The following is a 57,671-nucleotide window of genomic DNA, read 5'->3' on the forward strand; positions in this document are numbered from 1 at the left end:
CATGTCTCCAGTGGAATACGAGCGGCAATACGCTTGAGGATCCTTAAAAGAAAGTCCAGTTTATCCTTCCCACTCCAATGGATACGCCTAGGCGCGGTCCAAGAAATCGTCCGCATCCCCATCTGACACTATTTCACCGCAACTTAGAAGGTGTCGGCGTATAACGCTTCACCCCAAATTAAATTGATTCGTTGAATAGACACACTACAAATCTTTAGACTTCGTTTAATCCACAAGTGGGTATTATCACACATTAAGCACACGTGAAAGGATATACCCATGTCGCTTACACGGTCAGCAGAGCGTGCAGCGCTCAACAAGCTCATCGATTATCTCGACGACAACCCGCAAGAAAACATCGACAAAATCATGGATCTCGTGAACAAGCTGGTCCCCAATCGCGTATTTCCTGTACAGCGAGAGGCATTCACCAATGTCATCAAGAGCCGCGGCAATTGGTATGACCTGATCATGCGTGTGTTCAGCCTTAATCCCCAGATGCGAACCAAACTGCTTAAGACCCTCATTGTCGACGCCAACCTGCTAGCTTGGCCAGAGCAGGAAAAGAACCGCGAAAAGTACCAGTGCAACGTTCCGTGGGCCATCCTGCTCGATCCCACGAGCGCCTGCAACCTGCATTGTACGGGCTGCTGGGCCGCCGAGTACGGCTACAAGCAGAATCTCTCGTTCGAAGACATCGACTCTATCGTTACGCAGGGCAAAGGGCTCGGTACGCATATCTACATCTATACCGGCGGCGAGCCGCTCGTCCGCAAGCACGACCTGATCAGAATTTGCGAAAAACATCAGGACTGCCTGTTTCTCTGCTTTACCAACTCCACGCTGATCGACGAGGCCTTCTGCGACGATATGATTCGCGTAGGTAATTTTGTCCCCGCCATCAGCGCCGAGGGCAATGAGCACACCACCGACGCCCGTCGCGGCGAGGGTACCTACGCAAAGATCGAGCACGCCATGAAACTCCTGCGCGAGCGCGACTTGCCGTTTGGTATCTCCACCTGTTGGACCAGCGCCAATGCCGATACGGTTGCTACCGAGGAGAACATGGACTGGATGATCGGCGAGGGAGCACTCTTCTGCTGGTACTTCCACTTTATGCCGGTTGGCCGCAATGCAACCCCCGAGCTCATACCCACGCCCGAGCAGCGCGAGCACATGTATCACTTTATCCGCGAAATGCGTGAGAAGAAGCCGCTGTTTACGCTCGACTTCCAAAACGACGGCGAGTTTGTAGGCGGATGTATCGCCGGCGGCCGCCGCTACCTGCACATCAACGCCGCCGGAGACGTGGAGCCGTGCGTGTTCATCCACTACTCAAACGCCAACATCCACGATGTGAGTTTACTCGACGCGCTGCGCTCTCCCCTCTTTATGAAGTACTACGAGAACATGCCGTTTAACGACAACTACCTCAAACCATGCCCCATGCTCGAGAATCCCGACGTGCTGCCCAAGCTGGTCGCCGAGAGTGGCGCAATGAGCACCGATCTTATCGAGAAGGAGTCACCCGAGCAGCTGCGCGAAAAGACCCAGGCTGCCGCCGAGGCATGGTCACCTGTCGCCGACCGCATCTGGAACGACTCCGACGATCCGTTATACGCCAAGCGTCACGAGGACAAGTCGCAGGGCATGGCCGATAGCGACATGCACAAGTTCGAAAAACAGGGCCGCATACTCAAAAACGGCGATTAATGCTGCCCTACACGACAAACGCTCAGAAATGAAGCGGAGCAGTCTCGAGGCTCATCTTCGAGGCTGCTCCGCCTTACCATCAAAACAGTTTTACTAAGTTGCGGTGAAATAGGGACCAGAACGGCCTTCCAATAGCCAAAACGATCCCTATTCCACCGCAACTTCTTTAAGTTGTTGAATTATCGATGCTATTCGAAGCGAGATTCCAGACTCGACAGACCATTGAGAGTCAGATCGTTGGCGACCTCAGAGACGCGCTCGATAGGAACCGATCCGTCAGACAGCGCCCACGTGCGATAGATACCGATAATACCCGACAGCAAAAACGCCAGATAGTAATCGAACATCTCGTCCTTGAGACCTTGGGGCAGCAGATCGCGCTCGGCAATCTCGTGTTCGAGCGGCGCACGAAGACGAGCCATAAAATCATCGAGCGGAATATTCTCGATCAGCTGACGATTGAGCACGAGGTTGTTGCACAGCGCCTCGTTAACGGTTTTAAAGAAGGTCGCCGCCGCGCCCAGTGCGCGCTCGTTGGTGTCGCCGTCCATGGAGGAAAGCGTCTTCTCGACCGAATCGACAATCATCTCCACTACATCGACTGCAATGGCATCGAGCAGGCCGTCAACCGTGCCAAAGTGCACATAGAAGGTTTTGCGGTCGACATTGGCCTCGCGCGCGATGGCACTCACCGTAATGTCTGCCAGCGGCTTTTCCATAAGCAGACGCTCGAACGCGGAAAGGATGGCATTGCGGCTGCGAACGATGCGGCGATCAATACGCGGTTTGCTGGTGGCCATGGGCGTGTCCCTTCGATATGCGGGCATTCATCAACAGATGAGAGATAATCTACGTAAGAGGATTATCCCCCATACAGCACAAATATGCCCCGCATCATGAAGAACGCACGACTGTCCTACTGCGACTTAGGGTGCTTCCTCTTATTGAGCGCCGACGGAGATACGCGAATACCGTCGCCCGTCTGGCGCACATAGGCTTTATGAGCCGGCTTAGCGGTCCCAGAAGCCTTCTGAGCGTGCTTCTTGGGATCAACGGTAACAGCATTCGTGGGGTGCGGCTTAGTGGGCGCAGAGGGCGTCTGAGGCGTGCGGCCGAGCTTGCGCATCACGCGATCCCAGCGCGCATGGATGCTCTCGTTGTGGGCGCTCTTAAGTCCCAGCAGGAGCGCAGCCAAAATGGTAGGCGCAATAAACGTGATGAGGCGCCACAGCAGATAACCGGCGGTCGAAGCCGACCCAAAGAAATGACCCAAGAACAATGCAAAGCCGCCCTCAGCGCCACCAGTTCCACCGGGCAAGGGGACCGCAGAGCTCAGCAGCTGGACAAAGGCGCTCGCAGCCATGACCGAGAAAAAGTCGACCTCGTGGTGGCCAAAAGCAAGCATCAGGAAATACGGAACCAGATAGAAAAACGCGAGCTGCAGCATGGTAATAAACACGGTGAGCAGCATGGAAGAAAAATGTCCGGCCGAAAGCTTGAACTTCTCGGAGAAGGAGTAGATCTCGCCATCGACAAACGTGAGCCAACTCTCGATCTTAGTGGCCGAGACACCAATGCGCTCAAGCCAATTGATGATGCAATGGGCGACGCGCGTGACGGTCTTAGGCATGAGCGCGACGGCGAAGATGCCAAGCAAGATGCAGCAGTGTCCACCAAAGCTAAAGACGCACAGCAGCGTCATGTCGCCATAGCGCTCGGCAAAAAACGGCATGCGAGCAAGCAGTAGGATAGCGCCCCAGGCAACGAGGCCAAACTGATACACGATAAAGCGCGTGAATTGCGTGGCTCCGGCCTCGCCGACATTTTGGCCCGCTTTGGTCAGACGGTAGATCTGGGCGGGAGTCGATCCCATCATCATAGGCGTGAGGTTGCCAAAGAAGATGCCACTCGCCTCGACCGAGATCAGGTCGCGAATGCCGACGGGTGAATTGGGGTCGAGCCAGACAGCAATCGCATAGGCCACAATGCCAAAGAACAGATACATGAACATGCAAAGACACGCGACAAAGAGCCATGACGCCTGCACGCTCGACATAGCGGCCCAAAACTGCCCCATCTGCCCGGTTACCACCAGATAGACGATATAACCCACCAGCACGACGCCGATAAAGATGGCGCCGCGGCGTGCGCTCTTATTGTCATCTCCGCCCGAGGCCTCAACCTCGACCTGGGGCTTAGACGTATGCTGAGAGGACTCCGTCATGAGACTCCTTCTAACAGTCAAAATATCTTGGATATTGTACCCGTAAGGGCCATGGGCAGAACGCAAAGCTCTGGTTCAAACGGGAATTGCAGACGGTTGTATGAAAATAAAAAACCCGACCTTCCATGGGAAGACCGGGTTTCAGATGCGTGGTAGCCCGTACCAGATTCGAACTGGTGATCTCCGCCTTGAGAGGGCGGCGTCCTAAACCGCTAGACGAACGGGCCACATAACATCTGCACTGCCGTGCTGCGAGGAAATATATTACGGGACAAAAAACGTCAGCGCAAGAAGAAATTCCAAATTGCCGAAAAATTGTCGGCAGGTTATGGAACACGCAGGTAAACTGGATGACTAATTCAAGTTGAGATGGACCAAAAGGGCTTCGCGCTCGTTGGGAATGTTATCTTCGATCACGGCGTCGAGGGCGGAGTTGAGAAGCTGCCCCAGTTCCGGCCCGGGCTTGACTCCAGCACGGATCAAGTCGCCGCCGTTGATGGCGAGCATCTTGAGCGTATAGGGCTCCCCCGCCTTCAGCAGCTCGTGCGCCATCGCGCGCATCTCCTCAATCGTCTCAACGTAATAGAAGCACGACGGGGCCTTGCCGAGCGTGTCGGCACGCTTAAGATCCATGAGCTCATCCATCAAACGCGGCGTGTCGACGCCCTCGCCCGAAAGCGCGCGAATCATATTGAGCAGGCAGGAGCGCTCGGGGCGCAGCGGCTTGTCGTGATATTTGATGAGCAGGCACACGTCGCGCACCAGGTCGTGCGAGAGCGCCAGGCGATCCATAATGACGCGCGCTTTCTTGGCGCCGAGCTCGGGATGACCGTAGAAGTGTCCGCTGCCGGCGTGATCGACCGTGAAACACTCGGGCTTGGACACATCGTGCAAAAACGCCGCCCACATAAGGCTCGACGAGGGCGCGACGCCGTCGCACAGCGCAAGCTCCCCTGCCACCGTCAGCACACGGGCGATATGCTCGTAAACGTTAAATGCATGATAGACACTTCGCTGATCAAAGCCGCGACCCGCTGCCAGCTCAGGCACAGAGGCACAGATGAGCTCGGGGTAGCGCAGCATCGCGTCTCCCCCATGACCGGTCGAAAGAATGCCCTCGAGCTCAATACCCACACGCTCGCGCGCCACGGCGTCGAGCAGCGGCGCGCACTCGGCAAGCGCGCGCTTAGTCTCGGGCTCAATCATAAAGTCCAGGCGGCAGGCAAAGCGCACCGCACGCAACATGCGCAGGGCGTCCTCGTTAAAGCGACGCTTGGGATCGCCGACAGCGCGAATCAGCTTGCGCTCCAAGTCACCCTGGCCGTCGTAGCGGTCGACAAGCCCGCGCTCGGGATGCCAGGCCATAGCGTTGACGGTAAAGTCGCGCCGCGCCAGATCGTCCTCGAGCGAGGCGGCACGCTCCACATTCTGGGGATGGCGACCATCGGTGTAAAAGCCATCCAGACGGTATGTGGTGACCTCGATACGCTCGCCATCGGAAATAGCCGTGATTCCGCCAAATTTAATGCCCGACTCCACAACCGCGATGCCGGCGGCCTCGAGCGCCGCTTTGGACTCCTGCCACAGGCCGCTACAGCACATATCAACATCGTGGCTGGGGCACCCCATCAGGGCGTCGCGCACCCAACCGCCCACGTACCAAGCCTCAAGACCAGCCGCCTCAAGCGCGTGCAGGACGCACAGGGACGCATCGGACGGTTGAGTACCGTTGAGCGAAACATTGCACATGCCTATGGCCTCCTGCGACTATCAAATTGGCTATCGATTGCGTCTGCAAGAAGTCTAGCAAGAAACAGCCTCCACTGCACACGCAAGTCCGATAAACAAAAACGCATCCGTCCTAGTCTAAGACGGATGCGAAATAATCAAACTATTCAGGAAAGGTGCCGGAACTAGCAGACCTGGCGAACCTCGATGTGCTTCTTATATTCGTCCACCTTGGCAAAATCGCCCAGACCGGGGCACTCGACCACGTTGGCGCCGGTGGCCATCGACAGACGGAGGGCATCCTCGACTCGCTCGGGGGCGTCGTGCCATACGGACAGGAAGGCAGCGAGCGAGGAATCGCCGGCGCACACCGTCGACAGCAGCTTGACGTCGAAGGTGCGATTGGCAAACCAGATGTGCTCGCCGTTGGAGAAGTACGCACCGGCGCCACCGAGGGTCAGCAGCACGTTCTTGGCGCCCTTAGCGTGCAGCTCGGCCATAGCGCCCTTGACGGACTCATCGTCGCCACCGCTCACCTTAATGCCAAAGATGTCGAGCAGCTCGTCGTCATTGGGCTTGATCAGCAGCGGCTCCATGGCAATGAGGTCTGCCAGCTGATGGCTCGAGATGTCGAGGACGAACTCGGCCCCCTTGGCCTTAACGCGGCGCAGAACCTCGGCCAAGAAGCCCTCGGAAGTGTTGGGAGGCAGCGAGCCGCTGATGACCAGGCAGGTCATGTCATCGAGCGAATCGATGAGCTCAAACATCTCCTGCTCGTTGGCCTCGTTGATGGCGGCACCGGCGTTGACCATGTTGTACTCGGTGTCGGGTCCGGCATTGAGGAACACGTTGACGCGCGTGATGCCGTCGGTCCACACGGGCTTGACGGGCACGCCCAGGGCCTCGGCGCCCTTAACGATAAACTCGCCCGAGAAGCCGGCGAAAAAGCCCAGGATCGTGGTGTCGACACCGTAGTGATCGAGGGTGAACGAGACGTTGAGACCCTTGCCGTTGGGCGTGTAGACGGCGTTACGGGTACGCGTGACGGTGTTGGCAGCAAGGCCGTCGCAGGCGATGTTGTAGTCAATGGCAGGATTTGCAGTGAGCGTGTAAATCATGAATGTTCCTTTCACGAAGTAACGTGTTGATGAAAGTATATTCCACCCATCGGTAAAAGGCTAGGACAACTCGGTGAACGGTGTGGAAGCGATGAAGTACGGCAGAACATCTCTCTCCAATGACGGAACAAAATAGGCGCCCCAGCCGAAACCGGGGCGCCGCATGCGCACGAATATGTCGCGTTTCGATTACTGACGATCGAGCTTGCGGACAGCAACGCGCTTGCTGTACTCGTCGACGTGACCGAAGTCGCCGATGCCGACGGACTCGGCAACGTTGGCGCCGGTGGCCATAGCGAGCTTCATGGCCTCCTCGACGTTGTCGCGATCCCTGTACCACTTGTGCAGGAACGCAGCGAGGGTGCAGTCGCCGGCGCAGACGGAAGAGACCAGCTTGATGTTGAACTCACGCTTGGCGTACCAAATGTCCTCGCCGTTGGAGAAGTAGGCGTCGCCACGGCTACCACGGGTGAGCAGCACGTTCTGAACGCCAGCGTCGTGAGCCATCTTCATGGCAACGCGGACCTCGTCGTCAGTGTCGACCGGCACGCCGAAGATAGCCTTCATCTCGTGATGGTTCGGCTTGATGAGCAGCGGCTTCTTGTGAGCGAGCTCCTTGAGCTTGTCGGAGGACAGGTCCAGGACGACGTCGGCGCCACGGGCCTGAGCGTGCTCCATGACCTGAGCCAGGAAGTCGGGCGTAGCTTTGGGAGGCACGGAACCGGAAACGATCAGGCACTCAAGGTCGCCCGCGGTGTCCAGGATGTTGTAGAGCTCCTTCTGATGCTCCGGCGTGATCGGGGCGCCGGGGTTGAGGATGCCGTACTCGTGCTGGCCATCGTTGACGTAGGTGTTGATACGCGTGATGCCGTCGGTCCAGACCGGGCGGCACAGGCAACCCAGGTTCATGACTTCCTCGACGATGAACTTGCCCGTGAAGCCGGCGAAGAAGCCGAGCGCGACGGTGTCGACACCCATCTTCTTAAAGGCGAAGGACACGTCGAGGCCCTTGCCGTTGGCGGTGTAGCTGGCCGAGCCGGTGCGGACGTTCTCGTCAGGCTCGAGCGGAGAGCTCGAAACCGTCATGTCGACAGCCGGGTTAGCGGTTAGCGTGTAGAACATTTACAGTACCCCCTGTATATGTGAGGGCCGCGTGGCCGGCCCATTCCAACCACGCGGTTACCTCTGATACCAAATTAGCGAGCTGCGGACTCGAGCAGTGCCTTGACCTCGGCGGCGGTGTTGCAGGCGAGCGCCTTCTCGGCGAGCTCGTCGCACTCGGCCTTGGTCCACTGGCTGATGGTCTTGCGGGCGCGCAGGATCGACGGAGCGCTCATCGAGAACTCCTCCAGGCCCCAGCTGATCAGCAGCGGCTCGAGCAGCGGATCGGCAGCGGCCTCGCCGCACATACCGACCATGATGCCGGCCTTCACGCCGCTCTCGATGATGTTCTTGAGCGAGCGGAGCACGGCGGGATAGTACACCTGGTACAGGTTGGAGATGGTGTCGTTGCCACGGTCGGCGCACATGGTGTAGCCGATCAGGTCGTTGGTGCCGATGGAGAAGAAGTCGGCGACCTCGGCCAGACGGTCTGCGAGCAGCGAAGCGGCGGGCGTCTCGACCATGATGCCGACCTCGATGTTCTCGTTGAACTTGCGACCCTCTTCGGTCAGCTCGGCCTTGCACTGCTCAACGAGCTCCTTGACAGCCAAGACCTCCTCGACGCAGGTGACGAGCGGGATCATGATCTTGACGTCACCGAAGGCGCTAGCGCGCAACAGAGCGCGGAGCTGGACCTTGTACTGGTCGGGATTAGCCAGGCAGTAACGCACGGCGCGGAAGCCCATGAAGGGGTTATCTTCCTTGACCATGTGCAGATACGGAATCTCCTTGTCGCCACCCACATCGAGCGTGCGGATGATGACCGGAGCACCCTTGAGCGCGCTGGCGACCTTACGGTAGGCGTTGAACTGCTCCTCCTCGGAAGGAAGCTCAGCAGAGTCCATGAACAGGAACTCGGAGCGGAACAGACCGATGGCCTCGGCGTCGTGATCGAGCGCGTTGGGCACGTCATCGGGGTTACCGATGTTGCAGGCGATGATCTTCTTGATGCCATCGGCAGTCACGGACGGCTTGCCACGGAAGGCCTCGAGGGCTGCCTTCTCGGCAGCGAAGGCCTCGGCCTTGGCGGTGTAGGCAGCGAGCGTCTCCTCGTCGGGATCGGCCTCGACGATACCCTTGCCGCCGTCGACGACAACGGTCATACCGTTGCGCAGCGCGGTGCAGCTGTTGGAAACCGAAAGGACAGCCGGGATCTCGAGGGCGCGCGCAATGATCGCGGAGTGCGAAGTGCGGCCGCCGGTCTCGGTGACGATACCGGCAACGTGGGCCTTATCGATCGTGGCGGTCATGGACGGCGTGAGGTCGTGCACGACAACGACAGTATTCTCGGGCAGGACGGAGAGGTCGACGACCTCCTTGCCCAGCAGCTCGGCCAGAATACCGGTGCGGATGTCGGCGATGTCGGCCGCGCGCAGACGGAACATCTCGTCGTCCATGGACAGGAACATGTTCTCGAACATGGTCGAGGTGTCCATGAGCGCCTGCTCGGCGCAAGTACCACCGTCAATGGCGGCGTTGATGGCGTCGGTCATGCCCGGATCCTGAGCCAGGACAATGTGTCCGCTCATGATCTCGGCCTCGGCCTCGCCCACCGTCTCCTTCATGTGGTCGGCCTGAGCCTGGGTCTTCTCGCAGAAGACCGAAAGAGCGGTCTGATAGCGCTCCTTCTCTGCTGCCGAATCAGCAACCTCGTGCGGCTCAAACGTCAAGTCGGGATCGACGGCGACCATGACGGTGCCGATACCGATGCCCTCGGAAGCGTTGACTCCCTGATACATTCCCATTCCTCTCTCCGTGTCATGTGATAAAGCGTTTTGCCATATCCATGACAAAAGAGCGCAGCTACCTTACAACAGGTCACTGCGCCCCCAAATATGAACTTAGTTGTTCAACATGCGACCCGTTTGAGTTCTACTCGCCAAGACCGCTCTTGATGAGCTCGATGGCAGCAGCCAGAGCCTCGGCCTCGTCGGCGCCGTCGCACTTGACCTCGACCTCGGTACCGCAGGGGATACCAGCAGCCATGAGGGCCATCGGGGACTTGCCGTTGACCTCCTTCTCGGGGGTGACGACCGTCACGTCACAGGCGTACTTGCCCATGGTGGAGGCGAACAGACCAGCCGGACGCATGTGCAGACCCTGAGGATTAACGAGGGTAGCCTTCTCAGAAACCATAATTGACTCCTTTTTGTGTTTAACCCCTGTCATGCATGTGGCAGGAGTCAGATTCACGACGTTCTTTATATTAACTCACATCAAACGGTTTTTCATTATGTTTCAGACGAATTATTGGACAGATGTCGTATCCCTGCGCTCGCCCGCCGGGCGGGGCGGTTAAGTTTGCTGCTCTACAGTCCTGCGCAAGACGGAAAGCACATTAAGTGCTTTCCTTTGCGTGCGGAACTCGCGACAAACTTAATCGCCCCGCCCGGCGGGCGAGCTGCGGAAACTCGGTCGATCCAGAGCAATATCGGCGGAACGGAATTCTGGCTGATGAACTGTTCGCGACAAAGACTCGATAGTTAGCCCCCTCTATGCCCTTTTATAAGTTGCGGTGAAATAGGGACTGATTTTGCGGTTGAAACGTTTAAACAGTCCCTATTTCACCGCAACTTATTTGGGGATGAAAAAGGCGGAGACCCTGGGGAGGGACTCCGCCTTATATACAGGGGGCGATGCTATTCGCGTGTTGCGGGATTAGACCAGGCGGGCGTTGATCGTCTTGGCGATCTCGGCGGCGTCGGTGGAACCCTTGACGGTGGCACGGAAGTCCTCGTCCATGAGCGCCTCGGCGACCTTGGACAGGATCTTGAGGTGCGTAGTGCCGGCCTGGGCACCGGGGATGAGCAGGGCGATAGCCACGTTAACGGGAGCGCCGTCCATGGTGTCCCAACCGGTCACGCCGGACTCGTCCTTGACGACGATCACGGCAGCCTCGGTAATGGCGTCGGACTTGGCATGCGGGATGGCGAAGCCCTCCATCATGCCCGTGGTGCCCTCGGCCTCGCGGGCCAAGAAGGCGTTCATCACGGCGTCGGCGTCGCTGGCGATACCGGCCTTGACAGCCTGGTTGGAAACGAAGCTCAGAGCCTCGTCACGAGAAGCGAAGTCCTCGGCGACAAAGACGTTCTCGACCTTCACGAAGTCAGCAGCCTCGGCCTTGGGGGCCTCGACGGCAGCGGCCTTGGGGGCCTCAACCGGCTTGGTTGCAGGAGCGGGCTTCTGGTTCTTCTCGAAGTCGTACTTCTTGAAAGCCACGAACAGGATGCCACCGACCACGGCGCCGATGAGGATCGCGAGGACCCACAGCGGACCGTTCTCGACAACGGGCAGGACCAGGAAGCCGCCGTGAGGCGCCGGATCGTGAACGTTGAAGAAGATGGTCAAGATGGAAGCGATGGAAGAACCGAGCATCATGATGGGCATAACGGGCCAGATGTTCTTGGTCATGAACGGAATGGCGCCCTCGGTGATGTGGGTGCAACCAAGGATGAGGTTGACGATACCGGCGTCATGATCCTCCTGGCTGAAGTACTTCTTGCCGACAACGACGGCGAAGGTGGTGATCAGCGGCGGAACGATGCAAGCGGCGGAGACGGCAGCCATGAAGTTGGTGCCGAAGTTGTAGGTCTCGGTGCCGACGCCAGCTTCGAGAGCGGTACCGAGCAGGAAGGTGCCAGTAGCGTAAGCAGCCTTGTTGACCGGGCCGCCCATATCAAAGGCGCACATGCAGCCGATGGCCAGGCCAAGGATCACCGGACCGGAGTTACCGAGGCTCTGCAGGAAATCCATCATGCCCTGGTTAATGGCAGCCATGGGGCCGGAAATACCGAGCATGACCAGACCGACGATGGCGGTAGAGCACAGCGGATACAGGAAGATTGCCTTCAGGCCATTAAGGCTCGCAGGAATTTTAGAGAAAACCTTCTCGAGCAGCAGGATGACATAGCCAGCGAGGAAGCCGCCGACGATGCCGCCTAGGAAGCCAAAGCCCACACCTGCGCCACCGGCGTCGATCATGCCGGTATCGGCGTTAACAGGCAAGCCCTGGATGGCAATCATACCGGCGACGAAACCGGGGACGAGCGCCGGGCGCTTGCCGATGGACTCGGCGATGTAAGCGGAGAGCACCGGAACCATGAGGTTCATGGCGATACCGCCGATAATCTTGAGCATCGCGGCAAAGCTGTTGTAGTCGGCAGCCGTCGAATCAAAGGACGTGATGCCCCACAGGAACGAAATGGCGGTCAGAACACCACCGGCAACGACGAAGACCAGCATGTGGCTGACGCCGTTCATGAGGTGCCTGTAGATGACGTGGCCGATGGACTCCTTCTCCTCGACCTCGTCCTCGACATCGGCGGCAGCGGCAACCGTGTCGTCGCCCTTGGCGGCGAGCGCGCGGTCGATCAGCTTACCAGCAGCCTCGACAGACAGGGCCTTGGAAACACCAACGGAAACCATGGGCTTACCGGCGAAACGCTCAGCCTGGACATCCTTATCGGCTGCGACGACGACGGCCTTGGCACCGGCGATCTCGCTCTTGGTGAGCTCGTTCTCGACACCGACCTGGCCATGAGTCTCGACCTTAATGGTCAGACCTCGCTCGGCAGCAGCCTTCTCCAGCGCCTCCTTCGCCATGAAGGTGTGCGCAATGCCGGTCGGGCAACCGGTCGCGGCGATGATGTCAAACTTAGCCATGTGTCCCTCCTTCTTGAGTACAGCGCCCGCGGGCGCTCCCCTACACGCGCTTCGATGCGCGTTTTTCCACACTTGAAAGATACCAACCTACCGTCCGCGTGAGAAGAGACAAGGCGCAATTCTCCGGTGAAAGGTTCTTTCATAACCGTAAACGGCAAGTGAAAGTTTACCATCAACACTTGAAACGGCAAGGTGTATCTTGTAATTGAAAATGCCCGTATACTATGGCATTGCAAATCAAGCTAGATTTTCATGCCAACCAGGAGCCATCCATGACCGATAGTAGCAAGAGCGCACTTTCCCTCATTAGTACCCATCAGGGATACAGCGAGTCCGAGCAGCGCATTGTCGACTATATATTGGAGCACCAGTCCGAAGCGCCACGCCTCACGGCCGCTCAGCTCTCGCGCGCTGCCGCCACGTCCGAGGCGACCGTTTCGCGCTTCTGCCGCAAGCTGGGCTTTGGCAGCTTCCGCAGCTTTCAGTTTTCGTTGGCGAGGGATTTGGAAAGCCAGCGCAACGAGGGCCTGACCGACGAGGTCTCGCTCGATAATATGGAGCAGAGCCTAAAAAATATCCTCGCCGCCAAGGTGAGTGAGCTTAATGCGACCATCGACGGCATAGATCACGACACGTTGGCCGCAGTTGTACACGCGCTTAAGAATGCCGGCGTTATTGAGTTCGCCGCCGTGGGCAATACGAACGCGGTCGCGCTCGATGCGACGTTTAAGTTTTCGCAGCTGGGCCTGCGCTGCATGGCGAGCACCATTAGCGAGACATCAATCGGCTTTGCGCTCACGTTACGCCCGGGTGACGTCATCGTGCTAATCTCAAACTCTGGCAAATCGCGCCGACTGAATCGCATGGCAAAAGCGGCTCGCAACTGCGGCGCAACCGTAGTCGTCATCAGCAGCGATAGCAAGTCTCCACTTGCGCGCCTCGCCGACTACACCTTTAATACCGTCAATCACGAAGCGCTGCTGACAACGGGTGACTTCGCGTTCTCCAAGATGAGCGCCACGATGATCATAGAGGTCGTCTACAACTTCCTGCTGCCCGAAATCGAGGACGCCCGAGAGCACATCAGCTACTATGAGGAACTCATCCAACCGGATAAGGTCGTGGAGTAAAACGCGAAGTGGGACAAAAAATTCAGTCTATTTTGTCCCACCAACACCGCTGATACGACCTAACCTCGAGCTTCTTCAAGCATCTGCTTGGCATGCGCCAAGCTCGCCTCCGATTGATCGCCGCTCAACATGCGGGCGATCTCGGCGGTACGCGCTTCGCCGGTTACCTCGTCCAAATGCGTCTGGGGAACATCGCCCGGTTCCTTACTGACAACATAATGTTTGTCGGCCATGACCGCAACCTGCGCAAGATGCGTTACGACGATGACCTGATGCGTAGCGGCGAGATCTGCCAGCACGCTCGCGAGGGCACGTGCGGTAGAGCCGCCGACACCCGCATCGACCTCATCGAACACGAGCGTATCGACACCGTCCGCGTTACCGAGGACAACCTTGCTTGCCAGCATGACGCGGCTGAGCTCGCCGCCCGACGCAATGCGGCGCAGGGGGCGCGGCGTCAAACCGGCACCGCTGCGGTATAGCAGCTCGTAGCTCGAAGGACCAGCGGGCGTCCACTCAGCACGAGGAAGATCGCGCGACTCCCAGACGAGCTCGGCGCCGCCCATCTCCAGGCGAGCCATCTGGCGGCCCACCTCATGGCAGAAGCGCGGGGCCGCCGTATTGCGGGCGCGCTTAAGTGCCTTGGCAGCGGCAAACAACTCGCGCTCGGCGCTCCCGAGTGCCTCACGCGCCTTTTTGATCTGTTCATCGCCATCATCGACCAGGGACAGCAGCTCTTGCGAGCGATCGCGCATGGCAAAAACATCGTCCATGGTGGGACCCCACTGACGCAACAGGCCCTTGAGGTCGGAATACCGCTCACGCATGCGAGCGAGCTCGCGCGGGTCGAAGGCGACGCCATCGCGATAGGCACGAAGCTCGTTCGCGCAATCCTCAAGGGAAATACAGGCATCCGAAAGCGCATCGGCAATATCGCCCAGTTTGCGATCGACGGAAGCCATGCGGGAAAGTTCTGCCACGGCGCTGTTCACGGCATCGAGCGCTCCCCCTTCGGCGGCAAGCGATGCATGAGCATCATTGGCCGTGGCAACGAGTACCTCGGCATGTTCAGAGCGCGGCAGCAGTTCCTCGAGTTCCTCATACTCGCCCGGCTTGGGGTCGACCTCGGCGATGCGCTCAAGGGCAAAACGCGCCTCCTCGACGCGGCTCCCCTGCGCACGCGAGGCCTCTTCGACACGTCGAACCTCCTTGGCGGCAGCGCGCGATGCCTTAAAGCAGGCGCGGTAGTGCTCGAGCGCCTCGAGCGCAGAGCGCCCCGCCCATGCATCGACCATCGCAACGTGATGCGCCGGGTCGAGCAAGCGCTGGTGCTCGTGCTGGCCGCACAGATCCATCATCACGCCAACGCGCTCCGAAAGCTCGCGCACGCTGGCGATGCGGCCGTCAATCTTCACGCGGCTGCGGCCCTCGGCAGAAAGGCTGCGCTGGACCGTGAAGCCCTCCGTGTCGTGCGGGCCGTCAAACAGGCGTGCCTCGACGCTCGCGAGCGCCTCGCCCTCGCGCACCGTCGACGAATCCGCGCGCTCGCCCAAAATAAGTTTGAGGGCCGAGAGCAGCGCGGTCTTGCCGGCACCGGTCTCGCCGGTCAGGACAGTCAGGCCGGCACTCGGCACCAACGTCGCCTCGCGGATGAGTGCAATGTTAGAAACCTGCAGCTCATCGATCATGACGGACTCCGTAGAATACGCGGCTCACCGAGTTATAGAAGCTCTCGGGGCCGTAATCGAGAAGCAGCACATCTCCGGGCCCGCGGCGCACCGCCACGCTCTCAACGGTGCCATCGCAGGTAATAAACTGTCCATCGATAGCGATTGCCGGAACACTCGGACGGTCATCAGACATAAAGATTTCGACGACATCACTCGGCGAAGTCAAGAAGGCACGGGCCTGAATGGTGTGCGGTGCAATGGGTACGCAGACCATGCCCGTATAGTCGGGGCTCACGATGGGGCCGCCGGCACTGAGCGCGTAACCCGTAGAACCAGTCGCCGTGGACACGACCACGCCGTCGCCACGCAGTCGGTCGATATGGTGGCCCGACACCGTGATGTCGAACTCGACCATATCGGACAGCGGACCGCGGGTAAGCGCCATGTCGTTGAGGGCGAAGGTGCGCACGACATCCTTCGTACCGTCTTCGCGCACGGACACGATATCCGCGGCGATGGTGGCGCGACGGCTCACGTGCAGCTCGCCGGAAAGGGCGTCGCTCACGACCTGCAGAATGTCGCGCTCCTCGGGGCTCGCAGCAGTTAAAAAGCCCAGGTGACCATAGGAAAGACCGAGGATAGGAATCTCGCGATGGTTGAGGATGCGGGCAGCGCGCAGCAACGTACCGTCACCGCCGAGCGTAATGACCAGATCGGAGCCGTCAATATCAGGCGTGCTTTGAATCTTCGATCGCTGGTCGGCAGCCCATGCGACCTCATGGCCCTGGCGCGTCAGCCAAAGCTCGAGCATCAGGCCGCTCTCGACCGCCTCTTGCTTGTAGTAATTGGGAACCAGAAAGACCTTCATAGCGTTGCAGCTTTCTCGCTCAAAACCGATACCTGGGATTGCAGCACGTCTTGCGAGCGGTCGCCAGATTCAAATCTCGTGCCGTACAGGAAAAACTCAACGTTGCCCTTGGCACCATGAATGGGCGACACGCACACATCGACCGGGAACAGCCCCTTGGCAGCAAAGAGCTCAACCGCCACCACGAGCGTATCGCGGCGCACGGCGGGATCGGTCACAATGCCGCCCTCGCCCACCAGCGCAGCCGGCGCCTCAAACTGGGGCTTTACGAGCGTGCAAAAAGAACCTGTAGGCGCCAGGCACGCCAGCACCGCATCGATAATGTTCGCGATGCTGGTAAACGAGACATCACACACAGCCAGGTCGATGGCACCGGCATAGCCAAGCTCGGGCAGCTGCGTCACGTTGGTGCGCTCATGCAGCGTCACGCGATCGTCCTGACGCAACGACCAATCGAATTGGGCGCGACCCACGTCCACCGAGACAACGGTCGAAGCCCCGCGCTTGAGCAGACAATCGGTAAAGCCGCCGGTAGAGCAGCCCACATCCAGACAGGCAAGGCCCGTCGGATTGATGTCAAAAGCATCAAGCGCGCCTTCGAGCTTAAGACCGCCGCGGCCAACATAGGGAATACGGCCCTTCACGTGCAGGGGCAAACCGGGCGTCACCTTAAGGCCCGGGGAGGTCAAACGCTCGCCACCACTCGAGACCAAGCCGGCCATAAGAGTGCGAAGGGCATCCGCGCGATCGGCGCAGATGCCCTGTGAAATCAGTTCGTCATCGAGACGCACACGTTTCATGAATGCCATCAACCATTCGTATCCGGAGATGCGGCCTAGCTATCCTGGGATTCGTTTGCCGCATCCTCATCGTATTCCTGCTCGAGCTTGTCGGCCTCACGCGGCGTCAGCTCAAACTTGTCGACCATATCGACCGCGCGGGAGCCAAGCTCAATCGCTTCGTCAAACAGATCGAGCGAACGCTCCAAGGAGGTATCCTTGGAGCGAACGGTAGCGATGATCTGGTCCAAGCGGTCCGAGATCTCGTCGAAGTTGCGGACGGAACCCTCTGGCATGGCTACTCCTCGACGGAGTCGACAACAGCCTCGGCGGCGTCCGAATCCTCGGCCAGCACGCCAGCCTCAGCCTGGGCAACCGCAACCTTGGCGGCCGCCTCGGCAGCCTGGGCCTCCTCGCGAGCGCGATCCTCGGCCAGCAGCTCCTGGTAAAGGTCCTCGCCCGGCAGCTCCTCGCTGCGAGCAATCTTACCCAGCACGCCGTTGACGAACGACGCGGACTGGTCGGTGCCATAGGCCTTGGCAAGCTCGACGGCCTCGTTGATCACGATGGCGTCCGAGACCTCCTCATCGGTGAGGAAACGCATCTCGTAAACGGCGATACGCAGCAGATTGCGGTCGGCGCCGGGCATGCGCATAAGATCCCAGTTCTTGGCAACGGAGCGCAGAGCGCAGTCGATGCGGTCGATATGCTCGTAGGCGCCGCGGCAAAGCTCAAGCGCATAGGGGTCGAGGGGACCCTTCGAGATCAGGAAATCACCCTCGAGGACGCGCTCGAGCGGGCTGTCCGTGGCCTCGGCCTGGAACAGCAGCTGCAGCGCCTGACTGCGGGCAAGCGTACGCCCGCGATAAACCTTAAGGCTCAAAGGTTACTCCTTGGGGAAAACGAGGCCGTCGATGCAAACGTCAACGCGCTCGACCTCAACGCCAACCTGGGCATCGATGGCGGCGACCACTGCGGCGCGAACGGCCTCGGCGAGTTTCTTGAACGGATAGCCAAAGAACACCACGACACGCACGGTGAGCGCGAGCTTGTCGCCGACGACCTCGGCCTCGACCGCCGGCTCGGAAGCCGGGGCCTTGGACGAGAGCATCATGGAGACAAGGTTGGTGGCAAGGTCCTTGACGCCAACGGAGGCGATGCCCTCGACATCGGACACGGCGCGCGAGACGATGGCGGTCAGAACATCGGGCGAAATGCCGATACCGTCAATCTTGATTTCCTGGGGCATGAGTCCTCCTAGAAGAGTTGGTTGCTAGACGCGGGAGACGAACTTGCCGTCGCGGGTGTCAACCTTGATGACCTCGCCCTCGTTGAGGTACATGGGGACCTGGATGACAGCGCCGGTATCGATCGTGGCCGGCTTGGTGGAACCCTGGACGGTGTCGCCCTTAAAGCCCGGGTCGGTCTGGACGATGGTGGTCTCGATGAACATCGGCGGGGTCACGCCCATGAGCTCATCGTCGGCGAAGAGCAGCTGGCAGACGTCGTTCTCGCGCAGCCACTTGGAGTTCTCGCCCACCATGTCCTCGGGAACGGGAACCTGCTCATAGGACTCGTTGTCCATGAAGATGTAGTCGGTGCCATCGTTGTAGAGGTACTGGAACTCACGGGTGGTGAGCATGACGCTCTCGAACTTGGTGCCGGCGTTGCAGGTGTTCTCGACGACGCGGCCGCTCTTGATGTCGCGGGTCTTGTAGCGCACAAACGCGCCGCCCTTGCCCGGCTTGACATGCTGGAACTCGACGATGGTGTAGACCTTGTCCTTGATGCGGAGACCGAGGCCGTTCTTGAAGTCGGCGGTAGAAATGGTAGTCATAGCGACCTTTCTTGTTATGGGCAGAACGCACAAGCGTCCAAATTACATACGACAGAAATTATACACTTGCAGACGGCGCCTGCAGCGAGCGCATAAAAAGAGAACGCGGGGCGTCCGAATCGATCCGAACGCCCCGCCCCAAACTATCTACCGAAGTAGACTAGCAGTCGATAACGTGCAGGTCGTGCGGGGTCTTGGTGAAGGGCTCGTAGCCGTTCTCGGTGACCACGCCGTAGTCCTCAAGGCGCACGCCGCCCACGCCGGGCAGGTAGACGCCGGGCTCCATGGTGACAACCGAGCCGATCTCGATGGTGTTCTTGCTGCGGTTGAAGTTGGGCAGCTCGTGGATGTCGATGCCCACGCCGTGGCCCAGACCATGGTTGTAGTAATCACCATAGCCGGCATCGCCGATGATCTTCTTGGAAAGCTTGAAGATGTCGTTACCCTCAACGCCCGGATGGATGGCGGCGACGCACTCCTCGTGCGTGCGGCGCACGAGTGCGTACAGGTCGAGCTGCTCCTGGGTGGGCTCGCCCATCACGACAGTGCGCGTCATATCGGAGCGGTAATCGCAGTAGCCCGCGCCGTAATCCATGAGAACGAAGTCGCCCTTCTCGATGACACGGTCACTCGGCACGGCATGCGGGTTGGCGGTGTTGGGGCCGCTCGCCACAATGGAGCCGAAGGCCAGGCTGTCGGCGCCGTTGGCGAACATAAAGTTCTCGAGCTCGTTGCGAACCTGCTTCTCGGTCATACCGGGCTTAATAAAGCCGAGCATGTGCTGGAAGGCGGCGTCAGTGATCGACTGTGCATGGCGCATGAGCTCGATCTCCTCGGCATCCTTGATGGCGCGCATCTTGCGGATGTCGTCGTGCATCAGCGGCAGCATGCAGGCGACGGAACGGTCCTCCAGGCCGCGCTGAATACCCTGGTAGAAGTTAATCTGCATATCGTCCTCGACAGCACAGACACGGCACTTGTTAGCCGCAATCTTGCCGGCGACCCAGCCGGGGATGGTACCCTCGTCCATGTCGTAGACCCAGGGGCTGCCGGCGGGCGTGTTCTCCTCAAAGCTGTTGAGGTAGCGCGAGTCGGTGTGGAACAGGCACTGGTCGACCGTAATAAACGCAGCGTGCGGGAACTCGAAGGTGTAGTCGAAGACGCCCTTCACGCCCGTAAGCCAACGAAGGTTGGCCTCGTCGCGCACCACGATGGCATCGTAGCCACGCTCGGCCATCAGGGCACGGACACGCTCGATACGACCGGCAGGACCGGCAGCAAACTCAGACATGCAGATTCCTTTCTTGTTGTCTCAAGATAGACGGGACGGGTCTCAACCGAACGACGGAATCGCATGCGATCCGCAACCGATTGAAAACCCGCCCCTCAACATGATACGAAAGACGATGGAAGTCAATAAATCTTAGAGAAGTTCTTTACGAGAAGCCAAGTAGGCGTGAGCATGGCGCTCAAGAACCTCGTCCTCAACGTTCGTTAGGCGAATTGCGCCGAGTGCCGCGGGCAGCGGCAGCATGCTGCGGTTTGAGCGCGCGAACTGCTGTCTGCGGAACTCCTCGATATATGCGGCAGGCTCCAGATCGAAGGCAAGTTCCTCGATACCAAAGTCCTCCAGACAGTCATCGACCTCAAAGACGTAATCGATATCGAAGTCGCAGGCGTCGTGGGCAAGGCGCGCCTCAAAGCGCATGCCCTCGGACAACAGCTGGTAGGCAGGGACCTGCGAAGCGGCATCGCCCAAGCAAGCGCGCAAGGTACGCTCCCCCGTCTTGCCAAAATCGAGCGCATGGCGGGCGCTCGGGTTCGTGGCCATCAGTACGTCCTTGCGAGCAGTCTGAGACCATTGAACGGCATTGACGAGCGCGACCTCCTCGCCCGCGAGAATCTCGGGGACGGTCTCAATAAACTGATTCCAGCGGGACTTGCTGCTCGAAAGCATGGTGCCAACAAGTACCGCATAGCCGAGCTTGAGGTCCTCGGGGTCCGCCTCGCGAACAAGATCGAGGTCACACACGACCAAACCCGGTTCGGGACGGAACGCGATAGCGGGAAGCGCATTGGCCGACGAGGCGACAAGCGGCTTCATGGTCGTCGCGACCGTGAGCATGGCGTCGAAGGTCGTCGGCAGCAGCGCGCACTCGGTTCGGCCACACCACTGGTTGGCGCACCAGCTAACAACCGAGCAGGTTGCGGCATCGCCAACGGCGACAACCAGATCGTCGCAGGTAACGCCGTTGGCAGACAGGGCGCCAAAGATAGCATCAGCATCGGCCAGCGTGGCACCAGCAGGCGAAACCTCGAGGACTAGCGGCGACACGGCAAAACCGGCGTCGACCAGCGCATGCTCGACGACTTCACCAAAACGCTCGGATGTGGCGGTGTTCCAAACGACCATCGCGCGCTTAGGCTTGCCCACGGCCGAGGCAAACATACGCGACAGCTCATCGAACGCACCCAATCCGACACGGACATCGACGCTGCGGTTTTGGAAATTGATCAGTTGACGGCGAATCATAGCAGCCCACGCTCCAAAAGCATCTCGGCACAAAGGTAGGAAACGTCCTCGAAGGACTTGTTGCGAATATCAAGGGTAAGGTCGGCAGCCTGGCGATACAGCGGACGGCGATGCTCAAACAGGCGCGCGGCATGCTCAGGCGAGCGGAAATCGGGGCGCGTGTCGGACCGACGAATCTGGCGAATCGAATCCTCGAAGTCGCCCTCGAGGTACACGCACGTACCCATTTCGTGCATCAGCTCAATATTCACCGGTGTCTCGACGATACCGCCCCCGCACGAAACCAACAGGCTGCGCTCACTTTGGAGCGAACGGAGCGCCGAGGTCTCGAGCTCGCGAAAACGATCCTCGCCCTCGGTCTCAAAAATCTCGGTTACCGACTTGCCGCAACGGCGCACGACCAGGCGGTCGGTATCGATAAAACGCCGCTTGAACATGGTGCCGACGTTGCGCGCGAGCGTCGACTTGCCCGCGCCCAAAAAGCCGATAAAGAAGATATGGTCGCAGCCGTGTTTGGTGTGCTGGGACATAGCGAGACCTATTCCTCGCAGGGAAGGTCGCGCAGGGCCCGGCGCTCAAAGATACGGAAGATCTGCGTATACCACAGGTCCTGCGTCGCCTGCGGCTTTACCAGGATGGTATCGACGCCGGCGAAATTACCGCTCCACACGTCAGTGTAGAGCTGATCACCGATCAGCACCGCCTCGTCGACCGTGGCGCCGAGGCGCTTAAGACCCGCCTTGAGGGCAAACGGCGCCGGCTTCATGGCGTGGCTGATGGCCTCGAGTCCCAGCTCGCGTGCTGATGCCATGACCTGGTCGCGATGCCAGTTGTTGGACACCATGCACAGCTTAAAGCCTTTGGCGCGGGCGGTATCGAGCCAAGCGGAAACCGCGGCGGGAACCTGCTCGGTGTCGCGCGGCACCAGGGTGTTATCGCGATCGAGCAGAATGGCGCGTTTGCCGTCGGCCCAAAGGGTATCAAGGTCGATGCGATCGACCGAGGCAACGTAACGTTTGGGGCTAAAAATCCTCATGCTAATTCCAAGACTGTTGATGCTCTTCGTAGGTTTGCGAGAAGTACTCCTCGTCCTGCGTAATGTAGAAATACAGGTCATCAGAGTCGGTCGGCTCAAGGGTGGCCTTGAGCGCCTCGAGCGACGGAGAGCAGATGGGCGTGGGCGGCAGGCCCTCATGCTTATAGGTGTTATACGGACTATCGCTCTGCAGGTCGTCGGCGGTAACCTCGCCACCGGTGACATACATCATAGTCGCATCGCTATTGAGATAGCGCAGGCCATCGAGCTTGCCGGCAAGGCGGTTGTAGAAAACCGAGGCCACATGCGCACGTTGATCGGCGTTGAGGCCCTCGCGCTCAACGATAGAGGCCAAGTTGATGATGTCGTAGTCGGACATCTCCACACCGTAGCGTTCCTTGATCTTGGCTTCGCAGCTCGCAAAGTCAAGCGACTTGTACTCGGTCTTAAACTGATCGAGCATAGCGCGAATCACGCCATCGGCCGTCGGCGAATCACCCAACGAATAGGTCTTGGGGAACAAGAAACCCTCGAGCGAATCGTTGGCGGCGCCCTTAAGGAAGCTATAGTCGTCCACGTAGTTGGAGGCCTTGGCCTGGTTGAGGAAGTCTTCCTTAGAGATGCTGTCGTAGGCCTGGGCCACACGGTCGGCGACTTGATCGACCGTCAGGCCCTCAGGGATAGTCAGCGCACTGGAGCCCGCGTTGGGGCCTTCCATGAGCTGCTGAACAACCTTGGTCGCATCCATGAGTGTGGTGAACGAATAATCACCAGGCTTGAGCGACATATCGGCGTTGAGCTTTTTCACCGCCGCATAATAATCCTTGGGATTTTCGACGATATGGTTCTCGGAGAGAATCGAGGCGATAGTATCGCCCGAAGCACCATCGGGAATGGTCACCGTAACCTGCTGACCAGCCGTGACCTTCGTATCCTCACCGGCAAAGAAGCCCTTGACGGCCGGCACGACAAAGAATGCGATCGCAGCAAGCGCGAGCACCGACACCACAACGCCGATGATCATCGGAACCGGAGAACTCTTCTTTTGAGCACCGCGACGAGCATGCGTGTTGTAGCTCGAGCGGGTCGCCGGAGCAACGCCATGCGAACCGCGAGCGTGATGCGAATGCGATTGAGGGGCCTGAGTTCGCTGGGTAGGTGCCTGCTGCTTAAAGCGGGTACCGCCTGCTGGCTGGGCCGTACGAGCAGTGGGCTGCTGAGCCGCGTGAGAAGCCGAATGCTGAACCGAACGAGCAGAAGGCTGCTGACCCGTCCGTTGAACAGGTTGGGCCGAATGAGAGAAGGACTGCGCCGGGCGCGCGGCAGGCTGAGCTGCACGCTGCGTCGGCTGTGCCGGACGCTGGCCAGGCTGGGCAGGGCGCGACGCCGGCTGCCGTGTACGATTCTGCTGGCGCGGATCGGAAGCGCTAGGCATGCGAAACCTCCTCGTTTTTACGATCGAGCCACGTCTGCAAAAACAGGCTGGCGGCAATCATGTCGATCTTGCCCCTCATCTGCTTTTCGTTGAGTCCCTGCTCGCGCAGGATACGCTTAGCCTCTTGCGAGGACAGACGCTCGTCCTCAAACTCCAACGGAAGATCGAGCTCGTCGGCAATCTTTTGCGCCACAGCGGCAACGCGCTCGGCCTGAGGGCCGGGCTCACCGGCCATGGTCAGGGGACGTCCGCTTACCAGGATGTCGGGCTCATAGTCCTCAACCAGGTAGCGGAACGTCTTGGCCATACCGGTGACCTCGGCAGCCGGAAGCACCTTGACAGGCATCGCCATCTTGCCATCACGGCTCGAGACGGCGATGCCAATCCTGGTCTCCCCTATGTCCAGCGCGAGCGCAACCACAGCGACTTCTTAGATTCTTAGGCGCCGAGCGCGGTCTTAGCGGCCGCGAGGGCATCGGCGATGCCGGCAGCATTCTTGCCACCGGCCTGGGCCATGTTGGGACGACCGCCACCGCGACCGTCGACCAGACCCGCGATCTGCTTGATCACGTTACCAGCGTGGAAACCGGCCTTGACGGCGTCATCGGAGCCGGCAGCGAGCAGGGCCGGAGTGCCCTTCTCAGTCACGCTGGCGACGACACAAGCGACAGGGCCGGCGACCTTCTGATGCACGGTATCCCATACGTTGCGCAGGTCGGCAGCCTCAAGGCCCTGGAGCTCAGCGACAACGAGCTTATAGCCGTCGAGCTCGACGGCGCCCTCGATGGCGCTGGAGATGGCGTCGGAGGAGCCACCGGTCAGAGCCTTCTTGAGCTTATTGGACGTCTCGCGCAGCTCGGCCTGCAGGTTCTCCACGCGAGCGGGAACCTCATCCACGCGGCACTTGAGCGCAGTAGCAGCGGCGTCAATGAGTGCCAAGCGGTCGGCCATATAGTCGAGGGCACCCTTAGAGGTCACGGCCTCGATACGGCGGACATTGGAGCCCGTGGAGGACTCGGAAATGATCTTGAACAGGCCGATCTCGGCGGTGTTGGCAGCGTGTGTGCCACCGCAGAGTTCGCGGGAGAACGGCTGGTCCTCAGCCCCCACGGAGACAACGCGGACGACGTCGCCATACTTCTCGCCAAACAGGGCGACAGCGCCGGCAGCCTTGGCCTCGTCGATGCCCATGACACGGGTCACGACAGGCTTGGAAGCGAAGATCTGCTGGTTGACCAGGTCCTCGACAGCCTTGAGCTGCTCGGAGGACAGGGCCTCGAAGTGCGTAAAGTCAAAGCGCAGGTGCTCGGGCGTCACCAGCGAGCCGGCCTGGGAGACGTGCTCGCCCAGGACCTGCTTAAGGGCGGCGTCGAGCAGGTGCGTGGCGGTGTGGTTGCGGCGCAGGAAGCCACGGCGCTCGGCGTCGAGCGCGGCGGTAACAGCGGCGCCGACAGTCAGCGTGCCATCGGCAACGTGCGCGACGTGGGCATACAGGCCGTTGTGGTTCTTGGTGTCGGCAACGGTCAGAACAACGCCCTCGGCGGAAAGCTTGCCGGCATCGCCCTGCTGACCACCCATCTCGGCATAGAACGGGGTTCGGTCGAGCACAACCTCGACGTCCTCGCCGGCGGCAGCGGACTCGACGAACTCGCCGTTGCGAACGATGGCGACAACCTTGGCACCCTCGATCGCATCGTTGTCATAGCCGTCGAACTCGGTCGCAGCGACCTTGTCGGAAAGCTCGACCCACACGTCGTTGAAGCTGCCCCAGGCGTCGCCCTTGGCATTGGCGCGGGCGCGAGCCTTCTGGTCCTCCATGCAGGCAGTGAAGCCATCCATGTCGACGTCGTGGCCAGCGGTGCCGGCGATCTCGACGGTCAGGTCAATGGGGAAACCAAAGGTGTCGTGCAGCTTAAAGGCAACATCGCCCGGAAGCACGGCGCCCTCGGAAAGCGCTGCCAGAGCCTCGTCCAGATAGACGCGGCCGTTGTCGAGCGTCGTGGAGAAGCGCTCCTCCTCGGAGGCGACAATGCCCTTGACGAGGGCGACGTTCTTAAGCAGCTCGGGGTAGGCCTCACCCATCTGAGCGTTGACCTCGTCGATGAACTTGGTCAGGAAGGCACCCTCGATGCCCAGCAGGCGACCGTGGAACACGGCACGGCGGAGCAGGCGGCGAAGGACGTACTCGCGGCCCTCGTTACCGGGCAGGATGCCGTCAGAGATCATGAAGTCGACGGCACGGGAGTGATCGGCGATGATGCGCAGCGAGCGGCTGGCGCCGGAGTAGTCATCGGCGTCATAGGTCTTGCCGCTGATCTTCTCACCGAGCTTGATGAGGTGCTGCATCAGATCGCCGTCGTAGTTGGCGGTCTTATGCTGCATGATGGCGGCCATGCGCTCCAGGCCCATACCCGTATCGAGGTTGCGGTGCGGCAGCTCCGGCATGGAGCCGTCCTCCTGGCGGTCGTACTGGGTAAAGACGAGGTTCCAGAACTCCAAGAAGCGGTCGCAGTCGCAGCCAGGCTTGCAGTCGGGGCTGCCGCAGCCGACCTCCTCGCCCATATCAAAGTAGATCTCAGAGCACGGACCGCAGGGGCCGGTGGGGCCAGCGGCCCAGAAGTTGTCGTCCTCGCCCAGGCGGGAGATGTGATCCTCGGCAACGCCCAGGGAGCGCCACACATCGTGGGTCTCGTCGTCCTCGGTAAAGACGGTGAAGTACAGGCGGTCGAGCGGCAGCTTGAACTCCTTGGTAATGAGCTCAAAGGCCCAAGCGCAGGCCTGCTGCTTGGAAACGCCGCCAAAAGAGAAATCGCCGAGCATCTCGAAGAAGGACAGGTGACGGCCGTCCTCGCCGATGCAATCGATGTCGTTGGTGCGGACGCACTTCTGGCAGGAAATCGCGCCGATCTCCTTCATGGTCTTCTTGCCCTGGTAGTACTCCTTAAACTGGTTCATGCCGGCGTTGGCAAGCAGCAGCGAAGGATCGTCGGGGACGAGGGACGAAGAAGGATAGAGCTTAAGACCGCGCTCCTCAAAGAAGTTGAGGAACTTGGAGCGAATCTCGGCCGTAGTCATTGACGGGTAGTCAGCACTCATAGAGGGAATCTCCTCGGTTTCACATCGAAACAGTTCAAACGTAACGATATTACCATCCCGCCGCGCCCATGCAAAAAAGAGGGCCGGCACAATGCCGGCCCTTCAGCGAAATTGCATGTTAGCGCGTATGAATATTAAACCGAATAACCCCACTAGTTGTCGTCATCGTCCATGGAGCCGTCGATGCCGGTTTTGGTATCGTCGTCCGAGTTGGAGTCATCGTCCTTGGCGAAGGGGTTCTTGAAGAAACCGGTCGCATCGGGCTGCAGGCCCGAGAGCTTAATCCAGGGATTATCGAGCTCGGGCTTGGGCATGGCCTTGGCCTCGGGCGCAGTCTCGTTGCCGATGAGCTCGGACTCGTAGATGAAGGTGTCGTCGCCGAGCGCGTCGTAGGCGGCGACCGGGTTGCCATCGGCATCGCGGTACGGCGTGCCCTTAAACACGGCGCCGTCATAAGCCACAAGCTGGCGGCCGGTCTCATTCTCGAAGTAGTACACGAAGATACCCTTGAGGGCCGCACATAGCGGGATGGCAATAATCATGCCGATGGGGCCATGAGTGCCGAGCCAATAACGAGCGCCGTGAGGCTCATGATGGGATGCACCTGCACCGAGCTCTGCATAACCTTAGGCGAAATCACGTTATCGGTGACGTTTTGCGCGACCATCGTCACGATGAGCGTCCATAACGCCAACATGGGGCTGAACATGAAACCAAGCACTGTGGCGATTGCTGCGCTCACCCAAGGACCGACGACCGGAACCAAATGCATGATGCCGGTAAAGATAGCCATAAGCGCCGCATACGGATGGCCGATGATCATAAAACCGATAAAGGCCAAGATGCCGCCGCAGATAGACGTCACGACCATACCGCGCATGTAGCCGCCGACAGAGCGAGAAAGGATGGCGACCATAAAGCGGTACGAGGTCTCCTTCTCCTGACCGATGATGGTGCAGATCTCGTGGTGCATGCGAGGGTAGTCGCAAGCCATCCAGTAGGCAAGCACCAGACCAAGGAAGATCACGAATAACTGCGAAGCCGTATTGGTGATGAGCGGGAACACACCGCGGCCAAGCTCGGCAGCGATCTGAGACACATACTTCGATGCCACGGTAACCAACGACGAAAGATTATCGTCCAAATACTCCTTGAGCGGCGTGTTGTTGAGCGTCTTGGCATGCGAGATCATCTCATTGAGGTCGCCTCCCGCAACACGAAGCTGCTCGGGCAGGCGGCTCAGGACTTCCATGATCTGACCAAAGAGAATCGGCGACAAGATGCAAACGACACCGACGAGCACGGCAACAACAACAATAAGCGCGATAAGCGAACCGATGCCGCGATTCACGCCATGGTGCTCGAGCCAGTTGGCGATCGGGGACATCACAAAGGCAATGATGGAACCAACAGCGAGAAACTCGATAACCGGTGCCAGGATGCCAATAAGGTTAAAGATGACAGCAGCAATAACAATGCAGCCGACAACAGCCCAAATGCGCAGCGTCAGAATGCGGGTGTCGCGCAGCACGCGATCGGTTTGTTGGGGGTGCTCACTCATGAACGAATCATCACTCCGTCGGGGTCGATCTTGTCCTGAATCTTCTTAAGCGTGCGGCGCAGCAGACGCGAAACCTGCACCTGAGAAATACCAAGCTTCTTGGCGATCTCAATCTGGGTCATGCCCTTCACAAAGCGCAGCTCGATCACCTCGCGCTCGCGCGGCGAGAAATCACGGATGGCTTCCTCGATCACTAGACGGTCATCGGTAAAGTCGAGCTCGTTGTCGTCGTCGGCGTAACGGTCGAGAATCGAGGGGGCATCGTCGGAATCGGACGCACCAGGAGCCTCGATGGGCACCGAAGTATAGGCCGAAGACGATTCCATAGCCTCGAGGACCTCATCGACAGTCACATCTAGATACTCAGCGATCTCCTCAACCTTGGGCGAACGCTGCAGCTCGTTGGTAAGTTTGTCAGTAGCTTGGTTGACCTTGGCCGAGAGCTCCTGCAGACGACGCGGAACGCGCACACTCCAGCCCTTGTCGCGGAAATGGCGTTTGATCTCGCCCAGGATAGTGGGTGTTGCAAACGTCGTGAACTCGAGCCCGCGCTCGGGGTCAAAACGGTCGATAGCCTTGAGCAAACCCAGATAGCCGACCTGCATGAGGTCGTCGAGCGGCTCGCCGCGATTCTTAAATTTGTTGGCAAGAAACCTTACCAGGTTCATATGGGACATGACGAGCTGCTCACGGGCGTCCGGATCACCGGTCTCCTTGTAACGACGAAACAGCTCGCGGGTTTTCTCCTTGTCCCAAGCGGTCTTGCCGCTCCGGGAACGTTCGGTCATATTAGATATCCGCCTTGAGGTCGAGGGAAAGCGTCAGGGGCGCCGCAGTCTTTTCGTAGGAATCGCACACGCTCGCGAGGATGAGTTCGGCATATACCGCTGCCTGGTCATCCTCATCGACAGTCGCCTGATCGCCAAAGGTAAAGGTCATGCCCACGTGCGATTCGTCGACATCGAATTTGATCGAGATATCGTCGGAATCAACAGCCGTGCAGCCAAAGATGAAGGCTTCCTCGGCAGCCATACGGATGTCCTCGATGCGATCGACAGACATAGAGCACAGGGCACCAACGTTGGCTGCCGTCATGCGCACAAGGCGAGCGAGACGCGGGTCACCGGCAACGGTCAGCGTGATGGGGCAGGTTGCTTCGCTACTCATCGCAGGACTCCTCAGAGGTCTCGGAGGGTGTATAGGTGTAATACTGAGCCGGCTTGGCTACAGACTTCTGGCCATCATCGTCGCCCGCGGCGCCCTCGTCCTCGCCAATCAAGACGCGCTCGGTCGGCTGCTCGGCTTCTTCGGCGGCAGCGGAAAGCTTGCGCTCGGCTTCAGCTGCAGGAGCCTTCACCTTATTGAAGAGCTTCTGCACAGCACCGGCGGCAGAGTCGGTCACGCTCGACACAGCATTGCTGGCCTCGGCCATGCTGCCCGTAACCTCGGAAATGTCGCGAACCACGGCTTCGACCTCTACGAGATTGGAGGTAAGGGCATCAACTGCCGTCTTGCTCGACTTAAGCAGCGGCTCCATCTGGGCAAGCGCCGGCGTAAGCTCATCGACAGCGCCATCGAGCTTTGCCACCACAGGCTGAGCCTCGGCGATGGTGTTGTTGAGGTCGTTCACGGTCTTATCGAGCGAGTCAACAACATTGCGGGTCTTGCGCAGGGTAAGCGCGAGCTCAGCGATGGCCCACACGCCGGCAACGGCGAGCAGCAGCAGGGCGATTTGAATGGGACTCATACAAGCCTCCCGGAAGAATCGAAATACAGACGCTTTTCATGGTACCCCAAAGGGGACCGAACATGCCAAGAGCAGCAACGTGGGACAAAATTATCAGCAGCTACTTCGGTGCATTCCCGCTGCGGTCACGTTCGCTTTGCTCTACGCGCCACTCTTCCCAGCCGCGCCCGGCAGGCTGCCAGAACGCACCGCGCTCCAGCCCCTCGGGCAAATAGCGCTGATCGACCCAGCCTTCAGGATAATCGTGCGGGTATTTATACACACCGTATTCATCGCTGCCCGGGCGATGGCGATCGCGCAGATAACTCGGCACCTCGCGAAGCCCACTAGAATGTATATCGGCCAGCGCCGCATCGATCGAAGCCTCACACGCGTTGGATTTTGGCGCCAAGCACACATAGAGTGCAGCCTGAGCCAGGTTAATGCGGCACTCGGGATAGCCAATGACCTCGGCAGACTTAAACGCGGCATGCGCCACCAAAAGCGCCTGCGGGTCGGCGTTGCCAACATCCTCAGAAGCGTGAATCATAATGCGGCGAGCGATAAACTTAGGATCCTCCCCAGCATCGATCATGCGCGCGAGCCAATAGATCGTGGCATCGGGGTCGCTACCGCGCATGGACTTGATGAACGCACTGATGATGTCGTAGTGCATGTCGCCGTTTTTGTCATACGTAAAGCCGCGACGCGGGTTGGCGATCTTTACGTCATCCACGGTGATGGGATAGCGCTCCCCCGCCGCGGGCGCTGGCGTTCCCTCGGTATCGGGACGCGTGACGGCAATCTCGCTCGCAAGCTCGAGCGTCGTGAGCGCCGAGCGAGCGTCACCCGCTGCCAGCGTGCAGATGGTCTTGACCGTATCCTCATCGGCCGAGAACTTACCGTTCAAGCCCTGCGGCGCCTCAAGCGCACGTTCAATAAGCGTGGCGATATCCTCATCCTTCAGATGCTCAAGCTCCACGACGCGACCACGTGAGAGCAGTGCCGAGTTGACCTCGAAGTACGGGTTCTCCGTCGTAGCGCCAATCATAATGACGGTACGGTTCTCAACTGCATGCAGCAGGGCATCCTGCTGCGATTTAGAGAAGCGGTGAATCTCATCGATGAATAGAATGGTGCGGCGGTCGTACGTATTCAAGCGCGTCTTGGCCTCATCAATCACGCGACGCAGGTCCTTCACGGTACCCGTGACGGCGCTGACCTCGACAAACTCGCTCTTGGTATGGTTGGCGATAATGTGGGCCAGCGTCGTCTTGCCCGTACCGGCAGGCCCGTACAGAATCACGCTCGAAAGCACGTCGTGCTCGATCGCGGCACGCAGCCATGAACCCTTACCGACGGCCTTTTGCTGGCCCACGTACTCGTCGAGCGAATTGGGTCGCATGCGCACCGCGAGCGGCGCATTTTTAAAGGAACGCTCGCGCGTCGAGGCAGAAAAAAGGTCGTCCATAGCCATCCCGTGCATCAATCAAAAACGTTTTCCACTAACAGTATACCGAATTAATACGAACTACCGTTCGTTAATATAGGTACGGTGCGGAAACTCCAGACCAGGGAACAGCTTGCTCGTCAGCTCGCAGAAATAACCGTCCGTCATGCTCGCGATATAATCCACCACGGCTTGATCCTTGTCGTCCTGCCAGGCATAGGTGCGATCATAGTAGGAAAGCTGCTGCTCAATGCGCGAAATATGGTGCTTAAAGATGTAAGAGGACTCGTCGCCACTGTTTAGATCCCGCAGGCAACGGTCGTAGAGCTTTACGAACGCCTCGCGCAGCTCCGCCTCGGAATCGCCTTCGATACCGCCCTTGCTATAGATCTTCTCGTAGTTCTCGCGCTTGGCTCGGCGAATTTCCTCAAACAGGTCCTCGCTCATCTCGATGCGCGGCTTACCATAGCTGTGCTCAACGATATCGATGGAGGCATGCGTGAGGATCCAACTGTTGTAGGCACCGCCCCGGCCATCATCAAAAGCGTCGGGCGAAAGCAGGCCCGCCGCGATCGCATCCTGACGGTCACGACCGACGTAGGCAAGAATATCCGAGATGCGAACGACGCAGCCCTCGAGCGTCATGGGACGCAGATGCTCAATTGCGCTATAGCCCGTGGCAATGCAATCCTCAACCGTCTGGTCAAACTGGTCAAAGGAGCCCATGTCCGAGAGCTCAAACACACGCTGCTCGTACTCGCCGTTATGGCATAGCACGCCGTCGAGCGTCTGGAGCGACACGTTGCGGCCATACAACGCGTCGAGCACGCGAACCGACTGCACGTTATGGAAAAAATAACGCCCCGTACGCTCATGATAGATATCGTTGAGGAAGCGCTCGCCGGCATGGCCGAAAGGCGTGTGTCCCAAGTCGTGACCCAGGCCAATCGCCTCGATCAGATCGCAATTGAGCCCCAGGGCGTGACCGATATCGCGCGCAATGCGGGAGACAAGCTGTACGTGCAAACCGCGGCGTGAAAGATCATCATTGCTACGGAAGCTAAAGACCTGCGTTTTGCCTGCATAACGGGTGTACGCCGGAAGATGAAGTATCTTTCCGGTATCGCGCATAAACGCCGGACGCATAAGCGTGCCTTTGTCGGCGGCGCGATCAACACGACGGATGACCTGATCATCGTTGCAACGATACGGGTTGACATAGCCCGAAGCACGATCGGCGGCAATGCGCTCGACAAGCTCGGGCGACAACGCCGAGGGAATACGGTCCATGCGCGCCTTAATGACGGCCGTTTCTTGATTAGATTCCATGGCATGCTCCTTAAAAAGGATGCGCAATCGGTTACAAAGTGCAGCCCACGACCTCGATTATGGCAAAAATCGGCACTAAAAACGGGAGCAATGGCAGGGAGCGCGATTTTGCGATGAGGCAAGCGACGGCAAGGGTCAGGAGCGCAACCGCAAACGCGACAACGCCGCCCAGGGGATCGAAGGTACAAAGGGCAAAGAGTGCCTTGACGTCCCCCATGCCAATGCCAGGAGCGTGGCGAACTCTACGCCAGAGCGACTCGGTAAGCACAAGGCCAAGGTAGACGATGACCGCAAGACCGGCGTGGTCAAGCGCTGTGTTCAAACCGAGGTCGAGCCAAACGCCCGCCAACGCCGTCACGGCACATGCGCCGGCAAGCCCATTGGGAAACCGTCGCTCTCGGGCATCAATTGCCACGCCGGCAAAGATGCAAATCCAAAACGGGATATAGACCATCGGACTCCTCCTCGAGCTGCATCGCAAAAGCAAAAACCACCACAAAGGTGCCTGTCCCCTTTGCGGTGGTTTTGGTGGTGGTTATTTGGCGCCTTGCATGACCTCGTCAAGGGTAACGTTGACGGCGTGCTGCGTCGGCACCCAGTCGACCTTCAGGAACAGCGCGGCCACCGTGATGGGGATATAGCTGAACATAAAGATCGGGAAGGTAAACAGGTTAGTCACCAGACGCCACTTTTGCGCGCAGTGAATGTGTTTGTACTCAAAGATAGTCGTGAGCAGCGCCAGGATAAAGAAGGTCTGATACATCATGGCGAAGGTCAAAATGAGCGAAGCGGCGCACGCCTGCATCTCGACTTCGGTAGCCAAGAAACCATGCGAAAGGCCACCCACAATCAAGAACGTCGCATTAGCGAGCATCGAGATCAGCGATAGCAGCATACCCGGGGCGATCGTCATGAACATGTCGTAGGCGGCAAAGCGATGATAGCGGAACGTCGACTTGACCAGATGCTTACCGTAGGTAAAGAACACCTGGTAAAAGCCCTTGGTCCAGCGCATACGCTGCTTCCAGGATGCCTTGAACGTCACGGGTTGCTCGTCAAAGAACTCCGCCGGCGCATAGCCAATGCGAATACCGTGAATAGCGCAGAACGTAGTGAACTGAATGTCCTCGGTCAGCGTGTGGAACTGCCAACCGTGCATGCCCTCGATAACGCTTGACGAGATAAGGTAACCCGAACCCGAAACAGCGCAGGACGTCTTGCAGATATTACGCGCGTTGTTGAGGAAGCGCGCCTCGCGTAGATACCACGTGGCATTAGCAGCCGAGATCCACGAGCTGCCGAAGTTCTTGGAATTGCGATAGCTCGTGACCACATGGAAGCCCTGGTCAAAGGCATCATTCATCTTGGAAACGTAATCGCGGGAGATAACGTTATCGGCATCGAAGATAAAGTAGCCCTCAAACGTGTCGGGATACTCGTTGAGAATGCGGTCGAAGCCAAAGTCCATGACCCAGCTCTTGCCCTTGCGGGCCAGGTCATTGCGCTCGTAAACAATGGCACCGGCCTCGCGCGCGAGCTGCGCCGTGTTGTCGGTGCAGGCATCGGCGACCACGAAAACCTCGATGAGCTCGGACGGATAATCCTGGTCCTTGATGGAGCGAACGAGGTTGGCGATCACGGCCTCCTCATTATGCGCCGCGATAAAAAAGGCATAGCGATGGAGTTTTTTGGCCTTGGGAGGCGCGACCTCGCCACGAAGAGCGCCAATGACAAAGAAGACCACCTGGTACAGAAAGCAGACCGTGAGCAGCGTGACGACAATCTGGTTGAAGATCACGATGGGTGTGTTGGTTTGTAAAAAGGCGAGCATGCAGGCTCCCAGCAACGCGTAACGTAAACAATCGTATATCTTACCGCAGGCTTACCGAGTTCAAGAAACCACCTAATACTGGCTAGGCTTCGAGAAGACCGAGCTGCGGAACGATTTCATCTCCAACGGCCGTGCGACCGAGCGAGCGCGGAGCCAGATCGTCGAGAACAGCAGCGAGATCCCACGGCAACTCGTCGCGACACTCAATGCGCTCCCCCGTCACGGGATGGTCGAACGCCACGCGCCAGGAATGAAGGAACTGCCTGGTCAGGCCCTGGTCGGCGCGCGCATCGCACTTGCCGTAGAGTGGATCGCCCACGCAGGCGTGGTTGATATGACGCATATGCACGCGAATCTGGTGCGTGCGACCGGTAAACAGATGGCACTCAACGAGCGTATAACCATCGTCAAAGCGCGTGGAATCAAAGCGCTCGAGGACTTTAAAGGTCGTAATGGCCTGACGGGCAAAGGGGTCGTCCGAAACCGCCATCTTGACGCGGTCGCGCGTAGAACGGGCGATACCGGTATTGATGGTGCCCTCGTCCATGGCGATGTGCCCGTGGACAAGCGTGATATAGCGGCGGTCGAGCGTACGCGTGCGAATGAGATTTTGAAGCGCGCGCTGGGTGTCGTCGTCTTTTGCCGCGAGCATAAGGCCCGAGGTATCGCGATCCAGGCGATGCACGATGCCGGGGCGGTCCTCACCCTGCACGGTACCAAGATGATCGATACCGCAGTGGTAGACCAAGGCGTTCGCAAGCGTGCCGCTCTCGTGGCCGTGGGCGGGATGGCACACCAGCCCGCGCTGCTTGGAGAGCACAATGAGATAGTCGTCCTCATAGCGAATGTCGAGCGGGATGGCCTCGGGAATCACATCGGTGGGATCGTGCGGCTCGGGCAGGTCGACCGAGATGCGGTCACCGGCGCGTACGGCATACTTTTTTGACAGACAGGTCTCGCCGTTCACGATTACGGCGCCGCCCTCGATCAGATGCGCGCAGGCAGAGCGCGTGGGGCAGCCGTCGTTGGCACCCAGAAAGGCGTCGAGACGCTGGCCAGAGCAATCGTCGGCAACAAGAATATGGATGTCGGCCATTAACGCTCATTCCTTTCGCGAATCTTGCGGGCACGCTCCCCACGCTGCTTGGCTTTGCGCTTAGCGCGGGCCTCATCACGGGCATTGAGCTCAGCAGTCGCATCGACCTCGCGAGCGGCGGGACTCAAGAACATGTAACCGATAAGCGCCAGCACAACACCGACCGTAATGCCGATATCGGCCACATTGAAGACGGGAAAGTCGATGAAGGTGGTGGCAATAAAATCGGTCACGAAGCCAAAGGCCAAACGATCGATAGCGTTGCCGATAGCACCGCCCGCAACCATCGCCATGCCCACAACCTCAAGATGGGCGAGCTGGGGTGCACGAACGAGGTACACGGCAATAGCGACAATGACCGCCAGCGCCAGCACGGCAAACGCGATGCCATGCCCCTCGCCCATGCTAAAGGCAGCGCCGATATTGCGGACAAACATAAAGTCGATGGCACCGGGGATGACGGTCACATGAAAAGCGTCGCCCACGGCACGGACCGCAAGCTTGGTTAGCTGGTCAACAAGCAGCACAACCAGCGCCACCCCACCAGCAACACCCAACCGCCAACGCAAAGGCGGCGTCATATCCCCAGCACGACCCAAAGAAATCCCCTACCCTCAGAACAATCGAATTCCGTTTAACGCAATTATCCATCTTATATTGCCACATGCAGAGCGCACGACATATCCACCAACACAAGCGAAATAACCAGCATAAAAAGAAAGCGGCATTCCGAAAAACAGAATGCCGCTTTTATTCAGCGGAGCAAATGGGCCGAAGGCGCCCAAATTCTACCTATAACTAAAATGCCGAGTTACCGTGCCTTAAAGGGCATTCGCACACCTCTCGCAGATGTGAGCGTGGCCGTTGTACTCGCCGACGGTGGTGCGGTAGTTCCAGCAACGGTCGCAGCACTCGCCCTCGGCTGCCTCGATGGCAACGGAGAGCTCCTCGCCCTGGGTCAGTTCTACATCGGAGACGATGTAGAACTCGGCCAGATCGACGGCCTTATCACCGGTCAGCAGCGCGTACATCTCGGCGGGAACGACCGCCTTGACGCGAACCTGCTGGCTCTTGGTGAAGGTGCCGGCAGAACGGGCATCCTCAAGGGCCTTGGTCACGGCGCTACGGAGCTCAAGAGAAGCCTCGAGCACGCCCTCAAACTCGTTGGCCTCATCGACCGTGATGGGCGACTTGTACCAATCGAGCAGCGCGGCGTACTTCTGGTGGTCGACGCAGCCGGCGGGCGCATATGCCATGGCCTCGTCAACCGTGTAGGACAGGATCGGTTGCAGGTCGCGCATGAGCATCGAGAAGAGCTCGGCCAGCACGGTCTGGGCGCTGCGGCGCTCGAGCGAGCCGGGCTTGTCGCAGTACAGACGGTCCTTCAGGGCGTCGAGGTACACGTTGGAGAGCTCGGTAACCACGAAGTCGTAGAGCGCACGGTAGGCGCGCGGGAACTCGTAGCTGGCGTAGGCATCGTCGACCTCGGCCTGAACCTGGGTCAGACGGGCAACCATGAGCTTGTCGAGCGGCAGCAGGTCGGCAAAGGCGACGCCGTCGGTCTCGGGCTCAAACTGACCCTCGAGCTCGGAGAGCAGGAAGCGCAGCGTGTTGCGGAAACGACGGTAGGCATCGGACGTACGAGCAAGAATCTCGTGGTCGATGGACACGTCGGAGCTGGTATCGACAGATGCAACCCACAGACGGATGATGTCGGCGCCCATCTCGTCGCAGACCTTATTGGGGTCGATGACGTTGCCGAGCGACTTGGACATCTTTCGACCCTGGCCGTCGAGGGTGAAGCCCTGCGAGACGACCGCCTTGTACGGAGCGTGGCCATTGGCACCCACCGAGGTGAGCAACGAGCTCTGGAACCAACCGCGGTGCTGGTCGGAGCCCTCGAGATACACGTCCGCCGGATACTCCAGCTCGGGACGGTACTCGCAGACGGCCTTCCAGGAGACGCCGGAATCCCACCACACGTCGAGGATGTCCTTATCGGCCTTGAGGTGATGGCCGCCGCACTTGGGGCAGACGCAGGCCTCGCCCAGGTAGCTCTCGGGAGCGTCGGTGAACCAGGCGTCGGAGCCCTTCTCGTGGAAGAGCTTGATGACGGCGTCGAGCGTGGCGTCGTTCATAACCTTCTCGCCGCAGTCGGCGCAAGTGTAGCTCGGGATAGGCACGCCCCAGTTGCGCTGACGGCTGATGCACCAGTCGGGACGCTGCTCGACCATGGCGCCGATGCGGTTGGCGGCGTGAGCCGGATACCACTTGACGTTCTCGCGAACCTCCTTGCCAGCCTGCTCACGCAAGCCGGTCTTGTCCATCGAGACAAACCACTGGTCGGTAGCACGGAAGAGCACCGGGTGCTTGCAGCGCCAGCAGTGCGGATAGCTGTGCGTAATCTTCTTCTCGAGGACCAGGGTACCGCGCTCGCGCAGGAACTCGATGATGTGCGGGTTGGCCTCATCGGTATCCATACCGCTGAAGGGGCCACCGGTGCCAAACTCCTCGCCGGTGTAGAACTTGCCGTCGTCATCGACCGGCATGCAGATGTCGGTGATGACCTCCTTGAGGCACGCGAAGTAGTCATCGACGCCGTGACCGGGCGAGTTGTGGACGATACCGGTACCGTCATCGACACCGACGTAATCGGCCAGCAGCGCCACGCCCTCAACGCCGTCAAAGATCGGCTGCTTGTAGTGGATGTGGTGGAAGGTCTCGGCGGGAACCACGTAGGGCTTTCCGTCGACCATAACCGGGGTGTACTCCCAGCCAAACTCCTCGCAGCACTTGGGAGCCAGGTCCTCAAGCATGACCTCGGCACGGCCATCGTGCTCAACGGCGACATAGGCGGCGCCGGGCTTAAGGGAAACGGCCTGGTCGGAGGGGATGGTCCACGGCGTGGTCGTCCAGATGATAAAGTCGACCGGGCCATCGAAGTTCTCGAGGCCGGCGGGCTTGGAGGTCATCTCAAAGCGCACGAAGATGGACGGGCTCGTCTCGTCGGAGTACTCGATCTCGGCCTCGGCCAGCGCGGTGTGGCAGTGCTTGCACCAGTGAACCGGCTTGTGGCCGCGATAGATCATGCCCTTATCGAACATGGCCTTAAAGACCTCGATATCGGCAGCATCATGCTGGTGATAGAGCGTCAGATAGGGGTTGTCCCAGTCGCCGAGCACGCCCAGACGACGGAAGCCGGCCTTCTGGAGCTCGATGTTCTCGACAGCGAACTCGTTGCAGAGCTCACGAATCTTGGCCGTGGGGGTCTGGTTGAACTTCTCGGTGCCGAGCTTCTCCTCGACCTTGTGCTCGATCGGCTGGCCGTGGCAGTCCCAACCGGGGACATAAGGAACCTCATAACCCTGCATCATCCAGTAGCGGTTGATCATGTCCTTGGAGATCTTGTTCATGGCGTGGCCGATGTGGATCGGGCCGTTGGCGTACGGAGGACCGTCGTGCAGCACGAACTTCTTATGACCCTCGTTCTTCTTCAGAACCTGCTCGTAGACCTTGTTGTCCTGCCAGTCCTTGAGTCGCTTGGGCTCGGACTTGGAAAGACCGGCGCGCATGGGAAAACCGGTTTTGGGCAGATTCATCGTCTGCTTGTACTCGTTTGCCACGGTACCCCTTTCATATCGTGGGCGCGCACGCCCGTTGGGCACCAAAAAAGCGCCCGTCCCTACAAGCTGGGACGAAGCGCCACGAAACGGACTGTACGCCCGCAAAAGCTCTTCGCTTAACCACCCAGCTTAGATGCCCTCGCCCGCGTATTCGCGCGCTCGCATCCGTTACTCGGCTGGCCTATATCGACGACCATCTCGGCGATATCTACTAAGACGTGCCTGTACGGCGCGCCCGTTGGGACCGCAGCTCCGGGGTGATTTTCATCGGTCGCATGCACGGGTTCTCAGCGCTCCCCGCTCTCTGTAGCATTCGGACGGCCGACTACTCGTCCCCATCAACGCTTATGCGGAGTATGCTAGCACGTTCCGCGCCGGCGAAAAACCCTCAACACTGGTTTTATACGTTCGAAATTTCTCGCGGCTGTGGACCTTCTCTAGGAGCAAAATACCTGAAAGCACTTTATCGAAAGAAAGAAGGTTGCCATGCGCACGATTGGAATGAGTGATTATACCGTTGGCGAGGATTGCTTTACCGAGCTGCCCGCCGCACTGGCCGAGTACGGAGCGACCAAGGTCGCTATCATTGGCGGCAAGCGAGCCCTGGCTGCGGCGCTGCCGGGAATCGAGGCGGCACTTGAAGGTACCGATGTCGAGGTCCTGGAGACGCGCGTCTATGGCACCAACAGTACGCGTGCCAATATCGCCAAGGTCGTGAACTCCCCTGCCTGCCAGGAAGCCGACGTGCTCATCGCATGCGGCGGCGGCAAGGCACTCGACACCGTGAAGACCGCAGCCATCGAGCTCAAGAAGATCGTCTTCACCGTCCCGACGATCTGTTCTAACTGCTCCGCCGCGACCGCCATTGCCGTCGTGTACAACGTCGACGGCTCGCTCGAGGGCTATTCGTACCCCAACCGACCCGCGCACATCTTCATCAACCCCAAGATCATCGCCGAGGCACCGGCAGAGTACTTCTGGGCCGGCGTGGGCGATGCCCTGTCTAAGCAGCCCGAGGTCGAATACGCCACGAGCGCCGGCAACCTAGAGCACACGGCAGGCCTTGGCCTAGCACTCGCCCATACCTGCTCCGAGCCGCTGTTTACCTATGGTGTGCAGGGTCTTGAGGATGTGCGCCAGAATCTGTCGAGCGAGGCCGTCAAGCAGATCGCGCTCGACATCGTGGTCAACACGGGCTATGTCTCGAACCTGACCAACCAGAACGATTACTACTACAACTCGAGCGTGGCGCACGCGTTCTACAACGCTACCTGCAGCATTCCGCGTGAGGGCACCTACCTGCATGGCGAGGTCGTGAGCCTGGGCGTGCTGGTACTGTTTGCCTATACGGGCGATACCGAGAACCTTGAGCGCTACGCCGCCTTTAACAAGCAGATGGGGCTGCCCGTAACGCTTGAGCAGGTTGGCCTTACCGAGGCGGACATCCCGGCCCTGTGCGAATACGCGCACGCCACCAACGAGTGGAAGCAGGGAAACCCCGAGCCCTTCACCGACGAAAAATTCGCCGCCGCCATCAAGGCTGCCAACGACTACGGCCACACGCTCTAGGACTGGCCCAAAACCACCACAAAGGGGACAGGCACCTTTCTGGTGGTTTTTTATTGATCCAGCATGTTGGGGTCGAACTCGCTTGCCGGGATCACGCGGTACCCGTGACGCAGCAGCAGGTCGACGAAAACACCGTTGCCCGCGGTGAGCGTACCGCTAAAGGTGCCGTCGTAGATGTGACCCGCACCGCACGAGGGGCTGCGGTCCTGAAGGATGCACGCGACTATCTCTTCCGGTCCGCCTGCCTGCTCGCACATATCAAGCGCGCGCTGAGCACCCTGGCGAAACTCGCGATCGACTGAGGTACCCTCGCAGGTACGGACCTCGCCGTTCACAATCTCGGACGGCTTGCGCGGCGTGGGCAGGCCCCCAAAGACCTCAGGGCAAACCAAGAGGACCTCGGTCCCTGTACGCTCGCAGGCCTCTACCAACTCGCGATGATAGTTGTCGAGCCCGTTATACTTGCAGCTCTCGCCCATCAAACAGGCGCTCACCACGATCTTCATTTCCATCCCTCTCAAGCAAAACGCCCCATTTGAGAAAGCTGCTCAAATGGGGCGTCGGCGTTTACTGGCTCGACCGCGGCTTTACTGTTGCTTGGGCATCAGCGGATTCTCGCGCGTGAGGAGATTCATAAACTCCTCGCCCGTGATCGTCTCCTTCTTGTACAGATAACGAGCCAGCTCGTGGAGCTTAAACTTGTTCTCCTTCAGGATCTGCAGGGCGCGATCGTGCGCGTCCTCGATCAGCTTAGCGACAATCGCATCCACGCGCTCGGCCGTACCGGGGGCGCAGGTGAGCGACGTGTCCTGATTGAGATACGCGTTCTGCACGGTACCGAGCGCCATCATGCCAAACTCGTCGGACATACCAAAGCGCGTCACCATGTTGCGGGCGAGCTTGGTGGCCTGCTCGATATCGTTGGCGGCACCGGTCGTCATCTCGCCAAAGATGAGTTCCTCGGCCGCACGGCCGCCGCAGTAGACGGCAAGCTTGTCCAAGACCTCCTGGCGTGTCGTCAGGAAGCGCTCGTCCTCCTCGACCTGCATGGTATAGCCAAGAGCACCGCTCGTGCGCGGCACGATGGTGATCTTGGTAACCGGCGCGGAACCCTTTTGGCGGGCAGCGACGATGGCATGGCCGATCTCGTGGTAGGAAACGACCTGCTTCTCGTGGTCGGAAAGCACCGTGGACTTACGCTGTTGGCCGGCAATGACGACCTCCACCGACTCCTCGAAGTCGTCCTGGGTTGCACGCTTGCGACCCTCGCGAACGGCGCGCAGGGCGCCCTCGTTGATGATATTGGCCAGGTCGGCGCCCGAGGCACCGGGCGTGGCGCGGGCAATCGCGGTCAGATCGATCGGCGGCTCGGTCTTCACACTCTTGGCGTGGAGCTCGAGGATGTTCTTACGGCCGGTCAGATCGGGCAACTCGACGGGGATGCGGCGGTCAAAACGACCGGGGCGCAGCAGCGCCGGATCGAGACTGTCGGGGCGGTTGGTTGCGGCAAGGACAACGATACCCTTGTGGTTATCGAAGCCATCCATCTCGGTCAGCAACTGATTGAGCGTCTGCTCGCGCTCGTCGTTGCCGCTAAAGCCGCCGCCATCGCGCTTCTTACCGATGGTATCGATCTCATCGATAAAGACGATACACGGGGCCTTTTCCTTGGCCTGCTTAAACAGGTCACGAACCTTTGCAGCGCCGCGACCAACAAACATCTCAACGAACTCAGAGCCCGAAATGCTAAAGAACGGAACACCGGCCTCGCCGGCAACAGCCTTGGCAAGCAGGGTCTTACCAGTACCCGGAGGGCCAACAAGGAGAGCACCGCGCGGCAGCTTGGCGCCGATCTCCTCGTAGCGCTGCGGCTTCTCCAGAAAGTCGACGACCTCCTTGAGAGACTCCTTGGCCTCTTCCTGGCCGGCGACGTCCTTAAAGGTCACGCCCACGTCCTTGGAGGCGATCACGCGCGCGCCGGACTTACCCAGTCCGCCGCCGCCAAAACCGCCGCCGCCAAAGTTCATCGACGGGCCGTCATCGCCCATAGCCTTCTTCATACGGCGGTTGAGCCACCAACCGATGAGGAAGAAAATCGCCATGGGAAGAATGAGGGTGAGCAGGTAGTAGGTCATCAGACCCGAGTTTTTATCGGGAACGACCGACTCCAGCGAAGCACCGGACTCAAGCACGCGATCGGTAAAGCCCGCATCATTCGGCACACCGGTCGTCTTGTAGGCGATGTTCTCGTCCTCGCCCTTCTTGGTGTAATAAATCGAGTAATCGTCCGTGTTGTACTCGACCTTGTCGACGCTCTTCTTATCGAGCGCTTTGACAAACGTCGAATAATCGGTCTTCGTAATCTGCTGCGTGTGACCGATGTTGGGGAACAGAACGGTCGAGAGCACGAGGTAGACGACGAAGGCGATGAGCACGTAGAGGATCATATTCCGTCTACGTTTGTTGTCATCCATCTCCATCTGCTTGAACTCCATCTACTGGGGTTGATAATGGTTTCTAGAATACCCAACCCGAGCGACGATAAACCTACGCTGGGCACGAAAGGACAGAGATGGCATCACTGGAAGTCGGCAAGGTTCAAATCTATACGGGAGACGGCAAGGGCAAGACGACGGCTGCGCTGGGGCTCGCTCTGCGCGCCACAGGCTATGGACTTAACGTGCTCATGCTTCAGTTTGCCAAGAAGCTGCACTGCGCCGAACATGACGCAGCACCTCGATTGGGGCTATGCATCGTACAGGCCGACCGCGACACACCCGAGGCTTGCGCCGCACAAATCATGGAGCTAGCGCGCGAGCAAATTAGCCAGGTCGACGTTCTGATTCTGGACGAACTTGGCGAGGCCATGCGCCGCGGCTTTGTGACGCACGAGGATGTGGAGGGGTTGATCGCGCTGAAGCCTGCCACCACGGAGCTCGTGCTCACCGGCCGCGGATTACTGCCCCTCGCCGACCTTGCTGACCTAGTAACCGAAATGCGCCCCGTCAAACACTACTTCGACGAAGGCCTCCTAGCCCGCCAAGGCATCGAATACTAATTGATCAGAAGGGAACGGAGGAAAACGGATCATCGACATCACGACGAAGAGCAATGATCCGCAATGATCCGTTTTCCTCAGTCCCCCAGGGATCATTAGGCGGTGGCGCGGCCGAGCCAGTTGCCGCTGTGGTGGTAGATGGTGAACATTGTGGCCGTGATAAGCCAGGTTACGGGGTAAACCAGCAGCAGGTGCTCAAGCGATGGATCGAACGGCATAATCGCAAACACCCAGATCACCCTGAGCACGACAGTGCCAAAAATCGTGAGCAGCATGGGCTGCAAGCTCACGCCGGCACCGCGAATGGAGCCCGACGCGTTTTCGATAATCGAGAAGATCGCGTAGAACGGCGCGATAAAACGAAGAATCGTCGTGGTGTACGCCGAAATCGAAGCATCGTCGACAAACAGACGCGACAACGGACCCGAGAACACCAGCAGCACGGCAGACAGGCCACCAATGAGCATAAACGACAGCACGAGCGACGTATGGTAGCCCTTGCGCATGCGCTCGTAGTTGCGCGCGCCAAAGTTCTGCGCCGAGAACGTAGTGATCGATACGCCGAGCGCCTCGGTCACCATCCAGATAATGCCATCCAGGCGCCCAGATAGACCCCAAGCAGTCGTGACATCGGCGCCAAACGAATTAACCGACACCTGGATCAGCACGTTCGAGATCGAATAGGCAGCCGATTGAAAACCAAGTGGCAGACCACACGAGATCATACTCTTGCAAATACCGCGATCGATACCGAGCTTAGACAGCGAAAGACGCCATGCACCCGGAGCGCGCATCATGCGCAACACGATCATCGTTGCATTGGAGCAAATGGTCAGCGCCACTGCGATGCCGCAGCCCAGCGCCTCCATATGCAACACAGCGACAAAGATGATATCCAGCACCACGTTAACAAGGCAGCCAGAGGCAATGATCACGGCGGGCCCGCGCGTGTCGCCCACGGCACGCAGCAGTGCGGTTCCCATATTCAGCAGCAGTGCCGCAACCATCGCGGCAAAATAACAGCGAGCATAGGCCACACCCTCGGCCAATAGTTCATGCGGCGTGTTCATAAGCACCAGCATGGGCTCAACGAACACTATGCCAAGAATCGAGAAAGCGATACCGCCCACCAGCGCGAGCGTCATGGCTGTATGGACCGAACGACTCAGTCGCTCATCATCGTGCTGGCCAAAATACTGACCGGTAATGACCGCGCAGCCGGCGCCAACACCAACGCAAAAGCCAATACAGAGCTCGGTGAGTACCATCGTGGCCTGAATGCCGCCCAGCGCGAGCTTGCCGCCAAACTGGCCAACGATATACGTACCGATAAGCGTGTAGGCCTGCTGAAAAAACGAACTAAAAAAGATGGGAACGCACAGCGACAGCAATTGCTGCCAAATGACACCTTGCGTTACATCGATCGCCGTAGATTTCTTAGCCACACGCCCTCCCCACACGCATACGTCAAACAGCAAAACAGCAATTTAAAACCAAAGCCAAATCCAGCTTAGCACCGACTGGCGGCGACCGAAACACCCCGAATTAGAGCACAGTGCGGAATAACTGCCTAGTGATACAAACCCGGCTGGTAGTGATACTCATTGCTCACGTGCGGGCACAGCTGCCAAAAGGCGACGGCGCTCGCCGCGGCCACGTTAAGCGAATCGACCCCGTGCGCCATCGGAATGCGCACCGCGTGGTCACAGCCGGCAATGGTCTTGGCGCCCAAGCCGGCACCCTCGGTGCCCATAAAAATCGCCAAGCGATCAATTTTCTGCAGCACAGGATCATCAAGCGAAACAGAGTCGTCCGTCAACGCCATAGCGGCACACGAAAAACCGGCGTCGTGCAACTCGCTCAGACCATCATGCGGCCACACACGAGCCTCGCTGCCAATGCGCGTCCACGGCACCTGAAACACGGTGCCCATGCTCACGCGGGCCGAGCGACGGTACAGCGGGTCGCAGCACGTCGGGCTGACCAAAATACCGTCAACGTTCAATGCGGCAGCCGAGCGGAAAATCGCGCCAACATTGGTGTGATCAACAATACCCTCAAGCACGCACACGCGCACCGGACGATCCCCCGCCGCCTCGACGACGCCGCCCAAGAACTCATCAACCGGAATCTGACGCGGGCGACGGAACGCCGCCAGCGCGCCGCGCGTAACGTTAAAGCCCGTCAACTGCTCCATGAGCTCCATGGAGGCCACGAACACGGGAACCGGACCCGCTCCCTCGCGCACGACAAGCTGGTCAAACAGCGGCATCATCTGGTCGAGCCAGCGCTCGCCCAGAAGAAAGCTCACCGGCTCATATCCGGCGCGCACGGCACGCTCGATGACCTTGGCGCTCTCCGCAATAAAGATGCCCTTTTGCGGCTCCAGCACGCAGCGAAGCTCACGCTCGGTCAGTCGCACGTAGGCATCGAGCCGCTCGTCCTCGAGCGAATCAATTCGCAGAACCTCAACGGCATCAGTCATAGCAGCCAGCCCGCACCCTTCTTTACAGCACATCTATACCAAACGAGGCGACGCTAAGCGCCGCCCCATGCATTCAATCAACCCGATGATACCGTTCACGCCAGACGATTTACGCCTCGATGCGACGATACGTCACGAACTCATAATTGACGCCCTCGTCACCCTCACCGGCGGCAATCGTCGCGACCCCGCTACGCTGCGCAATCTCCCACGCGGGATCGGCGTCCAAATTGGGAAAATACGTGTCCACGGGATGGACGCAGTAGTTATGAGTGACCTCGGCCTCGGCGCAATACGGCAAAAACTGCCGATACACCTCGCCGCCACCGATCACCCAGGCAACGGGCTCATCGGCAACCGCGGCGAGCGCCTCGTCGATGCTATGCACCACGTCGACGCCCTCGACAGCAAAATCCTCGTCGCGGGTAAGCACGATATTGCGACGGTTCTTGAGTGGACGCCCACCGGGAAAACTCAGCAGCGTCTTGCGCCCCATGATGACCGGGCAGCCCTTGGTGCAGGCCACAAAATGGCGCATGTCGGCGCGATTGGACACCACCATGTCGCCCTCGCACCCAATGCCCCAATCGTCACACACGGCAACGATAGCAGATAGCTTACACGTCATGAGCACCACCTACACCGCAATGGGAATGTTCTTGACCTGCGGACCGTGCTCGTAGCCCTCCACAATCAGGTCGTCGGTCGTAAACGCATAGAAATCGTGCACGTCGGGGTTAAGCGTTACCTTAGGCGCCGCAAACTGCGGACGCTCGATAAGTTCGCGGACAATATCGACATGACGGTCGTAGATATGGGCGTCGGCGATCACATGCAGCAGCTCGCCGGGAATCATATCGATCGACTGCGCAACCATCATCAGCAAGATGGCGTACTGGCACACATTCCAGTTGTTCGCGGCCAAAATGTCCTGGCTGCGCTGGTTGAGAATCATGTTGAGCGTCGGCTTGTCGTCCTGCGGGCGCTGCGTGACGTTATAGGTCACGCTGTACGCGCACGGATACAGGTGCATCTCGGACAGGTCGCTAAACACATACGTGTTGGTCATGATGCGGCGACTGTACGGTGTGTGCTTAAGATCGTACAGCACTCGGTCCATCTGGTCGAAGTCGCCCTCGGCGTAATGGCTCTTCTGACCAATCTGATAGCCGTAGGCTTTACCGATGGAACCGGTCTCATCGGCCCACTCATCCCAGATATGGCTGTTGAGATCATGCACGTTATTGGACTTCTTTTGATAGATCCACAGAATCTCGTCCATGGCAGACTTAAGCGCTGTACGACGCAGGGTGAGCGCGGGGAACTCCTCGCGCAGATCATAGCGCGCCGTGACACCAAAGTTTTTAATGGTATAGGCAGGGGTGCCGTCCTCCCACACCGGACGGACCTTTTGGCCCTCGGTGGTGGTGCCATGGTCCAAGATATCGCGGCACATGGTTACAAACTGCTGATCAGCTTTGCTCATTGACCCTCCTGTCAGTCGCCTATAAGCGAGATTTATTGTAGCCCAGGCGCACTCGGCCCCACAGCCCAAACATAAGCCCTCATTTTCTGACATGTGCCAAAAATTCCTTGCGCAAATCCGCGCGTTCGCTATTCTATTGTTGACATATGTCGGATTTGGAGGGTACATGGCAGGAAGACGCGAAAAATTGCGCCGTGTCGGGATCATCCCCGAATATCGCGGTTTTACCCCCGATGGCCTGGCGAGCGGCGATGCCATCGATATGACCGTCGACGAGCTTGAGGTGCTGCGCCTGTGCGACCTGGAAGGTCTCAACCAAGAGGCGGTCGCCCAGCAGATGGGCATCGCCCGCGCAACGGTGGCGGCCATTTGCAGCCGCGCGCATCGCAAGGTGGCCGATGCGCTGGTCAACGGACGAGCGCTCGTCATCGAAGGCGGCAACATCGCGTACTCCCCCATCACCACGACGACGGCCGCATGGCCAGCAAAGGAGGTCGGCACCATGAGGGTGGCAACAACGTACGACAACGGCAACATCTTTATGCACTTTGGCCGCAGCGACCAGTTCAAGATCTACGACATCCAGGATGGCAAGGTGCTCAACGAGCAGGTCGTAGGCACCGGCGGCACCGGCCACGGCGCCTTGGCGGGCCTGCTTGCCAACGGTGGCGTTGACACGCTCATTTGCGGCGGTATCGGCGGCGGCGCTATCAACGCGCTTGCCCAAGCCGGCATCACGGTCTATGCGGGCGCCCAGGGCAGCTGCGATGCCTGCGTCGAGGCCCTCGTTGCCGGCACGCTCGCACAGAACGGCGAGGCCACCTGCGACTGCCATGGACATGATCACGAGCACATCCACGAGCATGGCGAGTCCTGCGGCTGCCACGGTCACCACGACCATGACGGGCACGAAGGCTGCGGCTGCCACTAGCGGCAAGCACCTCGTCGAGAACGCGCTTCCACGCGTGCGACAACCAGCGAACAAACGGCTAAGGCCGCCTGGAATACCATCCAGGCGGCCTTAGCCATACACGACTCAATCAAGCCGTTACTTCTTATTACGCATCTGCGCTTCCATCTGGCGCAGCAGGTCCATATCGGACTTGGGGCCGCCCGTTCCCAGGCCGCCCATGCCGCCCAGGCCCATGGCATCCAGGCCGGGAATATTGGGCATGCGCATCTTCTTGCCCTTCTTACCCTTCTTGCCCTTCTTGCCGCCGGCCTGTGCCTGATTGGCCATCGTGCGCATGCGGCCCATCATCTTGTTCATCTCGCCCCACTGCTTCATAAGGCTATTGACCTCTGTGGGAGTCACGCCGGCGCCCTTGGCAATGCGGGCACGACGCTGGCCGTTAATGATGGAAGGACGCAGACGCTCCTCCTTGGTCATCGACATGATGATGGCCTCGTTCTTGTCGAAGATGCCCTCGTCCAGGTTGCCGCCCATCTGGTTAAGCGCACGCTGGCCGCCGGGGAGCATGCCCAGGATGCCCTTCATGCCGCCCATCTTCTTGACGGCCTTCATCTGGTCGAGCATGTCGTTCATGGTGAAGCCCTCGCGCAGCATGCGCTCGGCAGCCTCGAGCTGCTCGGCGTCGGCTGCCTCCTGGGCCTTCTCAATGATGCCGACAACATCGCCCATGCCCAGAATGCGCTTGGCCATACGATCGGGATAGAACGGCTCCAGCGAATCGGGCTTCTCGCCCATGCTCACAAACTTGATGGGCTTGCCGGTCACATGGCGCACGGAAAGCGCGCCGCCGCCACGGGCATCGCCATCGAGCTTGGAGATGATCACGCCGTCAAAGTCGGTGCGCTCGGCGAAGGTCGAGACGACGTTGACGATATCCTGGCCGGTCATGGCATCGACGACCATCAGCACCTGATCGGGCTTGACGGCCTTCTTGATATCCACGGCCTCCTGCATCATCTGCTCGTCGATCTGCAGACGACCGGCGGTATCGACGATGACCACATCGCGCAGGTGGTCGACGGCCTCCTGGATGGCACCCTTGGCAATGTCGACCGGGTGCGCGCCGTCACCGCGGAAGACTGGCACGCCGATCTCGCCACCGAGCGTGGCCAGCTGGTCGGCAGCGGCGGGACGATAGACGTCGCACGCGGCGAGCAGCGGCGAGCGGCCCTGCTTCTTGAGCAGGTAGGCCAGCTTTACGGCTGCCGTGGTCTTACCGGAGCCCTGCAGGCCCACGAGCATGATGACATTGGGAATGCGATTGCTAAAGACGAGCTTGCTCTCGGTTGAGCCAAGCATCTCGGTGAGCTCGTCGAGCACGATCTTGACGACGTTTTGCGCCGGAGAGAGCGACTCCATGACCTCTGCGGTCATGCAGCGCTCCTTGGTCTTGGCGACGAACTCCTTGACGACCTTAAAGTTAACGTCGGCCTCGAGCAGCGCCATGCGAATATCGCGCATGGCCGAAGTAATATCGGCCTCGGTCAGCTTGCCCTTGCCGCGCAGGCGGTCAAATGTGTCGTTGAGGCGATCGCTCAGGGAATCAAACACTAGTCACTCCTTAATTGGACTCGCCCACCAGGGCGCGGCAGAAATCTTTGGCATTGAACTTCTGCAGGTCATCGACCTGCTCGCCCACGCCCACGCGCAGGATCGGGAGCTTGAGTTTCTCGGCCACGGCCATGGCGATACCGCCCTTAGCCGTGCCGTCGAGCTTAGTCATGATAATACCGTCCAGGCCCAGCGCCTCGTTAAACTCGAGCGCCTGGTTCAGACCGTTTTGGCCCGTCGCGGCGTCGATCACAAGCACGACCGAAACGGGCATGGGGCCGGCGGCCATATTGGCGGCGCGCTTACGCGTCACGTTGACCACCTTGGCGAGCTCGCGCATGAGCTCGGGGCTCGTATGCAGACGACCGGCGGTGTCGATAAGCACTAGGTCGCTGCCGCGCCTGTCGGCCTCGTCGAGCACGTCGTAACAAACGCTCGCCGGATCGGAGCCGCGGTCACGCTTGATGACGGGGACGCCGGCGCGCTGGCCCCACACATCGAGCTGCTCGATGGCGGCGGCGCGGAAGGTGTCGGCCGAACCGATCACCACGTTCTTGCCGCGGGCGGCCATGGCGCTCGCAATCTTACCGACCGTCGTGGTCTTGCCGGCACCGTTAATGCCCACAAACAGCACGCAGCTCGGCGTATCGGAGAACGGATCGCGCTCGATGGGCACAAAGTGCTGCTCAAGCTGCTCGGCCAGGGCGCGACGGAGTTGCGGGGCGGTCTTGAGGTTCTTCTTGGCCGCGGCATCGCGCAGGTCATCGGAGACCTGAATGGCGATCTCGGCGCCCATGTCACCCATGACGAGGGTGTCCTCCAGGTCCTCCCAAAAATCCTCGTCGACCTCGCCGCCAAAGTAAAAGACCTCGTTGAGGGCCTCGCGACTGCGCTCAAGTCCGCGCGAGAGAGCATCGAAGAATCCCATTATGCATTCACGACCTTTCCGGTTTCGCGATCGAGTTTTTGCGAGACGACGCGACTGACGCCGTCGGCTTGCATCGAGACGCCATAGAGGACGTCAGCGTCCTCCATAGTACGGCGCTGATGCGAAATGACCAAGAGCTGCGTATCGGAACGCAACACATCGAGCGCGCCGATGAGCTTGGACAGGTTGGCGTCATCGAGTGCCGCCTCGACCTCGTCCAGCACATAGAACGGCACCGTGCGCGTGCGGTACACGGCAAAGAGCAGGGCGAGCGCCGTCAGGCTCTTCTCGCCGCCCGACATGAGCATCATCTTGGCGATGCGCTTGCCGCGCGGCTGCGCCACGACCTCGATACCCGTCTCGGCAGGATGCTCGGGATCGGTCATCTCCAGATGAGCCTGACCGCCCGGGAAGAGCATAGCGAAGATCTCGCGGAAGTTCGCGTCGACCTTCTCAAACGTCACCAGGAAGGCTTTACGCATCTTACGGTCGATGGCCACGGTAATCTTGGTGAGCGCCTTGCGCGCGCTCTCAAGATCGGCCAGCTGCTCCTCGATGTAATCGGCGCGGCGCTTGAGCTGCTCGTACTCCTCCATGGCAACCTGGTTCACAGGGCCCAGGTTGTTGATCTGGCGCACGAGCTGGTTGAGTTCGCGCTCGGCGGCATCGCGGTCCGTGGGCGCCGGAAGCATGAGCGCTTCCTCGAGTACCGTGGTGCCATCGGCGGTAATGGCCTTAATGGCGGCCTCTACCTGCACCTCGAGCTTACCACGCGCGACCTTGAACTCGTTTTGCGTGGCGGAAGCGGTATCGACCCGCTCCTTAGCGCGGGCAACCTCTGCCTTGGCATCCTCGATGGTCTTCTTGAGCGAGGCCGAGTCCGCCTCCTCGAGTGAAGCCTGATCGCGCAGGCGCGCGGCCCAATCCGAGGCACGCTCCAGCAGGGCCGAATAGCGCTCGTGCATGGGATCGACGCGCAGGCGCAGCAGCTCGAGCGAGCGCGAGGCCTGGCGTGTTCCGCGGATACGACGGTCGATGCCCTCAAGACGATGCTCCAGGTCAGGCACGCGGCCCTTCAGCGAACGCAGGCGTTCGCTCGTCTGGGCTAGGCGAACCTTGGCGTCGGCGAGCTTGCCGGCAGCCTCGGAATCGTCACGGCGAACGCGGTCGAGTTCGTCGTTGGCCTCGGCAATCTGCAAGCCCAGATCGCTTGCCTGCGCGCGGGCCTCGTCACGCGAACGGGTGAGCTCGTCAACGCGCGGGCGCGCAGCGCGAACGGCTTCGGAAGCCTGCTCGCGGCGCTTGGAGATGCGCACGCGCTCGACCTCGGCATTGTTGGCGCTTTGCTCCAAGCGGCCGATCTCGGAGAGCAGCGAGCGGCGCTCGCCCTCAAGACGGGCGATCTCGCCGGCGGCATCGCCCTCAGCGGCACGCGCTTCCTCAACGGCCGCATTGGCCTCAACGACCTGACCTGACACATGTTCAAACACGGCAGCCAGATCGGGCTCCAGACCCTCTAACTCGCGGATACGGCGCTTGCGCTCCAAGGCACCCGACGCCTCGCCGGCATCGAGGCCCACGCGCACCAGGCCGCCGCAGGCGACGCGGGCGCCATCGGGGGTCACGTAAGTCACGCCGTCAACGACCGGCGCCGACAGCGCGGCAGCAAGATCGTCCACTACGTAATATCCGCCGAGTAACGCCTCGACGACGGGACCGTAGCCTGCGCGCACGGACAGACGATCAACCAGACGGGTACCGGCAGCGCCCTCAGCGGCGGTAGAGCCGCTCACGCCGCGCGCCACCAGCAGCGCCTCGCCCGAGGCCTTCTTCTGGTCCAGAGCGGCACGACCGGCACGCTCAAGCGCGGACGTATCGTCGAACAGCAGTGCATCGATATCGCCGGCGAGCAATTGCTCAACCAAGCCCTCAAGCTCGCGCGGGGCCTCGAGTACGTCGCCCAGACGACCAGAGACATCATCACCCAGCGCACCCATCAGACGGCTCACCAGCGGCGAGCTGTCGGCCATGCGGGCATCGAGTTTCTTTTGGCTGGCAAGCTCCGAGCGCACCTCGGATAACTTGTTGCGCGCCTCGCTCTCGCGGGCACGCAGGTCCTTCAGGGCCGCGCGTGCGGACTCGGTGGCCTCACGCGCATCGACCTGAGCCTGGCGCGCTTCCTCAAGAGCGCCCTCAAGCTCCTCTGCGCGGTCGCGACGGCTCTCTAGCGAGGCCGTGACCTCCTCGAGCTGCTCGTCAATCTGCTCCAGGCGCGAGGCATACATGTTGTCCTCGACCTCGGCATTGCTCAGCGAGTCCTTCACCTTGGCGAGCTCGAGCGCGGCGTTATCGGCCACGCGCTGAACATCGCGCTGTTCACGCGTAAGCTGCGAAATCTGATTGTCGAGCGCCACGCGCCGCTCGTGGAGCTCAGCGGCAGCAGGACCAGCGGCGTCAACGTCCTCCTGGGCCTGCATGTGCGCACCGGTCACTTCCTCAAGCTGCGCACGCGCGTCCTCGAGCTCCTCGACCACGCGACGTCGCTGATGCTCGGAGCTCGAAATCTGCCCGCGCATGTCGGACAGGCGCGACACCATGTTGTGGCCCTTTTCTTCGAGCAGGCGCATGTCGGAGTTAATGCGGCCGACCACATCTTGCATATGGCGGCGCTGCTCGCCCAGGTCGCCCACAAACAGGCCCTTTTCCTCGAGCATGACCTGGAGCTTCTCGAGCTCGCGCTCCTTTTCGCCCAAGCGGTACTGCGCAAGCTCAAGCTCGGCAGCGCCCTCCTTGGAGCGGCTCTCCAGGTCGTTCCACTGCGACTGCAGCGAACGAAGCTCGTCGACGGCCAGCATCTGCGTAAGCTCGTTCGCGCGCGAGGACAACTCTTTGTACTTGCGCGCGCGATCGACCTGACGCTCCAGCGGCCGCAGCTGACGGGCGATCTCCTTATTGATGTCGCGGGCACGCATCAGGTGCTCGTCCATCGACTTAATTTTTTTGAGCGCACGCTCCTTGCGGCGCTTGTGCTTGGAGATGCCGGCGGCCTCCTCGATAAGGGCGCGGCGCTCCTCCGGGCGGCTCTGCAAAATGGCGTCGAGCTTGCCCTGGCTGATGATGGAATGCGTATCCTTGCCCAGGCCCGAATCGTGCAGGATGTCCTGAATGTCCATCAGGCGGCACGGACTCGAGTTGATGAGGTACTCGCTTTCGCCCGAGCGGTACATGCGACGGGTGATGGCGACTTCGTCAAAATCGACAGGCAGCATATGGTCCGAGTTATCGAGCACCAGCGTAACCTCGGCAACACCCACCGGCTTGCGCGCCGACGAGCCCGAGAAGATGACATCCTCCATGGCCTGGCCGCGCAGCTGCTTGGCGCTCTGCTCGCCCAGGACCCACAGAATCGAGTCGGAGATGTTCGATTTTCCCGAGCCGTTTGGACCGACGATGACGGTCAGGCCCGGCTCAAACGTCATATGGGCGCGGTCGGCAAACGACTTGAACCCTTTGAGCGTGAGGGACTTGAGATACACGGTTCCTCGCTTAAACAGGCTTCTTGTTAAGAATCACGCCGTTGGTGGTGTAGCCCATGCGGTCGAGCGCCTCGAGTGCAGCGGCTCCCTCGGCCTCCTTCTTGGAGGAACCAGTGCCGCGGCCTTGACGAATACCGTCGATGAGCACCACGGCGGTAAAGGTGGGCGCATGCGCGGGGCCCTCGGAGCCAACCAGCTTATACGCGGGAGGCTCGTGGCCGTCCGCCTGCACGCACTCCTGCAAGAACGACTTGGGGTTCGCGGGGTGCTCGGCACGCTCGGAAGCCAAGTGCGGCTTAAGCGTACGGTGGATAAAGTCCGCCGCAACGTCCCAGCCGGCATCCAGATACAGCGCACCCACGAGCGACTCGTAGACGTTCTCGAGCGCCGAGTGCAGGCCGCGCGCGCCGGTACCGGTCTCGGAGGCGCCAAAGATGATGATGTCGTCGATACCCAGCTCATGAGAAACCTCGGATAGCGTAGCGCCCGAGACAAGCGACACCTTCAGGCGCGTGAGCTTGCCCTCGTCAAACTCCGGATAGGACTCAAACAGGGAGCGTGCGACCACAGCGCCCAAAATGGAATCGCCCAAGAACTCAAGGCGCTCATAGCTGGCAGAAACCGGCTGGCCCTCGACTGCCGAGGGATGCGTAAGGGCCGCGCGCAGCAGCACTTTATTATTGAACTCATGGCCCAGAATTTCCTGGGCGCGCGTAAGTCGTTCAGACAAAGCCAAGACCTAGGCCTCCCTGGCGTTTTCGATAGCGTCGACGGCGTCGGCGACAGAGTTGAGCGAGAGCAGGGTCTCGTCATCGATCTCGAGGTTGAACTCGTCCTCGATAGCCGTAACCAGCTGCAGGCGCTCGAGCGAGTTGGCATCGAGGTCGTCAAAGGTGGTCTCATCGCTAATTTCGGCAACATCGACGCCCAGAACGTCAGCAGCGACCTCGGCGATCTTGTCGAAGATTTCGGAGCGATCCATAGCGCTTCCTCTCATAGTGCATGAATACCAAAAGAATGGTACCGCCCGGGCGGTACCAAGACACGGTTCTGATTCTACCCCACGACGCACGCCCCGAGACGCATAACGCCGCTGTTATAAAACGATGCCGTCCATAGAGTTGGCGACATTCTCGACCAGCCCGGCGCGCACGGCTTCGGCCGCCGCGAGCGTACCGTTTTTTACAGCCTCGACCGAGGTGGCGCCATGGCCGATCAGGACCACGCCGCGCAGGCCCAAAAGAATCGCGCCGCCCTTGGCGTCGCCCGAAAGCTTGGCTTTAATCTCGCGCATCTGCTTTTTGATGAGCAGCGCGGCAATCTTGGTGCCGAGCGAAGACATAAAGGCGCCCTTGAGCTCCTGCAGTAAAAACTTGGCAGCTCCCTCGGTAGCCTTGAGAGCGATATTACCCGACATGCCGTCAGCAACGACGACATCGAAATTGCCCGAGGTGATGTCTGTGCCTTCGCAGTTACCAACAAAGCCGGGAACGGCGGCCTTCATAGCAGGGAAGCAGGCCTTGGTAAAGTTGGAACCCTTCTCGTCCTCGGTGCCATTGGCGAGCAGGCCCACGCGGGGATGTTCAATGCCCAGGACGACGCGGGCATAGGCGCTACCCATCTGAGCAAAACGCACCATGTCATCGACCTCGACATCGGGGTTGGCGCCCATATCGCACAGCACCGTCAGACCGCCGGCGCGATTGGGCAGCGCATTGGTCAGACAGGGGCGCACCGGCTGCTTCTTGCCTTCGGCTTGATACCTAAACGGTGTCACGTAGGCGGTAGCTGCGGCGGTCATGGCGCCGGTGGAGCCGGCGGAGAAAAACGCGTCCGCGTTGCCCTTTTTGATGGCGCGGCAGGCAAGCACAATCGAGGACTTACGCTTGGTCATCACGGCGCGAATGGGATCGTCATCCATGGCGATGATGTCAGGGGCTTCCAGAGCCTCCACACGTGCGTGGGCCGCGGCAAAGGGATTGACGATTTCGGCGGGGCCAGCTGCCAAGACCTCGATATCGGGATCGGCGGCAAGCGCAGCCTCAATACCGTCGAGGACAACCTGCGGCGTCTCGTCTCCGCCCACAACGTCTACACAAACGCGAACGTTACTCATATACATGCTCCTTATACAAAAATGGCCGACTCAATGAGCCGGCCATTGTGGTTCCAGTTGGAACGGCATCGTATCCAGAGTATACCGTTACTCGGTAACGATAACCTCGCGGTCCTTGTAGAAACCGCAGCTAGGGCACACGTGGTGCGGGAGCTTAACAGCACCGCAACGGGGGCACGTGGACTGAGCCGCAGCCGAGATCTTCATGTTGGCGGAACGACGGGTGTGAGTGCGGATACGACCCTGCTTTTGTTTAGGTACGGGCATAGTGACCTTCCTTATGAACTATCCAGTGTGGCGATTACGCGCAAGTAGCGATACTACCACAGTTTTACTCATCAAGCTTGAGATTCTTCAATGCTG

At 59.8% G+C, this 57,671-nt stretch carries 53 protein-coding genes and 1 tRNA gene (1 of these 54 running past the window's edge); 5 read left to right on the forward strand and 49 right to left on the reverse strand.

Annotated features, from left to right (window positions below; genetic code table 11):
• Window positions 1-279: 279 nt before the first annotated feature.
• Complete coding sequence (locus I4W07_RS00940; protein WP_196025304.1) at window positions 280-1,713, forward strand: radical SAM protein; 1,434 nt, start codon at window positions 280-282, stop codon at window positions 1,711-1,713.
• 188 nt (window positions 1,714-1,901) lie between these two features.
• Here the strand turns inward: I4W07_RS00940 and I4W07_RS00945 are convergent, their stop codons facing one another.
• The 9 genes from I4W07_RS00945 to I4W07_RS00985 form a co-directional block, all read right to left on the reverse strand.
• Entirely contained in the window at window positions 1,902-2,513 is a 612-nt protein-coding gene (locus I4W07_RS00945) for a TetR/AcrR family transcriptional regulator (RefSeq protein ID WP_196025305.1), read from the reverse strand.
• 116 nt (window positions 2,514-2,629) lie between these two features.
• Entirely contained in the window at window positions 2,630-3,937 is a 1,308-nt protein-coding gene (locus I4W07_RS00950; RefSeq protein WP_196025306.1) for a lysylphosphatidylglycerol synthase transmembrane domain-containing protein, read from the reverse strand.
• 150 nt (window positions 3,938-4,087) lie between these two features.
• A tRNA-Glu gene (locus I4W07_RS00955) sits at window positions 4,088-4,164 on the reverse strand.
• A gap of 127 nt (window positions 4,165-4,291) precedes the next feature.
• On the reverse strand, window positions 4,292-5,686 hold the full coding sequence (locus I4W07_RS00960) for a CCA tRNA nucleotidyltransferase (protein ID WP_196025307.1): 1,395 nt from the start codon (window positions 5,684-5,686) through the stop codon (window positions 4,292-4,294).
• A gap of 164 nt (window positions 5,687-5,850) precedes the next feature.
• Window positions 5,851-6,783, reverse strand: coding sequence for a 1-phosphofructokinase family hexose kinase (locus I4W07_RS00965; protein WP_022094572.1), 933 nt, complete (start codon window positions 6,781-6,783; stop codon window positions 5,851-5,853).
• 189 nt (window positions 6,784-6,972) lie between these two features.
• Window positions 6,973-7,905, reverse strand: a complete 933-nt coding sequence (locus I4W07_RS00970) for a 1-phosphofructokinase family hexose kinase (RefSeq protein ID WP_196025308.1) — start codon at window positions 7,903-7,905, stop codon at window positions 6,973-6,975.
• Between the two features lie 74 nt (window positions 7,906-7,979).
• Window positions 7,980-9,683, reverse strand: coding sequence for a phosphoenolpyruvate--protein phosphotransferase (gene ptsP, locus I4W07_RS00975; RefSeq protein WP_117757234.1), 1,704 nt, complete (start codon window positions 9,681-9,683; stop codon window positions 7,980-7,982).
• A gap of 133 nt (window positions 9,684-9,816) precedes the next feature.
• Complete coding sequence (locus I4W07_RS00980) at window positions 9,817-10,080, reverse strand: HPr family phosphocarrier protein (RefSeq protein ID WP_022094575.1); 264 nt, start codon at window positions 10,078-10,080, stop codon at window positions 9,817-9,819.
• A 522-nt stretch (window positions 10,081-10,602) separates the two neighbouring features.
• Window positions 10,603-12,606, reverse strand: a complete 2,004-nt coding sequence (locus I4W07_RS00985; RefSeq protein WP_196025309.1) for a fructose-specific PTS transporter subunit EIIC — start codon at window positions 12,604-12,606, stop codon at window positions 10,603-10,605.
• A 272-nt stretch (window positions 12,607-12,878) separates the two neighbouring features.
• Between I4W07_RS00985 and I4W07_RS00990 the strand changes: the two genes are divergently transcribed.
• Entirely contained in the window at window positions 12,879-13,736 is an 858-nt protein-coding gene (locus tag I4W07_RS00990; protein WP_230317405.1) for a MurR/RpiR family transcriptional regulator, read from the forward strand.
• Window positions 13,737-13,795: 59 nt separating this feature from the next.
• Here the strand turns inward: I4W07_RS00990 and I4W07_RS00995 are convergent, their stop codons facing one another.
• From I4W07_RS00995 to ileS, 26 genes are all read right to left on the reverse strand, one after another.
• Window positions 13,796-15,424, reverse strand: coding sequence for a DNA repair protein RecN (locus I4W07_RS00995; RefSeq protein ID WP_196025311.1), 1,629 nt, complete (start codon window positions 15,422-15,424; stop codon window positions 13,796-13,798).
• On the reverse strand, window positions 15,414-16,274 hold the full coding sequence (locus tag I4W07_RS01000; protein WP_196025312.1) for an NAD(+)/NADH kinase: 861 nt from the start codon (window positions 16,272-16,274) through the stop codon (window positions 15,414-15,416). Before I4W07_RS01000 ends, I4W07_RS00995 begins: the two co-directional genes overlap by 11 nt.
• Window positions 16,271-17,074: a TlyA family RNA methyltransferase gene (locus I4W07_RS01005; protein WP_196025418.1), complete on the reverse strand. Its 804-nt coding sequence runs from the start codon at window positions 17,072-17,074 to the stop codon at window positions 16,271-16,273. Before I4W07_RS01005 ends, I4W07_RS01000 begins: the two co-directional genes overlap by 4 nt.
• 35 nt (window positions 17,075-17,109) lie before the next feature.
• On the reverse strand, window positions 17,110-17,349 hold the full coding sequence (locus I4W07_RS01010; protein WP_006233978.1) for an exodeoxyribonuclease VII small subunit: 240 nt from the start codon (window positions 17,347-17,349) through the stop codon (window positions 17,110-17,112).
• A 2-nt stretch (window positions 17,350-17,351) separates the two neighbouring features.
• On the reverse strand, window positions 17,352-17,936 hold the full coding sequence (nusB, locus tag I4W07_RS01015) for a transcription antitermination factor NusB (RefSeq protein WP_138112426.1): 585 nt from the start codon (window positions 17,934-17,936) through the stop codon (window positions 17,352-17,354).
• A 3-nt stretch (window positions 17,937-17,939) separates the two neighbouring features.
• Window positions 17,940-18,302, reverse strand: a complete 363-nt coding sequence (locus I4W07_RS01020; RefSeq protein ID WP_006233982.1) for an Asp23/Gls24 family envelope stress response protein — start codon at window positions 18,300-18,302, stop codon at window positions 17,940-17,942.
• 24 nt (window positions 18,303-18,326) lie between these two features.
• Entirely contained in the window at window positions 18,327-18,890 is a 564-nt protein-coding gene (gene efp, locus I4W07_RS01025) for an elongation factor P (RefSeq protein WP_196025313.1), read from the reverse strand.
• Window positions 18,891-19,050: 160 nt separating this feature from the next.
• On the reverse strand, window positions 19,051-20,181 hold the full coding sequence (locus I4W07_RS01030) for a M24 family metallopeptidase (protein WP_138112424.1): 1,131 nt from the start codon (window positions 20,179-20,181) through the stop codon (window positions 19,051-19,053).
• 132 nt (window positions 20,182-20,313) lie between these two features.
• Complete coding sequence (locus I4W07_RS01035) at window positions 20,314-21,423, reverse strand: dehydroquinate synthase/iron-containing alcohol dehydrogenase family protein (protein WP_196025314.1); 1,110 nt, start codon at window positions 21,421-21,423, stop codon at window positions 20,314-20,316.
• Entirely contained in the window at window positions 21,420-21,953 is a 534-nt protein-coding gene (locus I4W07_RS01040) for a shikimate kinase (RefSeq protein WP_006233986.1), read from the reverse strand. Before I4W07_RS01040 ends, I4W07_RS01035 begins: the two co-directional genes overlap by 4 nt.
• A gap of 8 nt (window positions 21,954-21,961) precedes the next feature.
• The gene (locus I4W07_RS01045) at window positions 21,962-22,459 is read right to left on the reverse strand and encodes a YqeG family HAD IIIA-type phosphatase (RefSeq protein ID WP_148331347.1); all 498 of its coding nucleotides are present in this window, start codon (window positions 22,457-22,459) and stop codon (window positions 21,962-21,964) included.
• Between the two features lies 1 nt (window position 22,460).
• The gene (gene mltG, locus I4W07_RS01050; RefSeq protein ID WP_230317406.1) at window positions 22,461-23,894 is read right to left on the reverse strand and encodes an endolytic transglycosylase MltG; all 1,434 of its coding nucleotides are present in this window, start codon (window positions 23,892-23,894) and stop codon (window positions 22,461-22,463) included.
• Entirely contained in the window at window positions 23,887-24,315 is a 429-nt protein-coding gene (gene ruvX, locus I4W07_RS01055; RefSeq protein WP_035138185.1) for a Holliday junction resolvase RuvX, read from the reverse strand. The genes mltG and ruvX overlap by 8 nt, the downstream gene beginning before the upstream one ends.
• A gap of 17 nt (window positions 24,316-24,332) precedes the next feature.
• A complete protein-coding gene (gene alaS, locus I4W07_RS01060; protein WP_196025315.1) occupies window positions 24,333-26,990 on the reverse strand; it encodes an alanine--tRNA ligase in 2,658 nt (885 codons plus the stop codon).
• Window positions 26,991-27,142: 152 nt separating this feature from the next.
• Window positions 27,143-27,532 (reverse strand): hypothetical protein, encoded by a 390-nt coding sequence (locus I4W07_RS01065; protein ID WP_196025316.1) that lies wholly within the window; start codon window positions 27,530-27,532, stop codon window positions 27,143-27,145.
• Window positions 27,529-28,551 (reverse strand): AI-2E family transporter, encoded by a 1,023-nt coding sequence (locus tag I4W07_RS01070; protein WP_196025317.1) that lies wholly within the window; start codon window positions 28,549-28,551, stop codon window positions 27,529-27,531. Before I4W07_RS01070 ends, I4W07_RS01065 begins: the two co-directional genes overlap by 4 nt.
• Window positions 28,548-29,339 (reverse strand): RNA polymerase sigma factor SigF, encoded by a 792-nt coding sequence (locus I4W07_RS01075; protein ID WP_022094589.1) that lies wholly within the window; start codon window positions 29,337-29,339, stop codon window positions 28,548-28,550. Before I4W07_RS01075 ends, I4W07_RS01070 begins: the two co-directional genes overlap by 4 nt.
• A gap of 1 nt (window position 29,340) precedes the next feature.
• Complete coding sequence (locus I4W07_RS01080; protein WP_022094590.1) at window positions 29,341-29,718, reverse strand: hypothetical protein; 378 nt, start codon at window positions 29,716-29,718, stop codon at window positions 29,341-29,343.
• On the reverse strand, window positions 29,711-30,298 hold the full coding sequence (locus tag I4W07_RS01085) for a hypothetical protein (protein WP_196025318.1): 588 nt from the start codon (window positions 30,296-30,298) through the stop codon (window positions 29,711-29,713). The genes I4W07_RS01080 and I4W07_RS01085 overlap by 8 nt, the downstream gene beginning before the upstream one ends.
• Before the next feature lie 100 nt (window positions 30,299-30,398).
• On the reverse strand, window positions 30,399-31,748 hold the full coding sequence (locus I4W07_RS01090; RefSeq protein ID WP_196025319.1) for a replication-associated recombination protein A: 1,350 nt from the start codon (window positions 31,746-31,748) through the stop codon (window positions 30,399-30,401).
• 60 nt (window positions 31,749-31,808) lie between these two features.
• Window positions 31,809-33,056, reverse strand: a complete 1,248-nt coding sequence (locus I4W07_RS01095) for a deoxyguanosinetriphosphate triphosphohydrolase family protein (RefSeq protein ID WP_196025320.1) — start codon at window positions 33,054-33,056, stop codon at window positions 31,809-31,811.
• 31 nt (window positions 33,057-33,087) lie between these two features.
• Complete coding sequence (locus I4W07_RS01100; protein WP_006233998.1) at window positions 33,088-33,510, reverse strand: prepilin peptidase; 423 nt, start codon at window positions 33,508-33,510, stop codon at window positions 33,088-33,090.
• Between the two features lie 81 nt (window positions 33,511-33,591).
• On the reverse strand, window positions 33,592-34,887 hold the full coding sequence (locus tag I4W07_RS01105; RefSeq protein ID WP_196025321.1) for a glycosyltransferase family 2 protein: 1,296 nt from the start codon (window positions 34,885-34,887) through the stop codon (window positions 33,592-33,594).
• A gap of 82 nt (window positions 34,888-34,969) precedes the next feature.
• Complete coding sequence (locus tag I4W07_RS01110) at window positions 34,970-35,983, reverse strand: RluA family pseudouridine synthase (RefSeq protein ID WP_195621333.1); 1,014 nt, start codon at window positions 35,981-35,983, stop codon at window positions 34,970-34,972.
• A complete protein-coding gene (gene lspA, locus I4W07_RS01115; protein ID WP_230317407.1) occupies window positions 35,983-36,582 on the reverse strand; it encodes a signal peptidase II in 600 nt (199 codons plus the stop codon). The genes I4W07_RS01110 and lspA overlap by 1 nt, the downstream gene beginning before the upstream one ends.
• A gap of 222 nt (window positions 36,583-36,804) precedes the next feature.
• Window positions 36,805-39,582, reverse strand: coding sequence for an isoleucine--tRNA ligase (gene ileS, locus I4W07_RS01120; protein WP_230317414.1), 2,778 nt, complete (start codon window positions 39,580-39,582; stop codon window positions 36,805-36,807).
• Between the two features lie 510 nt (window positions 39,583-40,092).
• Between ileS and I4W07_RS01125 the strand changes: the two genes are divergently transcribed.
• Window positions 40,093-41,175 carry an iron-containing alcohol dehydrogenase family protein gene (locus I4W07_RS01125; RefSeq protein WP_196025323.1) on the forward strand — a complete coding sequence of 361 codons (1,083 nt, stop codon included), beginning with the start codon at window positions 40,093-40,095 and terminating at the stop codon, window positions 41,173-41,175.
• A 50-nt stretch (window positions 41,176-41,225) separates the two neighbouring features.
• Here I4W07_RS01125 and I4W07_RS01130 read toward each other — a convergent pair whose 3' ends face one another.
• Entirely contained in the window at window positions 41,226-41,681 is a 456-nt protein-coding gene (locus I4W07_RS01130; RefSeq protein ID WP_196025324.1) for a 2-thiouracil desulfurase family protein, read from the reverse strand.
• Between the two features lie 81 nt (window positions 41,682-41,762).
• Window positions 41,763-43,655, reverse strand: coding sequence for an ATP-dependent zinc metalloprotease FtsH (gene ftsH, locus I4W07_RS01135; RefSeq protein WP_171021520.1), 1,893 nt, complete (start codon window positions 43,653-43,655; stop codon window positions 41,763-41,765).
• Between the two features lie 92 nt (window positions 43,656-43,747).
• Between ftsH and I4W07_RS01140 the strand changes: the two genes are divergently transcribed.
• Window positions 43,748-44,233, forward strand: a complete 486-nt coding sequence (locus tag I4W07_RS01140) for a cob(I)yrinic acid a,c-diamide adenosyltransferase (RefSeq protein ID WP_196025325.1) — start codon at window positions 43,748-43,750, stop codon at window positions 44,231-44,233.
• A gap of 95 nt (window positions 44,234-44,328) precedes the next feature.
• On the opposite strand, the gene I4W07_RS01145 is transcribed toward I4W07_RS01140, so the two are convergent.
• The 4 genes from I4W07_RS01145 to thyA all read right to left on the reverse strand — a co-directional run bounded on the left by I4W07_RS01145 (window position 44,329) and on the right by thyA (window position 48,204).
• Window positions 44,329-45,678: an MATE family efflux transporter gene (locus I4W07_RS01145; protein WP_196025326.1), complete on the reverse strand. Its 1,350-nt coding sequence runs from the start codon at window positions 45,676-45,678 to the stop codon at window positions 44,329-44,331.
• Between the two features lie 125 nt (window positions 45,679-45,803).
• Window positions 45,804-46,718, reverse strand: coding sequence for a TrmH family RNA methyltransferase (locus tag I4W07_RS01150; protein ID WP_196025327.1), 915 nt, complete (start codon window positions 46,716-46,718; stop codon window positions 45,804-45,806).
• 109 nt (window positions 46,719-46,827) lie between these two features.
• Entirely contained in the window at window positions 46,828-47,346 is a 519-nt protein-coding gene (locus tag I4W07_RS01155) for a dihydrofolate reductase (protein WP_196025328.1), read from the reverse strand.
• 9 nt (window positions 47,347-47,355) lie between these two features.
• Window positions 47,356-48,204, reverse strand: a complete 849-nt coding sequence (thyA, locus tag I4W07_RS01160) for a thymidylate synthase (protein WP_196025329.1) — start codon at window positions 48,202-48,204, stop codon at window positions 47,356-47,358.
• A 166-nt stretch (window positions 48,205-48,370) separates the two neighbouring features.
• Here thyA and I4W07_RS01165 point away from each other — a divergent pair, with 166 nt between their 5' ends.
• On the forward strand, window positions 48,371-49,135 hold the full coding sequence (locus I4W07_RS01165; protein ID WP_196025330.1) for a DUF134 domain-containing protein: 765 nt from the start codon (window positions 48,371-48,373) through the stop codon (window positions 49,133-49,135).
• Between the two features lie 117 nt (window positions 49,136-49,252).
• On the opposite strand, the gene ffh is transcribed toward I4W07_RS01165, so the two are convergent.
• From ffh to I4W07_RS01205, 8 genes are all read right to left on the reverse strand, one after another.
• Entirely contained in the window at window positions 49,253-50,728 is a 1,476-nt protein-coding gene (gene ffh / locus I4W07_RS01170; RefSeq protein ID WP_196025331.1) for a signal recognition particle protein, read from the reverse strand.
• Window positions 50,729-50,738: 10 nt separating this feature from the next.
• Window positions 50,739-51,656, reverse strand: coding sequence for a signal recognition particle-docking protein FtsY (gene ftsY / locus I4W07_RS01175; protein ID WP_196025332.1), 918 nt, complete (start codon window positions 51,654-51,656; stop codon window positions 50,739-50,741).
• On the reverse strand, window positions 51,656-55,192 hold the full coding sequence (smc, locus tag I4W07_RS01180) for a chromosome segregation protein SMC (RefSeq protein WP_196025333.1): 3,537 nt from the start codon (window positions 55,190-55,192) through the stop codon (window positions 51,656-51,658). Before smc ends, ftsY begins: the two co-directional genes overlap by 1 nt.
• A gap of 10 nt (window positions 55,193-55,202) precedes the next feature.
• Window positions 55,203-55,928: a ribonuclease III gene (gene rnc, locus I4W07_RS01185; RefSeq protein ID WP_195535315.1), complete on the reverse strand. Its 726-nt coding sequence runs from the start codon at window positions 55,926-55,928 to the stop codon at window positions 55,203-55,205.
• A gap of 3 nt (window positions 55,929-55,931) precedes the next feature.
• The gene (locus I4W07_RS01190) at window positions 55,932-56,174 is read right to left on the reverse strand and encodes an acyl carrier protein (protein ID WP_055309519.1); all 243 of its coding nucleotides are present in this window, start codon (window positions 56,172-56,174) and stop codon (window positions 55,932-55,934) included.
• Between the two features lie 114 nt (window positions 56,175-56,288).
• Entirely contained in the window at window positions 56,289-57,308 is a 1,020-nt protein-coding gene (plsX, locus tag I4W07_RS01195; protein WP_196025334.1) for a phosphate acyltransferase PlsX, read from the reverse strand.
• Between the two features lie 87 nt (window positions 57,309-57,395).
• Window positions 57,396-57,575 carry a 50S ribosomal protein L32 gene (rpmF, locus tag I4W07_RS01200; RefSeq protein ID WP_022094017.1) on the reverse strand — a complete coding sequence of 60 codons (180 nt, stop codon included), beginning with the start codon at window positions 57,573-57,575 and terminating at the stop codon, window positions 57,396-57,398.
• Window positions 57,576-57,639: 64 nt separating this feature from the next.
• On the reverse strand, window positions 57,640-57,671 hold the end of the coding sequence (locus tag I4W07_RS01205; protein WP_196025335.1) for a YceD family protein. The gene runs 523 nt beyond the window's last position; only the last 32 of its 555 coding nucleotides appear in the window; the start codon falls outside the window, past its right edge — the gene reads right to left on this strand; it ends in the stop codon at window positions 57,640-57,642.

The organism is Collinsella aerofaciens, assembly GCF_015670745.1.
GTDB classification, from domain to species: domain Bacteria; phylum Actinomycetota; class Coriobacteriia; order Coriobacteriales; family Coriobacteriaceae; genus Collinsella; species Collinsella aerofaciens_T.

Coding starts and splice junctions, on each gene's coding strand:
- I4W07_RS01005 (WP_196025418.1), bottom strand. CDS start 17,074: ATGAAACGTGTGCGTCTCGATGACGAACTGATTTCACAGGGCATCTGC.
- mltG (WP_230317406.1), bottom strand. CDS start 23,894: ATGCCTAGCGCTTCCGATCCGCGCCAGCAGAATCGTACACGGCAGCCG.
- I4W07_RS01040 (WP_006233986.1), bottom strand. CDS start 21,953: ATGTCCCAGCACACCAAACACGGCTGCGACCATATCTTCTTTATCGGC.
- I4W07_RS01085 (WP_196025318.1), bottom strand. CDS start 30,298: ATGAGTCCCATTCAAATCGCCCTGCTGCTGCTCGCCGTTGCCGGCGTG.
- I4W07_RS01075 (WP_022094589.1), bottom strand. CDS start 29,339: ATGACCGAACGTTCCCGGAGCGGCAAGACCGCTTGGGACAAGGAGAAA.
- rpmF (WP_022094017.1), bottom strand. CDS start 57,575: ATGCCCGTACCTAAACAAAAGCAGGGTCGTATCCGCACTCACACCCGT.
- I4W07_RS01065 (WP_196025316.1), bottom strand. CDS start 27,532: ATGATTATTGCCATCCCGCTATGTGCGGCCCTCAAGGGTATCTTCGTG.
- I4W07_RS01155 (WP_196025328.1), bottom strand. CDS start 47,346: ATGACGTGTAAGCTATCTGCTATCGTTGCCGTGTGTGACGATTGGGGC.
- I4W07_RS00970 (WP_196025308.1), bottom strand. CDS start 7,905: ATGTTCTACACGCTAACCGCTAACCCGGCTGTCGACATGACGGTTTCG.
- I4W07_RS01100 (WP_006233998.1), bottom strand. CDS start 33,510: ATGGTCTATATCCCGTTTTGGATTTGCATCTTTGCCGGCGTGGCAATT.
- I4W07_RS00940 (WP_196025304.1), top strand. CDS start 280: ATGTCGCTTACACGGTCAGCAGAGCGTGCAGCGCTCAACAAGCTCATC.
- I4W07_RS00980 (WP_022094575.1), bottom strand. CDS start 10,080: ATGGTTTCTGAGAAGGCTACCCTCGTTAATCCTCAGGGTCTGCACATG.
- I4W07_RS01045 (WP_148331347.1), bottom strand. CDS start 22,459: ATGAGGATTTTTAGCCCCAAACGTTACGTTGCCTCGGTCGATCGCATC.
- I4W07_RS00985 (WP_196025309.1), bottom strand. CDS start 12,606: ATGGCTAAGTTTGACATCATCGCCGCGACCGGTTGCCCGACCGGCATT.
- ptsP (WP_117757234.1), bottom strand. CDS start 9,683: ATGTATCAGGGAGTCAACGCTTCCGAGGGCATCGGTATCGGCACCGTC.
- efp (WP_196025313.1), bottom strand. CDS start 18,890: ATGACTACCATTTCTACCGCCGACTTCAAGAACGGCCTCGGTCTCCGC.
- I4W07_RS01125 (WP_196025323.1), top strand. CDS start 40,093: ATGCGCACGATTGGAATGAGTGATTATACCGTTGGCGAGGATTGCTTT.
- I4W07_RS01000 (WP_196025312.1), bottom strand. CDS start 16,274: ATGAAGGTCTTTCTGGTTCCCAATTACTACAAGCAAGAGGCGGTCGAG.
- thyA (WP_196025329.1), bottom strand. CDS start 48,204: ATGAGCAAAGCTGATCAGCAGTTTGTAACCATGTGCCGCGATATCTTG.
- I4W07_RS01130 (WP_196025324.1), bottom strand. CDS start 41,681: ATGAAGATCGTGGTGAGCGCCTGTTTGATGGGCGAGAGCTGCAAGTAT.
- I4W07_RS00950 (WP_196025306.1), bottom strand. CDS start 3,937: ATGACGGAGTCCTCTCAGCATACGTCTAAGCCCCAGGTCGAGGTTGAG.
- I4W07_RS01105 (WP_196025321.1), bottom strand. CDS start 34,887: ATGCTCGCCTTTTTACAAACCAACACACCCATCGTGATCTTCAACCAG.
- I4W07_RS01140 (WP_196025325.1), top strand. CDS start 43,748: ATGGCATCACTGGAAGTCGGCAAGGTTCAAATCTATACGGGAGACGGC.
- ftsH (WP_171021520.1), bottom strand. CDS start 43,655: ATGGAGATGGATGACAACAAACGTAGACGGAATATGATCCTCTACGTG.
- I4W07_RS01070 (WP_196025317.1), bottom strand. CDS start 28,551: ATGAGTGAGCACCCCCAACAAACCGATCGCGTGCTGCGCGACACCCGC.
- I4W07_RS00960 (WP_196025307.1), bottom strand. CDS start 5,686: ATGTGCAATGTTTCGCTCAACGGTACTCAACCGTCCGATGCGTCCCTG.
- I4W07_RS01030 (WP_138112424.1), bottom strand. CDS start 20,181: ATGTCTGAGTTTGCTGCCGGTCCTGCCGGTCGTATCGAGCGTGTCCGT.
- plsX (WP_196025334.1), bottom strand. CDS start 57,308: ATGAGTAACGTTCGCGTTTGTGTAGACGTTGTGGGCGGAGACGAGACG.
- I4W07_RS00945 (WP_196025305.1), bottom strand. CDS start 2,513: ATGGCCACCAGCAAACCGCGTATTGATCGCCGCATCGTTCGCAGCCGC.
- I4W07_RS01035 (WP_196025314.1), bottom strand. CDS start 21,423: ATGATTCGCCGTCAACTGATCAATTTCCAAAACCGCAGCGTCGATGTC.
- I4W07_RS00965 (WP_022094572.1), bottom strand. CDS start 6,783: ATGATTTACACGCTCACTGCAAATCCTGCCATTGACTACAACATCGCC.
- I4W07_RS01080 (WP_022094590.1), bottom strand. CDS start 29,718: ATGAGTAGCGAAGCAACCTGCCCCATCACGCTGACCGTTGCCGGTGAC.
- I4W07_RS01150 (WP_196025327.1), bottom strand. CDS start 46,718: ATGACTGATGCCGTTGAGGTTCTGCGAATTGATTCGCTCGAGGACGAG.
- I4W07_RS01190 (WP_055309519.1), bottom strand. CDS start 56,174: ATGGATCGCTCCGAAATCTTCGACAAGATCGCCGAGGTCGCTGCTGAC.
- I4W07_RS00995 (WP_196025311.1), bottom strand. CDS start 15,424: ATGATCGATGAGCTGCAGGTTTCTAACATTGCACTCATCCGCGAGGCG.
- I4W07_RS00990 (WP_230317405.1), top strand. CDS start 12,879: ATGACCGATAGTAGCAAGAGCGCACTTTCCCTCATTAGTACCCATCAG.
- I4W07_RS01110 (WP_195621333.1), bottom strand. CDS start 35,983: ATGGCCGACATCCATATTCTTGTTGCCGACGATTGCTCTGGCCAGCGT.
- ftsY (WP_196025332.1), bottom strand. CDS start 51,656: ATGGGATTCTTCGATGCTCTCTCGCGCGGACTTGAGCGCAGTCGCGAG.
- I4W07_RS01090 (WP_196025319.1), bottom strand. CDS start 31,748: ATGGACGACCTTTTTTCTGCCTCGACGCGCGAGCGTTCCTTTAAAAAT.
- I4W07_RS01010 (WP_006233978.1), bottom strand. CDS start 17,349: ATGCCAGAGGGTTCCGTCCGCAACTTCGACGAGATCTCGGACCGCTTG.
- I4W07_RS01020 (WP_006233982.1), bottom strand. CDS start 18,302: ATGCCCCAGGAAATCAAGATTGACGGTATCGGCATTTCGCCCGATGTT.
- I4W07_RS01095 (WP_196025320.1), bottom strand. CDS start 33,056: ATGGAATCTAATCAAGAAACGGCCGTCATTAAGGCGCGCATGGACCGT.
- ileS (WP_230317414.1), bottom strand. CDS start 39,582: ATGAATCTGCCCAAAACCGGTTTTCCCATGCGCGCCGGTCTTTCCAAG.
- alaS (WP_196025315.1), bottom strand. CDS start 26,990: ATGAGTGCTGACTACCCGTCAATGACTACGGCCGAGATTCGCTCCAAG.
- I4W07_RS01165 (WP_196025330.1), top strand. CDS start 48,371: ATGGCAGGAAGACGCGAAAAATTGCGCCGTGTCGGGATCATCCCCGAA.